Origin of the sequence: Corynebacterium otitidis ATCC 51513, assembly GCF_000296405.1 — a bacterium.
In the GTDB taxonomy this organism is placed as follows: domain Bacteria; phylum Actinomycetota; class Actinomycetes; order Mycobacteriales; family Mycobacteriaceae; genus Corynebacterium; species Corynebacterium otitidis.
Genome location: NZ_JH815194.1, coordinates 208,855 through 250,896, shown reverse-complemented (window position 1 = coordinate 250,896; position 42,042 = coordinate 208,855). Strand labels below are relative to the sequence as shown.

Below are 42,042 nucleotides of genomic sequence, written 5' to 3'. Positions count from 1 at the left end.
CATGCCGAGGCCAGCGACCGGTCCCGAGCCTAGCTGGGCTGGCCGGGACGCGAACCACGGTAACGGGTAGGGCCCGGGGTGAGCTCCCGGGGCGTAGCGGGAGCGACCGCGGGGCGCAACCGAAAATTTGAGATGACTAAAAAATGACTGAGAATTTGCCTGCGATTAAACCTACTGCTGGCGGGCTTCGGTCACATTTTTCAACAAGGAAAAGGTATATATGCAGCTAGCAGGCATGATTTTCAACTTGGAGAAGCCTTGACAACCTTATAGAACACTGACGGCCTCGGGGTGTCGACCATGGTGGCTCGACGACGCGGCCCGGTGCGCCACGCCGGCCGCGCGTAAGACACGCAAGCCCGGTCGTTTCTCGGCCCTTGAGAGGTGCGCCGAGGATCCTCCGGCAGTTAATCAATCGCGAAGGGTTTATCGTACACAGACGAACAGAGATGCTGGGGTTCAGGCGTCTCATCGCCTTGCTCGGGGCTCTCGCCCTGGCGCTGTCCGCGTTAGTTGCCAGCAACTACGCGAGCGCCGAGGGCGACCCTCAGCGGGGCTATGGGGAGCCGGTCCCGGAGGCACAGCCAGTCTTTCCCGAGGGCGTGACGTCCAACGAAAACGGCTCGTCGAACATGTTTAACCTCGTTCTCCTCCCCGACGGGATGGGGTACGGATGGTGCGTCGACCCCGGGACCCCGTCGCCGACGCAGAACGACGTCGAGTTCACGGGCCCTGTGAAGCTCACCCACGTCAAGCCGCTGCTCACGGCTGACCGCGCGCCGTGGGGCCCGAACTTCGAGGAGATGTCGCAGCCCGTCGAGTTCCAGAACGAGGGCGTGCGCCGCGACGCGGTCATTCACGTCGTCAAGGAGCTGCGCAAGGCGCTCGATGCGCGGGACCAGGATCGCGTCAAGAAGCTTCACCAGGCGCTTCAGCTGCTCATCGGCTCCTACGTGGGCCAGATGCTCACCAATCTCGGGCGCACCGCCACGGGCAGCACCGACTACGGCTGGGCCATCGACAACGAGTTCCTCGAGGGCGAGACTGGCTTCCGCGCCGTTGGCGCCAGCGACGGCGTGCTGGAGTACACCGGCAACAGCACGGAGCCCATCCCCGAGGCCGACCCGGACGAGTTCATCACGATCGCGTCCCCGGTCGATTACGACGTCACCGATAACGGTCCTCGCCGTAACTCGGCCCAGCGCACGGTGCTGATCGACCAGCCCGGGCTGAAGGAAGAGGATGACGAGGAGGAAGAGACTCCGGAGCCGTCGGAGTCTGAGGAGCCGACGCCGTCGACGACGTCGCCGAGTGAGGAGCCGGTTCCGGAGCGGGAGCCGTCGATTGGTACGACCGCGGAGTTCGGTGAGGATTCCGAGCAGGTGGTTGTTGCTGGTTCGGTGGTGACGGATTCGGTGGAGTACCAGGATCTGGTGCCGAACACGGATTACCGGCTTGAGGCGTCGTTGGTGGATAAGCAGGACGAGTCGCGTGTGTTGGGTACGGCGTCGAAGGATGTGCGTACTGGCGATGAGTCTGATGGTGTGTTCACGATTGATATTCCGGTTGATGACGATGTTGTCGAGCCGGTGGAGTCTGCGGTTGTCTTCGAGCGGCTGGTGTCTGACGTGGTGGATGCGTCGGGTGCTGAGTCTGATGAGGACGGCAATGTGATTGCTGTTCACGAGGACATCGATGATGAGGGTCAGACGGTGGTGTCTGAGGAGACGCCGTCTGGGTCGCCGTCGGAGTCGGAGTCTGAGGAGCCGGCGCCGTCGACGAATCCGTCCAAGCCTGAGAAGGGTGAGCAGCCGCGGAAGGTCGAGATCAGCACTAACGCCAAGCTTGCTCCCGGCGAGGAGCTCGTCGAGGGTGCGACCGTCATCGACGAGGTCCACTTCGAGGGCCTGACGCCCGGCAAGAAGTACACCCTCGAGGGCGAGCTGATCTGCAAGGCCACTGAGGAGCCCACCGGCGCCAAGGAGTCGATCGACTTCGTGGCCATCGAGTCCGAGGGCTCGATCAAGCTCCCGATCAAGGTCACCGACGGTGAGTGCGGCGAGCAGGTCGTCTTCGAGACGCTCCGCGACTCGGACGGCGAGGTCATCGCCACGCACCACGACGTCGACGACGAGGCGCAGACCGTGACGCACGAGGACGAGGCCAAGCCGAAGGACGAGTCCGAGGAGCCGGTTGACGACGAGCCCGAGGGCGAGAACGTCACCTTCCTCGTCGACGACCGCCCCGAGGTCGGGATCCCCTCTGCGCCCAACGCCGAGCGCCAGGAGATCACCTCGGTGCCGACCGGTTCCGACCGGCTGGCCCCGGGTATCCCCGCCTACGTCTAGCGGTCAGGGCTCGCCGAGCCTGAACCGATAGACCGCCCGGGCCGGCCGCGAGTCGGCCCGGGCAACCGCCCCGCGCGGCCCTTTCTCGCCGCGCGGGGCGGTGTTTTTCCCGTACCTATCCGTTCGTGCGGGGAGTTATTACCCTGCCCCCTTGGAGGTCTCGTAGATGACACACGACGCGGACGCCCAGCACAGCCAGCCCGACGGCGGCGACCAGGCCGCCGACGAAGACCACAAGCGCCGCTCCCCGGTCGGAATCATCATTGCCGTCGTCGCGGTGGTGGCCCTGGTCATTGGTATCGGCGCGTGGGCGATCAGCTCGAATTCCGGGGACGATGAGGAGAATCCCATCGCCGGGCAGGAGGCCGCTCCCGAGGAGGACATCCCGCCGGTCGACGACTCCGGCGAGCAGGAGCACGAGCTCGAGCCCGCGCCCGGCGAGCGTGAGGGCGTCGAGGGCATGGCGATCAGCGTGGACGGGGAGACTGCCCCGGTCGACTTCGTCCAGGTCACCGACCAGGGCGTGCTGCTCCCGCCGCAGGACGTCTCCCGGGTGGGCTGGTACTCGGCCTCGGCGATCCCCGGCGAGTACGGCGAGGGCTCCTCGGTGATCACCGGGCACGTGAACTTCGCCGGCCAGGGCGAAGGCTTCGCGCGGCGCTTCGTTGACCTCGCGGAGGGCTCCGAGGTGATCGTCCACGTCAACGGCGAGGACCGCGCGTTCCGGGTGAGCGAGCCGCCCGAGCACGTCACCAAGGGCGACGCGCTGCCCGAGGTCGTCAACCAGGCCGAGGGCGACAACCGGCTCGTGCTCATCACCTGCGGCGGCGAGTTCGTCGGCGGGCAGCTCGGCTACGCCGACAACGTCATCACCGTCGCCGACCCGGTGTAGCGGAGCCTCGACGATTCCGAGATACGGGCAGGGCCCCGGCCGCGCTATGCGGCCGGGGCCTTTTTCTTACCTCCGGGCCCTCGCCGTAGGCGCTGGATGACTGTGCTTTCTCACCCGTCCGGGTAGCCGGCGTCGGAGCGGCAGCAGGTCAACCTTTAAGCCGTCGCCGCGGAGTGGTGAGCGTCCTCGCGGGCGGCGCGTTGCGCGGCCTTGAGGCTGCGCCCGGTCCACCAGCCGATGAGCCGGCAGACGAGGTAGATGACGAAGCTCGTCGTGGTGACGAACACCGAGACCGGCAGCCCCGGCGCGAGTGAGAGGACCATGCCTACCACGGCGGAGACCTCCGCGAAGAGGACGGACCACCCCACCGCGGCGACGGGCGAGGCGGTGATCTGCACGGCCGCCGCGCCCGGGGTGATGAGCAGCGCGAGGACGAGCAGCGCGCCGACGATCTGCAGGGACTGCGCGGCGGTGAGCCCGACGAGCATGGCGAAGCCCACGGAGAGGACCTTGACCGGCACGCCCGCGGCCGCGGCCATGTCGGGGTCGACGCTGGAGAAGAGCAGCGGGCGCCAGAAGACGAGCACGAGCCCGACGACGAGCGCGGTGATGACGGCGAGCATCGCGACCGAGCCCTCCGAGACGCCGACGATGCGGCCGGTGAGCAGGGAGAGCGCCGCGCGGGGGTTGCCGGGGTAGAGGTAGAGGAACAGCACCGAGAGCCCCAGCCCGAAGCTCATGACCGCGCCGATGGCGCTGTCCTGTTGCTCGCGCAGGCCCAGCACCGCGAGCAGCACGGCGGCGGCGATGGCGCCGGCGACGGCGCCGAACTCGACGCCGATGCCGAAAAGCAGCGCCCCCGAGGCGCCCATGAGCGCCAGCTCGCTCGTGGCGTGCACGGTGAACGACATGCGGCGCAGGACGATGAGCGGGGCCATCACCCCGGAGAGCACGCCGAGCAGCGCGCAGGCGACGAGCATGTCCTGGACGAAGCCCACCCCGAGCAGGTAGGCGGTGTCCTCGACGAAGGAGTCCCACCACGACACGGCTAGATCACCACCAGTCGGCCGTCGACGTCGGCGACGGTGATGTCGGCCTCGTAGAGCTCGGAGAGCACCTCGGTGCGCATGACTTCGTCGACGGTGCCGAGCACGTGGCCGCGCGGCCCGAAGTAGAGCACCCGGTCGGTGACGCGGAGGACGGGGTTGATGCCGTGGGTGACGAACACGATGGCGGTGTCGTGGCCGCGGCGCCGCGCATCGAGCATGTCGATGGTCTCGCGCTCGCGGGCCGGGTCGAGGCTTAAGAGCGGCTCGTCGGCGAGGATGACCTGGGGGTCGTTGGCGAGCGCCTGGGCCTGGCGGATGAGCTGCTGCTGCCCGCCGGAGAGCGTGCCCGCCCGCCGGTTGGCGAGGTGCTCCGCGCCGACGGAGCGCATGAGGTCGAGCACCTGCTTTTTCTTCGGGGCGCGGCCGCGCAGCACCCCGTGGCGCAGCGAGAGGGAGACCAAATCGCGGGCCCTGATGGGCAGCTGCTTGGGAAACATCTGCTGCTGCGGGATGTAGCCGACGCGCTCGGGCGCGTCGATGCGCCCGCCGGTCAGCTGCCGGGTGCCGAGGATCGCGGCGAGCAGCGTGGACTTGCCGACGCCGTTGGGGCCGAGCACGGTGAGCCACTCGCCGGCTTCGACACCGAAGCTGAGGCCCTCCCACAGCGGCCGCATCGAGGCGTCGTGGAACTGCATGATCACGGGGTCGATGACTCCCTCTTCTACGTGGTCCTGGTGAGACAGGCGCGGCGCCCAGGCCCCGGGGTCTCGCCCCGCCGGGGGCGGGGAGCGGGGCGCTGGGCGCGCGGTGCGAAGTCTAGGCCCGCCCCAAGGCAGCGGTGGCGGCGGGGCGGGCGCGGGGCGGCTTCTAGGCCGCCTGCTCGCCGGCCTCCTCGAAGGAGTCGAGGACGGAGGCGAAGAAGTCGAAGAAGTTCTCGCCGGCCGGCGGGACCTCGACGACCTCGATGACGGGCAGGTCCTGCTCCTCGGCGGCGTCTAAGAGCTGCTGCTCCTGGTCGCCGGCGGTCTGCGGGTTGAAGATGAGGGCGTCGATGCCGCCGTCGTTGATGAGCTCTAAGAACTCGTTGAACTCCGCGGCGGAGGGCTCCGACTCGGCGAGCGTCGTCGCCTTGTACTGATCCGGGGTGGCGTCCTCGACCGGGGAGTCCTGGACGAGGTAGTCGGCCACGGGCTCGGTTTGCGCGACGGTGATCTGGGGGAGCGCGGCGATGCGCTCGTCGAACTCGTCGAGCTGCGCGCCGACGGCCTCCGGGTCGACGGTGATGCTGTCGTCGAGGGCGGTCACCTGGTCGGCGATGTCCTGCGCGGTGGCGCGCAGCGCATCGGTGTCGTACCAGATGTGCTCGTTCACCGGCTCCTCGTCGTCGTGGTCGTGATCGTGGCCGTCCTCGCCCTCGTGGTCGTCGGCCCCCTCGTCGTGGTCGTGACCATCCTCGTGGTCGTGGTCGTGGTCGTGGTCGTGACCGTCCTCGTCGCCATGATCGTGATCGTGGTCGTGCTCGGTGAGGGGGAGCGGGTGGACGATGTTTGCGGTGTCCTCGTCGAGGCTCTCGTAGAGCCACGCGTCGTAGCCGCCCCCGCCGACGATGACGAGGTCGGCCTCCTTCGCCTCGGAGATGTCCTTCGCGGACGGTTCGTAGTGGTGCGGGTCGTCGGTGTCGTCGTCGAGGATCGAGCTGATCGTCACGCTGTCGTCGGTGATGACCGCCTCGGCGAGGTCGGCCCAGATCGCGGTCGAGGCGACGATGTTCAGGCCGCCGTCCTCGGCCGGCTCGGTGGTGCCGTCGGCGGCTGGCTCGTCGTCGTCGCCGCAGGCCGCGACGGTGAAGAGGCCGGCTGCGGCCAGGGCGGCGCCGGCGATGCGCTTCGGGGTGCGAGGCAGAGTACTCATGAGCCCGAACGTAACGACTATCGGAAAACAGTGTCAAAATGAAAGGGAAACGAAAACCATCTGCCAGGCAGGCGAAGCCCGGGCGACAGGGCGCCGCGGGCCCGCCCCGGGCGGCGCCGGCGGGCCCGGGCCGCGCCGCGTTGACGCTGCTAAGCTCGGCCGCTATGCCCCTTAGACGGTCGCAGTCCACGACGCTCGCGGCGCTCGCGAGGGAGCTCGGGGTGTCGCGCACGACCGTGTCGAACGCCTACAACCACCCGGAGCAGCTCTCCGCGGAGTTGAGAAAGAAAATCCTTGCCGCCGCGCGGCGGCGGGGCTACCCGGGCCCGAACCCGGCCGCCCGGAGCCTGCGCACGAGGCGCACCGGCGCGATCGGGGTGGTGCTCACCGAGGACCTCGGCTATGCGTTCGACGACCTCGCCTCGGTGGACTTCCTCGCCGGCGTCGCCGAGGCCGGCCACGGGACGCGCACCTCTCTCAACCTTTTGCCGCTCGGGGCGGACGGCAGCGCCGGCGGGGAGCTCATCGCCGGCGCGAGCGTCGACGGGTTCATCGTCTACTCCGTCGCCGCCGAGGACCCCGCCCTGAACGCCGCCCTCGGTCGGGGCCTGCCCACCGTCGTCGTCGGGCAGCCGGGCTCCCTGCCGAAGGCGCGGCGCGGCCGCGCGCCCGCGGGCTTCGTGGGCATCGAGGACCGCCCCGCGATCCGGCCCGCCGTCCGCGAGCTCACCCGGGCGGGGCACCGCCGCATCGGGGTGCTCGCCATCCGCCTGTTCCGGGAGCGCAGCCAGGAGGGCCCGGTCGCCGCGGCAGCGGTCGGCGGGGCCGACTTCCACATCCAGCGCGACCGGGTGCTGGGGGTGCTCGACGAGTGCCTCGCCGCCGGCGTCGACCCCGACTCGGTGCCGGTGGTCTCCCGGCACATCAACGACCCGGCCAACGCGCGCTCCGCGGCAGCCGAGCTCCTCGACTCGAACCCGGGGCTTACCGCGGTGGCGTGCACGACCGACACCATGGCGCTCGGGGTGCTCGACGAGTGCGCCGCGCGCGGCTGGGCGGTGCCCGAGCGGCTCTCTGTCACGGGCTTCGACGGGATCCGGCCCGCGCTTGAGCGGGGCCTTACCACCGTCGTGCAGCCCAACCGCGCCAAGGGCGTCGCGGCCGCGGAGATGCTCGCCGGGCTCGTCGCCAACGGCCGGGAGGACGGGGCCGCCTCCCCGCCGGAGGGGCGCGGCGGCTTCGCGCGTGCGGAACTCCTCGAGACGAGCCTGCACCCCGGCGGCAGCGTCGCCGCCCCGCGCTAGGAGACGCCGCCGGCCCTAGGGTGCCGCGGCTACTGCGCGACGAGGCGGATGACGGTCGGCTCGCCGGCGGGGTCGGCGGCGGGCCGGCGCAGCACTACCTCGCCGTCGGCGGGGCGCTCGATGCCGTAGGTCTCGTCGTCGAGGAGCTCGTCGAGGACCTCGGAGGTGAGGCGCTGCCCGCCGGTGCATTCCGAGTCGTCGCCTTCCTCGGGGCGCAGCGCGCCGAAGGCCACCTGGCTGGCGTCCTTCGGGTCGGCCTCGCCGCCCTCGCCGTCGAGGAAGCGCGCCTCGCCGCTAATCCGCCGGCAGCCGTCGTGGCCGGTGAGCTCGCCGTCGTCGACGTAGAGGCGCGCGAGCCCCGCGGCGTCCTGGGGCAGCGCCCCGGCCAGGCCGAAGTCGGCGTAGACCTCGGTAACCTGGAAGGTCGTCGCGGCGAGACCTGGGGAGCAGCCCGCCGCACCGAGCGCAGCGGCGATCCCGGCCGCCGCGCCGAGCGCCCGGAGGAGGGAGTTAATCGTCGGAGCCCTCGCCGGAGGAGGCCTTCTTCGAGGCTGAGGACGTCGACTTCTTCGCCGCGCTCTTCGTCGACTTCTTGGTCGTCTTCTTCGCGGCCTTGGTGGACTTCTTCGTCGTCTTCTTGGTGCTCTTCTTCGTCGACTTCTTCGCCGTCGACTTCGACGACTTCTTCGCCGTCTTCTTGGTGGACTTCTTCGATCCCTTCTTCGTCGCCTTCTTCTTCGCGGGCTTGTCCTCGGGGAAGTCCTCCTCGAACTTCGCGTAGTTCAGCCCGTTGGGCTCGATGCCGAGCATGCACATGAGCGTCACCCCGTCGAGGGTGCTCTCGGCGTAGCTGGCCACGACCCGCCGCGCGGCGGCGGCGGTCTCCGCTTCGACCTTGTGGTTCGACTCGTTGGCGGGGCGGGTGTCGGTGACCTTCGGCGGCACGGATCCTCCTGCTATGAAAAAGACGTCGTCATCCCGCGGGCGCGGCGCGGGCAGGGCATACGGGATATGCCATCCTACTCGCCCTTGGCGCCGGGCGCCTGCCGGCGGGTGCGCCGCGCGCGGGCGACGGGACCGGCCGCGCGCCGCGCCTCGGTGAACGCGGAGCGGGTGTAGCGGCGGAACACGCGGTAGGGGTTGAAGCGCTGCGGGCGGCGGATGCGGCGGGCCAGCCACTCGCCGAGCACGACGCCGGCGGCGAGCCCGCAGGCCGTCGCCATGGCGGTGGCGATGTTCGCAAACCCGATGACCATCTGCTCGTTGAGCGCGCCGTACATGCCCCGGTAGAACGCGAGGCCCGGCAGCATCGGGGTGATGCCGCACAGCGCGATGATGAGTGGCGGGATCGCGAAGCGGCGGGCGAGCAGGCCGCCGGCCAGGCCGATGAACACCGCGCTCACCGACGCGGAGATCACCGCGCCGAGCCCCACGCCGAGCATGAGGGCGTGCTGGCTGGCGGCGCCGAACATGCCGGTGATGCCCGCGAGTGTCACCGCTGGCCACTTCGCGTAGCTTGCAATCGCGAAGCCCACCGCGGCGAGGCCGCCGGCGAACACGCGCAGCGCGATCGACGAGAAGTTCGGCGGCGCGACGGCCTCCATGGGCGGCAGGGCGATCCCGATGACGGAGACGATCTGGATGCCCATGCCGACCCCGGCGATGATCGCGCCGGTGGAGAGCAGCGTCTCGAAGAAGTGGGCGCTCGCCGTGACGGGCGAGCCGGTGATGCCGTCCTCGAGGGACTGCACGAGCGTGAGACCCGCGAGCAGCACGATGATCCCGGAGGCGATGATCTGCGAGGGCCGGAAATCCATCCCGAAGCGGGTGGCCGCCGCGAACGCCGCCGCGGCGGGCAGCGTCGCGATGAGCCCGCCGATGACGTTGTGGAAGAAGGGCGGCAGGCTGTGCTGTGCGAGCTTGTGATTCACGCCCATGATCAGCGTGCTGGTGAGGAACGAGATGATCCCCACCAGCGGGGTGCCGCCGAGCATGATGGCCAGCGCCCCGCCCATGAGCCCCCAGCCCAGTGTTGCGGTCTTCGCGCCGTAGCTCGGCGGGCGCGCCTCTAAGTCGTTGAGGATGCGCTCGGCGACCTCGGGCGGGGTGGCGCCGGCCTGGATCGAGCGGATGAGCCGGTCGACGTCCGCGAGCTGCGAGAAGTCCACTGTCAGGCGGCGCACGACGCGGAAGATGGACACCGGTTCGGAGCGGTTCACGCCCGTCGACGCCGACATCATGATGTTGTTCATCGTGATGTCGACGTGGCACCACACCAGCCCGTAGGCGGACGTCACCGCCCGGATTTGGGCCTTGGTGTCGGTGTTGGACGTGCCCGAGGAGAGCAGGATGTCGCCGATGCGCGCGGCGATCTCCATGACGCCGGCGACCTCGGCGGTGCTGGTGAGGTCGACGGGCGCGAGCGGCGACGGCGGCGGCGCGGCTTTCGCCGTGTCGATAGTCGCCCGATGGCCGGGGCCGGCCAGCCACTCGCGGATCCGCCCGAGGACTCGTGTCACCAGCGCCCACCTCGCTCGAAAAGATCAGGACAACCCGGAAAGCCCGGGCGGCCGGCGCCTCGCGCCCGGGCCGCCGTGGTGGGCCGTTACTGTAGTCGCTCCCCGCGCCCCGCGCACCTACCCCCTCGCGCGCGGCCGGCGGCGGGCGGGCCGCGGGCGCTCGGGTACACTCCACGCGAGGCCAGGGCCCGCCCGACGGCGGCCTCAGGCCTCGCGCTGGAGTGGCGCAATTGGTAGCGCAACGGTCTTGTAAACCGTAGGTTGCGGGTTCGAGTCCCGTCTCCAGCTCCACCGGCGCCGCGGCCGCCCGCCCGCGGCGTGCCGCGGCCCGCGGCGGGGCGCCAATCCGGCCCCGCGGCGCGCGCGCCGCGCGTATAACTGGCAGGCATGGCACGATACGAACTCACAGAAGACCGGCTCGCCGCGCTGCGCGGCGGGCTCGGCGACGGCGGGCGGCCGGACGCGGCCACCCGGCGGGCGCTCAACGCGGCGACCACGACGGACGTCGACCAGCTGGCGATCAACCGCGACGCGGTCGTCGCGCTCGGCCCCGAGGTGGAGGGCAAGCTCGACAGCCTCTCGGTGACCGACCAGAAGCAGTCGGGGCGCTGCTGGATGTTCGCGGCGTTTAACGTGTTCCGCCACCGCGTCGCCAAGGAGCTCGGGGTGGAGAACTTCGAGTTCTCCGAGGCGTACCTGCAGTTCTACGACCTGCTCGGCAAGGCGGAGGTCTTCCTCGACTCGATCGCGAAGTTCGAGCCGCCCTACGACGAGCGCGAGGCGGCGCTGCTTCTCGGCTACCCGGACGGCGACGGCGGCTGGTGGGAATTCTTCACCAGCCTGGTGAAGCGCTTCGGCGTCGTGCCGAAGTACGCCATGCCGGAGACCCAGTCGAGCTCCCAGACCAGGGCGATGGGCCGGGCGCTGGGCACCGTGCTGCGCCGCGGGGCGCTCGCCATCGACGCGGGCAACGCCACGAAGGAGGACGTGCTTCGCGACGTCTACCGGGTGCTCGCCGTGCACCTCGGGGTGCCGCCGGAGGAGTTCACCTGGCAGTACCGCGACAAGGACGGCGAGTTCCACCGCGAGGGCACGATCACCCCGCGGGAGTTCGCCGAGCGCTTTCTGCCCGACCTCGACGAGTACGTCCAGCTGGGCAACGACCCGCGTCCCGACCGCCCGTTCGGCACCCGCTACCTCACCGAGGGGCAGCAGAACGTCCCCGGCGGCGCGGAGTTCACGTGGGTCAACGCGAGCGCCGAGGAACTCAAGGCGACCGCGCGCCGCAGCCTCGAGGCCGAGGAGCCGGTGTGGTTCTCCAACGACGTCAAGCGCCAGCTGCAGCAGAAGCTCGGCCTGTGGGACACGAAGCTGCTCGACACGGACCTCTTCTACGGCATCGACTCGGAGCTGAGCAAGGGCGACCAGATGGCCACCCGCGAGTCGGTGCTCACCCACGCGATGGTCTTCACCGGCTACGACGAGGGCGTCGAGGGGGTCACCCCGCCGCGCTGGCGCGTGGAGAACTCCTGGGGCTCGAAGAAGTTCTCCTCCGAGGGCGGTGAGGGCTACGGCGTCGCCTCCGATCGGTGGTTCGACGACAACGTCTTCACCATCGTCGTGCACCGCCGCTTCGTCGACGAGAAGCTGCTTGCGGCCTTCGACGCCGAGCCCGTCGTCCTGCCGCCCTGGGACGCGATGTCCTAAGGCCCGCCGCCCGCCGGCGCGCCGACCGCGACAACTCCATAACCCTTCATGCCGAACCCGCCCGGAAGCCCCGGGCGGCATCCCCGTAGAGAGAAAGGACCAGCCTCACGTGAGCAGCCTGACGACCGACGAGGCGAACCTCCGCCGCTGGCGGGAGGACTTCAACGCCGACCGCGCCGCGAACGTCGCGCGCAACGCTGTGACCACCACCGACGTCGACTCCGTCGCCCTCGACCGCGCGGTGGTCACCTCCCTAGACCACAGCGTCTCCCACAAGGTCGACGACTGGAAGGTCACCGACCAGAAGCGCTCCGGGCGCTGCTGGATCTTCTCCGGGCTCAACAGCCTGCGCTCCGCGGTCATCAACGAGGAGAAGATCAAGGACTTCGAGTTCTCCCAGGCGTTCGCGCACTTCTACGACAAGCTCGAGAAGGCGAACTACTTCCTCAACGCCATGGCGGAGCTCGCCGACCGCGACATCGAGGACCGCACCGTCCAGCACCTGCTCGCCGAGCCCGTCGAGGACGGCGGCCAGTGGTCGATGTTCGTCGCGCTCATCGACAAGTACGGCGCGGTGCCGAAGTACGCCATGCCGGAGACCCACTCCAGCTCCCACACCGCGCACCTCAACCGGGACCTCAACGGGCTGCTGCGCCGCGGGGCCCTCAAGGTCCGCGAGGACGCCGCGAACGCCGAGAACACCATCGCCGAGGTGCTCGCCGACGCCTACCGGGTGCTCACCATCCACCTGGGCGTGCCGCCGGAGAGGTTCGTGTGGCAGTACCGCGACAAGGACGGCGACTTCCACCGCGAGGGCACCTACACCCCGCGCGAGTTCGCGAAGCGCTACATCCCCGAGGACCTCGGCGAGTACGTCTGCCTCGTCAACGACCCGCGCAACGAGTACGGCCGCCGCTACACCGTCGACTACCTCGGCAACGTCGTCGGCGCCGGTCCGGTGGTCTACCTCAACGCCCCGGCCGACGCGCTCAAGCGCGCCGCCGCCGCGACGCTCGTCGACGGTCGGCCGGTGTGGTTCGGCGCTGACTCCACCCCGCACGCCAGCCGCGAGCTCGGCTTCTGGGCCGACGGCCTCTACGACTACGAATCGCTCTACGGCGTCGAGCTCGGAATGAGCAAGACCGACCGGCTTATTACCGGCGAGTCGATGATGGTCCACGCGATGGTCTTCACCGGCGTCGACCTCGCCGACGCGGACGTCATCGACTCCGCCGCGTTGCCCGAGAACCCCGAGATCAACCGCTGGCGCGTGGAGAACTCCTGGGGCGGCGACAAGGCCGACACGGGCTTCTGGACGATGGCCGACAACTTCTTCGAGCCGTTCGTCTACGAGATCGCGGTCCACCCGCGCTACCTGAGCGAGGAGCTGCGCCGCGGGCTTGAGACCGAGCCCGTCGCGCTGCCGGCCTGGGACCCGATGGGCGCGCTCGCGCGCTAGAAACCAGCGCCCGCGGAGAGGGAAGCGGCCCCGCCGCCCCGGAGGATCATCCTCGGGGCGGCGGGGCCGCCGCCGTCGCGGGGCCGCACGCCAGCCGGTTTGTCGCTCGGCGCGGCGGCGGAGCTTTATTCGTTGACGAGGTCCTTGCTCGTGGGGTTGCCGCGGAAGAACCACGCGGTGAGCGCGGCGAGGACCAGCGCGATCGCGACGATCGCGGCCAAGAGCGCCGCGTAGGCCCCGTCGTAGGCGCCGGCCGCCTGGTCGTGCAGCGCCGGGTCGGCGAGCGCGTCGGCCGCGTTGGCGGGCAGGCTGTGCCCCATGATCCGGCCAACCGTGACGAACGCGAGCGGCAGCAGGCTCCCGACGACGGAGACGGCCGTGAGGTGCCCGAACTCGTAGGACACCTCCTCCACGCCCGAGGCCATGCCGGCGCGGTGGCGGGGCGCGGCCCCGACGATCGCTGTGGAGGACACCGACATCGCCGCGCCGGCGCCCGCCCCGACGAACGCGATGGAGGCGAGGAAGCCGGGCATCCAGCCGGCGAGGAAGAAGCCGGTCATCCCTGTCACGCCCGCGGCCATGAGCACGAAGCCGCCGGTGATGAGCGTGCGGAAGCCCAGCCTGTCGAGTAGCGCCCCGCCGCTCAGCGAGAAGGGGATCGCCGCGACCGCAGAGATCAGCGCCATGGAGCCGACCTGCAGGGGGCTGAAGCCCCCGGCGAGCTGGAAGCGCTGGGTGGTGAGAAGCGCCATGCCCGCGGTGACGAACTGCCCGCCGATCGCGGTGATCGTCCCGCCGAGGAACAGCGGGTTTCTAAAGATGTCGAAGGTGAGCAGCGGGTCGTCGAGGCGGCGCTGGCGCCGGGCGAAGGCCACGCCCCCGAGGATCGCCGCGAGCACCGAGACGGCGAGCAGCCACAGGTTCCGGTTGGGGTTCGCCGCCTCCCGGATGGTCATGGTCAGCCCGGTGAGCGCGACGAGCGCGAGCGCCGAGGAGCGCAGGTCCCACTTCTTGTAGGGGTTCGCGACGTTCGGCGGGGCGAAGAGGATGACGCCCAGAATGGCGAGCAGCGCAATGGGCACGTTGATGAGGAAGATCGAGCCCCACCAGAAGTGCTCGAGGAGCAGCCCGCCGAGTACCGGGCCGGCGGCCGCGCCCGCGGTGGCCACGCCCGCCCACACGCCGATCGCGATGGAGAGCTCGTGGCTGTCGACGAACGTCTGCCTAATGAGAGCGAGGGTGGCGGGCATCATCGTCGCCGCGCCGAAGCCGAGCAGGACGCGCGCCGCGACTAGGAACCACGCCTCCGGGGAGAACGCCGCGAGCAGCGAGGCGGCGGTGAAGACGACGAGCCCGATGAGGAACATCTTCCGGTGGCCGAGCTTGTCGCCGAGCGTGCCCGTGCCGAGGAGCAGCCCCGACATCACCAGCGGGTAGGCGTTGAGGATCCACAGGTTCTGCAGCTCACTGGCGCCGAGCTCGACGCGCAGCACCGGCAGCGCGGTGTAGAGCACCGAGTTGTCGATGGCGATGAGGAACAGGCCCGCGCTGATGATCCCCAGAAACGCCCAGCGCGCGGCGGGGCTCGCCGGCGATCCGGAGCCGGCGTCGTCGTGGCGGGAGGAGGACATGACCACGAATTCTATTCTTTCGCACCGACACGCGGAATACCCTCCCGGAACGTACAGCGACCTCTCAGCAACCGGTCACCGGACGTGAAGGGGGATGGTGTTTAGTGTGGGAGCTAGGAAGGCCGGAACTCGACACGCGTGGAGCCGGGCCGATCGAGACGCGCCGCCCCGGGGCTTGAAGGAAAGCCCGGGCGGCATGAGGAGGAAAGCATGGACCGCAACGCCGAGGCGGGGTCGCAGGCCAAGGTGCTCGTCGCCGACGACGAGCCCAACATCGTCGAGCTGCTCACCGTGGGTCTGAAGTTCCAGGGCTTCGAGGTGCGCTCCGCCGCCGACGGCGAGGAGGCTCTCGAGGTCGCTCGGGAGTTCCAGCCCGACGCGTTCATCCTCGACGTCATGATGCCCGGCATCGACGGCTTCGAGCTTCTGCCGAAGCTGCGCGACGCGGGTCTGGATGGGCCGGTGCTCTACCTCACCGCGAAGGACGCGGTGGAAAACCGCATCCACGGCCTGACCATCGGCGCCGACGACTACGTCACCAAGCCGTTCTCCGTCGAGGAGGTCATCACCCGCCTGCGCGTCATCCTGCGCCGCGGGGCCGGCACCCAGCCCGCCGGCGGCACCCCGTCGATCACGTACGCCGACCTCACCCTCAACGACGACACCCACGAGGTCACCAAGAACGGCAAGCTCGTCGAGCTCTCCCCCACGGAGTTCAACCTGCTGCGCTACCTCATGCTCAACGCCGAGGTCGTGCTCTCCAAGACGAAGATCCTCGACAACGTGTGGCACTACGACTTCGGCGGCGACGGCAACGTCGTCGAGTCCTACATCTCCTACCTCCGCAAGAAGCTCGAGCGTATCGACCCGAAGGGCGAGCAGCTCATCCAGACCGTGCGCGGCGTCGGCTACGTGCTGCGCAAGCCGAGGGAGCAGAAGTAGCCCCGGTGCTGGGTTTCGGCAACCGCGGCCAGGGGGCGGGCGCGCAGGCCGGCGACGCCGAGGGCGTCTGGGGCCGCCACGGCGGCTGGGGCATCGACGGCGCCTCGGTGGAGAGCCTCGACGAGCTCGGCGGCCGCGCCGACGGCTCCCGCGGCCCGGGGGAGAGCGACCGCGCCTTCGACCTGCGCCGCGTGCCGCTGCGCGTGTGGGTCGTCGTGCTCATCGTGACGATCTCCGGGGCGGGGCTCGTCGTGAGCTCGCTGGCGGTCACCTCGACGATGCGCGACGTCATCTACAGCCGCGTCGACGAGGAGCTCCAGAGCTCCATGGACGGCTGGGCGAACAACTCCGGGCTGTTCCGCGCCGGCGACGTGGAGCTGCTGCCGCCCACCGACTACTGCGTCATTAAGATCCTCCCCGACGGCTCGACCGTGCTCTTCAACGGCTCGCACGGCACCCCGAGCCTCGACCAGCTGCCGCCCGAGGGCGCGATCGAGACGCTGCCGTCGGCGGCGTCCGCGCCGGGCGACGAGCAGTGGCGCACGATCGTGCGCCGCGACGAGGGCATCACCACCGTCGTGGCGAAGTCCCTCGAGCAGGAGAACTCCATCCTCGCACGGCTGATGGTCGTGCAGTTCATCATCAGCGCGATCGTGCTCGTCATCCTCGCGCTTTTGGCCTACTACCTCGCCTACCGGGCGCTGCGCCCGCTGCGCGAGGTGGAGCGCACCGCCGGCGAGATCGCCGCGGGCGAGCTCGACAAGCGCGTGCCCAGCTGGCCGCAGAAGACCGAGGTTGGCCAGCTCTCCCGGGCGCTGAACACCATGCTCGAGCGGCTCCAGGGCTCGCTCGAGCACTCGCGCCAGCGCGAGGAGCAGATGCGCCGCTTCGTGGGCGACGCCTCCCACGAGCTGCGCACCCCGCTGACCTCGGTGCGCGGCTACGGGGAGCTCTACCGGGCGGGCGCGATCAAGGATGCCGACAAGGTGCTAGAGAAGATCGACGCCGAGTCCGAGCGGATGAGCCTGCTCGTCGAGGACCTGCTCGCGCTCACCCGCGCCGAGGGGCAGCGCCTCGACTTGAAGCCCGTCGACATGCTGGAGGTGGGGCTCTCCGTGGTGAGCTCCGCGCGGGCCGCGTTCCCCGAGCGCAGCATCTCGCTGGACAACCGCACCGAGGGCGTGCCCGTCGTCAAGGGCGACGCGAGCCGGCTGCACCAGGTGCTCCTCAACCTCGTCACCAACGGGGTGCGCCACGGCGGGGAGGACGCCTCGGTCACCGTGCGGCTCGCGCGCGGCCAGGACGAGAACGGCGACCGCGAGGTCATCGTCCGCGTCGTCGACGACGGCGTGGGCATGAGCAAGGAGGACGCCGCCCACATCTTCGAGCGCTTCTACCGCGCCGACCAGTCCCGCTCGAGGGCCTCGGGCGGCTCCGGGCTGGGGCTCGCGATCGCGAAGTCCCTCGTCGAGCAGCACGGCGGCAGCATCGCCGTCGACTCCGAACCGGGGAAGGGATCGACCTTCACCATCCGGCTGCCGCTGCTCGCCGAGGACGAGGACGCAGACGCCGACGAGTAGCCCCGACGCCGGGCGCCGGGAGCGGCGCCCGCGCCGTTAGGCGGGACGGCCGTCCGAGTCGGTGCCGAGCGCGCGGCGCAGCTTTTCCGCCGCGTCGTCCATCTTCGCGTCGTCCGTCTCGTCGGGGCTCAAGGCCGCCGCGAGGCTGTAGCCCGACATGTCGCTCGCGGGGAAGACGTGCACGTGGGCGTGCGGCACCTCGAAGCCCGCGATGAGCAGCCCCGCGCGCTCGCACTCGAAGGACTCCTCGACGGCGCGGCCCACCAGGCGCGCGACCCTCGAGACCTCCGCCCACAGCTCGGGCGAGAGGTCGGTCCACTTGTCGACCTCCTCGACCGGCACGACGAGCGTGTGGCCGTAGGCGACCGGCTCGATGGTGAGGAACGCGGCGACGGTGTCCGTGCGGTAGACGAAGCGCCCGGGCAGCTCGCCGGCGATGATCTTGCTGAACACGCTACTCATGGCCCGAATCCTACCTGCGCGCCCCGGCCCGGGCGGGGCGCTCGGCCGCGCCGCCGCGGGCGCGCGGCGGGGGAGAGGCTGCCCGGCCCGCGACGGCCGCGGGGTGGGCTACCCTGGGGTGCCATGAAGACTCTCGTCGTTGGCAGCGGCGCCCGCGAGCACGCGATCGCCGCGAAGCTGGAAACCGACCCCGAGGTCACCGAGGTCCACGCCGCGCCGGGCAACCCGGGCATCCCCGAAAGTCGGCGCCACGACGTCGCCGCCGACGACGTCCGCGGGCTCGTCGCGCTCGCCGAGGAGCTGGGCTTCGGGCCGGACGACCTCGTCGTCATCGGGCCCGAGGCCCCGCTCGTCGCAGGCGTCGCCGACCGACTCCGCGAGGCGGGGCTCTCGGTCTTCGGGCCCTCGAAGGAGGCCGCCCGCATCGAGGGCTCCAAGGCGTTCGCCAAGGACGTCATGGCCGAGGCCGGGGTGCTCACCGCCCACTCGGAGGGGCTCACCGCCGGCTCCTCGGAGCGCGACATCTCCGACGTGCTCGACCGCTTCGGGCCCCGCTTCGTCGTCAAGGACGACGGGCTCGCCGGCGGCAAGGGCGTCGTCGTCACCGAGGACCGCCAGGCCGCCCGCGAGCACATCGAGGCCGTGCTCGGCTCGGGCAGCCCGGTGCTCGTCGAGTCGTTCCTCGCCGGCCCGGAGCTCTCCCTGTTCCTCCTCGTCGACGGGGAGACCGTCGTGCCGCTTCTGCCCGCGCAGGACCACAAGCGCGCCTATGACAACGACGAGGGGCCCAACACCGGCGGCATGGGCGCCTACGCCCCGCTGCCGTGGCTGCCCGACGGCGCGGTCGAGCGCATCGTCGAGGAGGTCGCGAGGCCCGTCGCGAAGGAGCTCAACCGGCGCGGCGCGCCGTTTAGCGGGCTGCTCTACGCGGGGCTCGCGTGGGGCGAGGAGGGCCCTGCCGTCATCGAGTTCAACGCCCGCTTCGGCGACCCCGAGACCCAGGCGATCCTCTCGCTGCTCAAGACGCCGCTGGGCGGGCTGCTCCACGCGGTGGCCACCGGCCGGCTCGCCGAGCAGCCGCCGCTTAAGTGGGAGGACGGCTCGGCCGTCACGGTCGTGCTCGCCGCCGAGGGCTACCCCGGCCGCCCCGCGAAGGGCCGCCCGATCATCGGGCTTCCCGAGGACACCGACGAGGCCTACGTGTTGCACGCCGGCACGAGCCTCGACGAGGAGGGTCGGCTCGTCTCCTCGGGCGGGCGGGTGCTCAGCGCCGTCGGCCGGGGTCGCGACCTCGGCGAGGCCCGCGGGCGCGCCTACCGCGCGCTCGAGCCCATCGAGCTCCAGGGCTCCTTCTACCGCCGCGACATCGGCGACAAGGCCGCCGGCATCGACCTCTCCTAGCCGCCCGCGCGGCCCGGGTGCGGGGGTGCGATAATGGCCGTCGTGGCTGAATCAACGCGCATTTCCAATGTCCTTGCCAGCAGGTACGCCTCCGAGGAGATCGCCCGGCTCTGGAGCCCGGAGCACAAGGTCCGGCTCGAGCGCGAGCTGTGGATCGCCGTGATGCGCGCCCAGGCCGACCTCGGGGTGGACATTCCGGCAGAGGCGATCGCCGACTACGAGCGCGTCGCCGGCGACGTCGATCTCGAGTCGATGGCGCGCCGCGAGCGGGTCACCCGCCACGACGTCAAGGCCCGCATCGAGGAGTTCAACGCGCTCGCCGGGCACGAGCACATCCACAAGGGCATGACGAGCCGCGACCTCACCGAGAACGTCGAGCAGGTGCAGGTCTACCGCAGCCTCGTCGCGCTGCGCGACAAGGCCGTCGCGATCGCGGCCCGCCTCGCGGAGCACGCCGTCTCCCACCGCGATCTCGTCATGGCGGGGCGCTCCCACAACGTCGCGGCCCAGGCCACGACGCTCGGCAAGCGCTTCGCCAGCGCCGCCGAGGAGCTGCTCGCCGCCATCGAGCGTGCGGACGAGCTCATCGCGCGCTTCCCGCTGCGCGGCATCAAGGGCCCCATGGGAACGAGCCAGGACATGCTCGACCTCGTCGGCGGCGACGAGTCGAAGCTCGCCGAGCTCGAGGAGCGCATCGCGGGGCACCTCGGTATCGAGCGCACCCTCGACTCCGTTGGGCAGGTCTACCCGCGCTCCCTGGACTTCGACGCGATCTCCGCACTCGTGCAGCTGGGCTCCGCGCCCGCGTCGCTGGCGACGACGATCAGGCTCATGGCCGGCAACGAGACTGCCACCGAGGGCTTCAAGAAGGGCCAGGTCGGCTCGTCGGCGATGCCGCACAAGATGAACGCCCGCTCCTGCGAACGCGTCTCGGGCCTCCAGGTGGTGCTGCGCGGCTACCTCGCCATGGCCGCGGAGCTCGCCGGCACGCAGTGGAACGAGGGCGACGTGTCGTGCTCGGTGGTGCGCCGCGTCGCGCTGCCGGACGCGGTCTTCGCGCTCGACGGGCAGTTCGAGACCTTCCTTACCGTGCTGCGTGAGTTCGGCGCGTTCCCCGCGATGATCGACAAGGAGCTCGAGCGCTACCTGCCGTTCCTCGCGACGACCCGCATCCTCATGGCGGCGGTGCGCGCCGGCGTCGGCCGGGAGACCGCCCACGAGGTCATCAAGGACAATGCCGTCGCCGTCGCGCTCAACATGCGCGAGAACGGCGGGGAGCAAGACCTCGTCGAGCGCCTCGCCGCGGACGATAGGCTTCCGCTCGACCAGGCCGCCCTAGAGGAGGCGCTCGCCGACCGGCACGCGTTCATCGGCGCGGCCGGCAGCCAGGTCGACCGGGTCGTGGCCCGCGTCGAGGAGCTCGCGAAGCGCCACCCGGACGCCGCGTCCTACCGCGGCGGGGAGATCGTCTAGCCAGCTGCGAGGCCCGCACCGCCCGTCGCGTCGCGCGGCGGGCGGTTGCCGTCCGCGAAGGCGCGCCTCACTGCGCTGGCCGGAGGGCCATGACGATCCGGCCGCAGGCCTCGGCGTCGGATTCCGCCTGGTGGTGCATGAGCCGGAAGCCGGGAACCAGCGCCTTCGTTACGGTCGGCAGCTTGTAGTTCTTCAGACCGGGGACGAGCTTCCTCGCGGTCTTGTAGGTGCAGAACATGTGCTCCGGGGCGGTCTTGATCCCGTAGAAGGAGTCGAGGTCCCGCCACACCTTGAGATCGAATTCCGAGTTATGCGCGAATACCGGTAGCCCGGCGTGAAACTCGGACACCCAGGTCTCGAGGTTCGGCCACATTGGCGCGTTGCGCACCTTGCGCTTCGAGATGCCGTGCAGGTGGGTGAACTCGAATTTGTCGTAGCCGGGCGGCGGCTTGATGAGCGTGCTCTCGCGCCGGACGACCTTCCCATCGACGAACTTCACGAGCGCGATCTTGCAGGCCGACGCGCCGCCCTGCTTGTTCGCGGTCTCGAAGTCGACGGCGACGAACGAGGGGCTGGCGAGGACCTCCGGCGGCGCGACCGGGCCGGTGCGTTTCCGGGTGCGTCGCCGCGGCGGCTCGGACGACGCGGCGGTCTTGCCCGTCGTTGGCGCCGACGTGGTGGCCTTGTGCTCGGCCTTGCGGGACTTCTCGAGCTCGACGAGGCGCTTCCACTCGGCGTGGTACTCGCTCGGGTCCTCGCCACGCTCCTTAGCTCGCAGCTCGTGCGCCTTCGCCAGGCGCTTCTGCAGGTCCAGGCGGTAGTCCTCGCGCGGTGGCGCGAACTCCAGCGCCAGCCAGGCCTCGATCGTGTCGACCTCGCCGGAGTAATCCTTCTGCTTGCGCTGAATGATCGCGACCTGCTTGACGTAGAACTCCATGACGCTCGAGGAGTTCTCCCGCGCGGCGGCGACCATCGCGCCCATGCAGCCTTGGGCGAGTTCGAGGGCCTCGGGAAGCTTGCCGGTGCGCTTGAGCTTGTTGACGTCGTCGATCCAGTCGCAGATGTCGCGGCCGTTGAACTTCGGCATGAACGTCTCGTCGGCGACCGGGGCCGGCGCGGCAACGGCCGGAGTCGGTGCCTCGATTGGCGGAGCCGGCGCGACGGCGCGCCCCGATTCCGCCGGCGTCAGCTCGATGGCGAACTCGTAGATTTTCTGAGAGCCGAATGACGGGCTGCTGCCCGGGGAAGCGAGCGAACGAAGCCAACGCAGTAGACCCATACTTCACACCACCGTCTAGAAAACGAGAATTGACGTGGACCAACCACGCAGCCCCAGAGAGGTTCGCGCGCTCGTTTCCGCCGCGGCATGAGAGTTTCGAAGAACCTTATGGGTGCGAGACGATCCCGGTAGCTCAGCGGATAGTTGCGCCTCGCCCCGCTGACCTGCGCACAGATAATAAAGGATTCGCGCCGGGCGGGAGCCGCGATAGCCGAAAAAAGGGGGGAGGAGTTTCCCCGTCCGGCCCGCGGCTGTGGCGCCGCGATGCTGGGGCCGGCGCGGGACAGAAAACGAGCCCGGCCGGCCAGGGGAAGATTCCCGCTGGGCGGCCGGGCTCGGGCCGGGCGCTACTTAGTTCTTCGCGGCGCGGTTGATCGCCGAGTTCATCGCGGCGATCGTCGCGGCGGTGGTGGAGGTGTTGATCCCCACGCCCCACGCCTCGGTGCCGTTGACGCGCGCGAGCACGTAGCAGGCGGCGTCGGCGTCCTCGCCGGCGCTGCGCGCGTGCTGCGCGTAGTCGAGGTTGGAGAACTCGATGCCTAAACCCCCGAGCGCGTTCGCGTACGCCGCGAACGGGCCGTTGCCCTCGCCGGTGATGGTGCGCTCCTCGCCGTTGAAGCGGATCCGCGACTCGACGCCGACGGGCTCGCCCTCGTTCTTCGGGTGGTTGACCCCGAAGCTCACGACGTCGAGCGGCTCGGTGGCGTCGAGGTACTCGTTGGCGAAGATGTCCCACATCGTCTTCGAGTTGACCTCGCCGCCCTCGGCGTCGGTGACGGCCTGGATGACCTGGGAGAACTCCACCTGCAGGCGGCGCGGCAGCTGGATGCCGTGGTCGGTCTTCATGAGGTAGGCGACCCCGCCCTTCCCGGACTGGGAGTTGACCCTAATGACCGCCTCGTAGGTGCGGCCCACGTCCTTCGGGTCGATGGGCAGGTAGGGCACCTCCCACGTGGAGTCGCGCAGCTCCTCCCAGGAGACCTCGTTGCTCGTCGCGCCGGGGTGCACGTCGTCGGCCATCGCGTCGAGGCCCTTGTTGATGGCGTCCTGGTGGCTCCCGGAGAAGGCCGTGAAGACCAGGTCGCCGCCGTAGGGCACGCGCTCGGACACGGCGAGCTGGTTGCAGTACTCGACGGTCTCGCGGATGCGGGGCAGGTCGGAGAAGTCGATCTGCGGGTCGACGCCCTGGGTGAAGAGGTTCAGGCCCAGGGTCACCAGGTCGACGTTGCCGGTGCGCTCGCCGTTGCCGAACAGGCAGCCCTCGACGCGGTCCGCGCCGGCCTTCAAGGCCAGCTCGGTGGCGGCAACCCCCGTGCCGCGGTCGTTGTGCGGGTGCAGCGAGAGGATGATCGAGTCGCGCCGCTTGAGGTTCTTGTCCATCCACTCGATCGAGTCGGCGTACGTGTCCGGGGTCGCCATCTCCACCGTGGCGGGCAGGTTGATGATGATCGGGTCCTCAGGGCTGGGATCCATGATCTCCACGACGGCGTCGCAGACCTCCTTGGCGTAGGAGAGCTCCGTGCCGGTGTAGGACTCCGGGGAGTACTGCCAGCGGAAGTTCGTCTCCGGGTAATCGGCGGCGATCTCCTTGAGCAGCTTCGCGGCGTCGGTGGCGATCTTCTTCACTCCCGCGCGGTCCTTCCGGAACACGACGCGCCGCTGGAGGATCGACGTGGAGTTGTAGAAGTGGATGATGACGTTCTTGATGCCGCGGCACGCCTCGAAGGTGCGGCGGATGAGGTGCTCGCGGGCCTGCACCAGCACCTGGATGGTGACGTCGTCGGGGATGAGGTCCTCCTCGACGAGCTGGCGCACGAAGTCGAAGTCGGTCTGCGAGGCCGAGGGGAAGCCCACCTCGATCTCCTTGTAGCCCATGTCGACGAGCAGCTGGAACATGCGCGCCTTGCGCTCCGGGCTCATCGGGTCGATGAGCGCCTGGTTGCCGTCGCGCAGGTCGACCGCGCACCACAGCGGGGCGCGCTCGATGGCCTTGCCCGGCCACGTGCGCTCCTTGAGGTCGACCGGCTCGACCTCGTTGGCGAAGGACTGGTAGCGCCCATAGGGCATCGACGAGCCGCGCTGCTTGTTCCACGCGGGCTGCCCGGGGGCGGGGTCCCCGTCGGGCGTGCGGATCGAGGCCGGCGCGGTGAACGACTGATCGGGGGAGGTCATGGTTGCGGGATGCTCCTTATTTTCATCGGAACTCGTGGTGCGCCCGAGCACAGTGGCGCGGGCGGCGCCCGGGAAAAAGGGGCGCGCGGTTCTGTCCTAGAAACTAACGCGCGCCGCCGGGCGGCACAGGGGTGGGGAGGGGAGATCGCCCAAGCGCGGTGCCTTATCGCCCCGACGGGGCCGACAAAGGAAAGGTGGCGATTCGTGGGGCCTCGATCAAGGCGAGGCGGCACGCCGGCCGGCGCAACCTTCTCCGCGGCGGGGGCTGGCCGTTCGAGCGGCGGTCGCGGGCTAGGCCGAATCTAGGCGCCGGCGCGACCGGGGTCTGCTCAAGCGATCGGGGTTGGGATCCCGCCGCGGCACGGAAGGAGCGAGTCCAAAAGAATCCGAGCCTGCAGCATCATGGGGCTAAGTGTAACGCATGCCACGCTCGAGGCGAAAAGAGGCGGGCGAAGCGTGCCGTGGTGGAGCGCTCCGGTAGCCTAGGCAACCGGGCTAGACCAACCGGACGCCCCTTAAATGTGACCACCGCGGCGGCCGGCCGCGAAGCGGGAAGGGTGAGTGAAGGGAAGCGCCATGGCTCTCATCGTGCAAAAGTACGGCGGCTCCTCCCTGGAGTCGGCCGAGCGGATCCGCAACGTCGCCGAGCGGATCGTCGCCACCAAGAAGCAGGGCAACGACGTCGTCGTCGTGTGCTCCGCGATGGGGGACACCACCGACGAGCTCCTCGACCTCGCCGCGCAGGTCTCCCCGGTGCCGCCGGCCCGCGAGATGGACATGCTGCTCACCGCCGGGGAGCGGATCTCGAACGCGCTCGTGGCCATGGCCATCGAGTCCCTCGGCGCGGAGGCCCAGTCCTTTACCGGCTCCCAGGCCGGGGTGCTCACCACCGAGCGCCACGGCAACGCCCGCATCGTCGACGTCACCCCGGGGCGGGTGAAGGAGGCGCTCGATGAGAACAAGATCTGCATCGTCGCCGGCTTCCAGGGCGTCAACAAGGAGACCAGCGCGATCACCACCCTGGGCCGCGGCGGCTCGGACACGACGGCGGTGGCGCTCGCAGCGGCTCTTAACGCGGACGTCTGCGAGATCTACTCCGACGTCGACGGCGTCTACACCGCCGATCCCAGGATCGTGCGCAACGCCCGCAAGCTCGACACCATCTCGTTCGAAGAGATGCTCGAGCTCGCCGCGGTCGGCAGCAAGATCCTCGTTTTGCGCAGCGTCGAGTACGCGCGCGCCTTCGGCGTCCCCTTACGGGTGCGCTCCTCGTACAGCAACGACCCCGGCACCCTCGTTACCGGCTCGATGGAGGATATTCCCATGGAAGAAGCAGTTCTCACCGGCGTGGCCACCGACAACTCCGAGGCCAAGGTCACCGTGCAGGGCATCCCGGACCTCCCGGGCGAGGCCGCGAGCGTGTTCCGGCTGCTCGCCGACGCGGAGATCAACATCGACATGGTGCTGCAGAACATCTCCTCCCTCGAAGACAACCGCACCGACATCACCTTCACCTGCCCCCGGGCCGACGGGCCGCGCGCCATGGAGCTCCTGCGCGCCGCGCAGGAGGAGAAGGGCTGGCTCAACCTGCGCTACGACGACCAGGTAGGCAAGGTCTCCCTCGTCGGTGCGGGCATGAAGTCCCACCCCGGGGTCACCGCCGACTTCGCCGAGGCGCTGCGCGACGGTGGTGTCAACATCGAGCTCATCTCCACCTCGGAGATCCGCATCTCCGTGCTCATCCGCGAGCACGACCTCGCCACCGCCGCGCGCGCCATCCACGAGCGCTTCCAGCTCGGCGGGGAGGACGAGGCCGTCGTCTATGCTGGGACGGGGCGCTAGCGCCGGCCCGCCGTAAGCGGCACGGCCGCGCCTAGCCGACAACCAAACGACCGTCTAGGAGGGTGGTTTCAGGGCCATGGCTCACGTCGCGATCGTGGGCGCCACCGGGCAGGTGGGCCGCGTCATGCGCAGCATCATCGAGGAGCGCGACTTCCCCGTCGACCGGCTACGGCTCTTCGCCTCGGCGCGCTCCGCGGGGCTGGAGCTCCAGTTCCGGGGCGAGAACATCGAGGTCGAGGACCTCGCCACCGTCACCGAGGAGAGCGTCGCCGACGTCGACATCGCTCTGTTCTCCGCGGGCGCCGGGGTCTCTAAGGAGTACGCCTCGGTCTTCGCCAAGGCGGGCGCGACGGTCGTGGACAACTCCTCGGCCTTCCGGCGCGACGACGAGGTGCCGCTCATCGTCAGCGAGGTCAACCCCGAGCGCGCCCACTCCACGCCCAAGGGCATCATCGCGAACCCGAACTGCACGACCATGGCGTTCCTGCCTGCGATCAAGGCCCTCCACGACGAGGCCGGCCTCGAGGCGCTGACCGTCGCGTCCTACCAGGCCGTCTCCGGTTCCGGGGTCGCCGGCGTCGAGACGCTCGCCAAGCAGGTCTCCCAGATCGGCGACAACAACGTCAACCTCATCGACTCCACCGAGCCGCTCGCCGCGATCGACGCGGACCTGGGCCCCTACCCGGAGCCCATCGCCTACAACGCGGTGCCGTTTGCCGGCAACGACGCCGGCGACGGCACGGGGGAGACCGACGAGGAACAGAAGATGCGCAACGAGTCGCGCAAGATCCTCGGGCTGCCCGACCTCAAGGTCATGGGCACGTGCGTGCGCATCCCCGTGATGACCGGGCACACCATGGTCATCAGCGCCCGCTTCGGCGAGGAGATCAGCCCCGAGCGCGCCGAGGAGCTGCTGCGCGTCGCGCCCTCCGTCGAGCTGCGCGACATCCCCACCCCGCTCGCCGCGACGGGCCTCGACGTCAGCCTCGTCGGCCGGGTCCGCCGCGACCCCACCGCGCCCGAGGGCCGGGGCTTGAGCCTCGTCGTGGCCGGCGACAACCTGCGCAAGGGTGCGGCACTTAACGCCGTGCAGATCGCCGAGCTGCTCGTCTAGCCCTCTCGCCTCACTTTTCACCTGCGCATCGTCGCGCCTGCTCGCCGCCCGCCCCGGGGTCCCCGGGGCGGGCGGTTTTACGCTCGCGGTATAGTCGTGCCATACCTTCCCGAACGCTTTGGTTATTCTTTCCACGGCGCCGGGCCGCGCGGCGCGACTTGCCCGCCGCACCCCGTCCCTGATGGTCGACGGTAGTGCGTGCCGAAGGCGACGAGCGCCGCGCTCGAGCCGCGCCGTTGTGCAGGAGTTGAGAAACACATGCTGAAAAGAGCACTCGTCATTGCCATGGCAATGGTCGGGCTCGTCATCGGCGCGGGGTTCGCCTCGGGTCAGGAGCTTCTCCAGTTCTTCGTCTCCTTCGGGCTGAACGGCCTGTGGGGCGTGCTCATCTCCCTGGTGGTCATGGTCATCGGCTCGGTGGCGATCATGCAGCTGGGCAGCTACCTCCACGCCCGGGAGCACACCGCCGTCTTCAACCGCGTCGCCTCGCCCGCGGTCGCGGCCTTCCTCGACTACGCGATCATGTTCGGCCTGTTCTGCCTGGGCTTCGTCATGATCTCGGGCGCGGGCTCGAACTTGAACCAGCAGTTCGGCTGGCCGACGTGGGTCGGCTCGGTAATTCTCCTCGTCCTGCTCATCGGGATGGGCTTCCTCGACGTCGACCGCGTCTCGAAGATCATCGGCATGGTCACCCCGATGATCATCGTGCTCATCATCCTCGGCGCGGTCGTGACGTTCTTTAACTCCGACTGGGACATCGACCGCCTCAGCCAGGTCGCCGGCACCATCGAGCACCCGCTCGGCGCGGGGCAGTGGTGGCTCGCCGCGATCAACTACGTGGGCCTCAACCTCGTGTGCGGCGGCTCGATGGCCGTGGTGATCTCCGGGTCGAGCCTAGACACCAAGGCCGCCGGCATCGGCGGGCTCATCGCCGGCATCGTCTTCACGCTGCTCCTGCTCGCCGCGACGACCGCGCTGTTCCTCAACGTCGACGTCGTCAAGGACGACGACGTCCCGATGCTCACGCTGCTCTACAGCATCCACCCGATCGTCGGCCTGGTCATGGCGCTGACCATCTACCTGATGATCTTCAACACCGCGGTCGGCAACTTCTACTCGCTGGCCAAGCGCATGACCCGCAAGAAGCCCGACTGGTTCCGCCCGGTGTACTTCGTCACCGTCGGCGTCGGCTTCATCTTCGGCTTCCTGCCCTTCGACCGGCTGGTCAACGTCGTCTTCCCGATCCTCGGGTACCTCGGCATCGTCCTGTTCGTCGTGCTCGCCGTGGCGTGGGTGCGCGGCCGCCCGCTCATCACCACCGAGGAGAACCGCCGCAACCGGGTGCGCCGGCTGCTCGCCAAGCGGCTCGACCCGCGCGAGCAGTACACCCGCCGCGACCGCGCGGAGCTCCACCGGATCGCCGCGAAGTCGAATATCTCCGACCGGCAGCTGCTCATCAGCCTCGTCGGCGAGGTCGAGGAGGAGCTCGAGGGCGACTCGGACCTCGACTACGAAGCGAAGTTCGGCGACCTCAACGAGCTCGACGCGGACAAGGACGACGCCAGCGACGCGCTCGTCGACGAGCTCATCTCCGCGGAGGCGCGCCCGGGGAAGCGCCGCTAGCCAGATCCCCCGTTCCGGGCCCGGGGCTGGGCGGGGTCGGCCGAACGAGGGAACCCGGCCGCCCTGCGCCAAGGGCCATGCACTAGAGTTAATGAGATCTAGCACCCAGGGCCCGCGCGGCGGGGCGCTCGCTCGCCCCGCGCCTGAACTCGCTTGCTTCCCCGCCGGGCCCGGCAGCCCGCTCGACTGAGGAGCCGCCCCGTGTGGAAGAACGCCTGGATCGTCGCCCTATCACTCATCGGCCTGTGCGTCGGTGCCGGCTTCGCCACCGGCCAGGAGCTGTTGCAGTTCTTCGTCTCCTTTGGCTTTAAGGGCCTGTGGGGCGTGGGCCTGGCGATGCTCGTCATGATCATCAGCTCGATCGCGATCATGCAGCTGGGCAGCTACCTCCAGGCCAGGGAGCACACCGCGGTCTTCAACCGCATCGCCACCCCGTGGCTCGCGCGCTTCCTCGACGGGATGACGATGTTCACCCTGTTCTGCATGGGGTTCATCATGATCGCCGGCGCGGGCTCGAACCTCAACCAGCAGTTCGGCTGGCCCACCTGGGTCGGCTCTCTGGCGCTCGTCGCGCTGCTCGCGGTGATGGGCATGCTCGACATCGACAAGGTCTCCCGCGTCATCGGCGGGATCACCCCGATCATTTTCGTGCTCATCGTCGTCGCCGCGGTCTACACGTTTGCCACCGCCGACTGGGACCTCCAGGCCCTCGAGCCGCACGCCACCTCCGTCGATAACCCGCTGGGCGCGCCGACGTGGTGGCTCGCCGCCATCAACTACGTGGGCCTCAACCTCATGGCCGGCGCCGCGATGGTGGTCGTCATCACCGGCACGAATCTCGATACCCGTTCCGCGGGCCTGGGCGGAGTGCTCGCCGGAATTATCTTCACTATTCTTCTCGCCGTCGCGACGCTGACCCTTTTCCTCAACGTCGCCGAGGTCAAGGATGACGACGTACCGATGCTGTCGGTGCTGACGAATATTCACCCGACCATGGGCCTGTTTATGGCGATCGTGTCCTTCCTCATGATCCTCAACACCGCGGTCGGCGATTTCTACGCCCTCGGCAAGCGGCTCACCCGTCGCCACACCGAGCGCTTCCGGATCACCTACCTCATCTCCCTGGTGATCGCCTTCGGCTTCAGCTTCTTCCCCTTCGACCGGCTCGTGAACGTCATGTTCCCGATCCTCGGGTACCTGGGCCTGATCATGCTGCTCACCTTCATCGTCGGGTGGCTGCGCGGCCGGCCGGTCATCACGACCGAGGCGAGCCGCCGCCGGCGGATCTACCAGTTCGTCACCAAGCGGCTCGACCCGCGCGAGCAGTACACCCGCCGCGACCGCGCGGAGCTCCAGCGGGCGACGAGGAAGTCGAATATCGCGAACCGCAAGCTCATCGTCTCCATGGTCCACGAGGTCGAGGAGGCGCTCTCCAACGACTCGGACCTCGACTACGAGCCGATCTTCGACGACATCGACGACTTCAGCGATTACATCGACAAGCGCGGCCGGGAGACCGCCTCGAGCGAGGAGCAGTTCCGCGCCCCGGAGGAGACAGATGCCGGGCAGTCCCAGGGCTCGGCGAAGGAGTAACTGAAGCCCCGCCGCGAGGCCCCGCGGGGCCCGCCGGCCCGGGCTAGGCGCGCGTCGTGGGGCTCTCGGCGGCGGCGCGGGCGGCGATGAGGTCGCCGCGCGCCCGGGCCACCCGGGAGCGCACCGTGCCGAGGCGCACCCCGGTGATGCGCGCGGTCTCCTCGTAGCTGTAGCCGAGGATCTGGGTGAGGATGAGCGCCTCGCGGCGCTCGGGCGCGAGCTCGTCGATCAGCCGGCGCACGTCGAGCCACTCGGAGATCGACTGCTCGTCCGAGCCGCGGGCCGGCACGCGGCGCACGGCGTCCTCGTCGGCGGCCGCCCGATCCTGGGGGCGGGCGACGTCCTTGCGGACGCTGTCGACCCACACGCGCCGAGCGATCGCGAGCAGCCAGGTGCGCGCCGAGGAGCGCGCCGCGAAACGCGGCAGGGCGTTGATGACGCGCAGGAAGGTCTCCTGGGTGAGGTCGTCGGCCTGCTGGCGCCCCGCGAGGTGCGCGAGCAGGCGCCAGGCGTCGTCCTGCGTGGCGCGGATGAACGCGCTCAGTGCGCGGCGATCGCCACGGCCGGCGCGCACCGCGAGGCGGGTGATCTCCTCGTCGTCGGCGCGGGAATGAAGACTCACGATCCCAATTCCTTAAATAGCCTTACCTTCGTAAGGATTAGGTGAACTTAGTGCAATGGTAGTACGAAAGGTTGAAATTTTCCGCTGAGCTTGAGCGGCGCCCTGTTATCTCCGTAACCTCGCTATCACAGACGTCACGTTAACTCTCGAATTCGGAGGTTGCCAGCAGCAATGTCGGCCAACGACCAGAACATCGACGACATCCTCAGCCGCGGGCTGCGGAAGACCGAGGAGGGCCCGACCCGCCGCCACAACGGCGCCCCGGTCCCCTCGGAGAACCACTCCGTGACGGCCGGTCAGGGCGGCCCCGTCATCCTCAACGACATTCACCTCATCGAGAAGCTCTCTCACTTTAACCGCGAGCGCGTGCCGGAGCGTACCCCGCACGCCAAGGGCAACGGCGCCTTCGGCGAGCTGCACGTCACCAACGACGTGTCGAAGTACACCAAGGCCGCGCTCTTCCAGCCCGGCACGGTCACCCCCATGGGTATCCGTTTCTCCACCGTCGCCGGCGAGCAGGGCTCCCCGGACACGTGGCGCGACGTGCACGGCTTCGCGCTGCGCTTCTACACCACCGAGGGCAACTACGACATCGTCGGTAACAACACCCCGGTGTTCTTCCTCCGTGACCCCATCAAGTTCCCCGATTTCATTCACTCGCAGAAGCGCGTGAAGGGCTCGGGCCTGCGCGATGACAACGTGCAGTGGGACTTCTGGACCCGTACCCCGGAGTCGGCTCACCAGGTCACCTACCTGCTCGGCGACCGCGGCACGCCGCGCACCCAGCGGGAGATGAACGGCTACGGCTCCCACACCTTCCAGTGGATTAACGCCGAGGGCGAGGCCTTCTGGGTGAAGTACCACTTCATCTCCCAGCAGGGCGTCCACAACTTCACCGACGAGGAGGCCGCCGAGGTCGCCGGCAAGAACGCCGACTACCACCGCCAGGACCTCTACGAGGCCATCGAGCGCGGCGACTACCCGCGGTGGGACGTCAAGGTCCAGATCATCCCCTTCGAGGACGCGAAGACCTACAAGACCAACATCTTCGACGTCACCAAGGTCGTGTCCCACAAGGACTACCCGCTCATCGACGTCGGCTACTTCGAGCTCAACCGGAACCCGCGGAACTTCTTCGCGCAGATCGAGCAGATCGCTCTCGATCCCTCGAACCTCGTTCCGGGCATCGGCTTCTCGCCGGACAAGATGCTCATGGGCCGCATCTTCGCCTACGCGGACCAGCAGCGCTACCGCATCGGGCCGAACTACCAGCAGCTCCCGGTCAACCAGCCGATCGTGCCGCGCCACTCGTACAGCCACGAGGGCCCGATGAACTACATCTTCAACGACGGCGGCGACCCGGTCTACAGCCCGAACGGCTACGGCAAGGGCGCCGGCTACCTCGACAACGGCGAGGACTCCGGCTCCGGCCAGACCTACGGCCCGGCCGACGACCTCATCCACAACCCCGACCCGGAGAACACCGACATCGGCCGCTGGGCATACGTCAAGCACGAGGCCGACGACGACTTCTCCCAGGCCGGCGACCTTTACCGCAACGTCTACGACGACGCGGCGAAGGAGCGCTTCATCCACAACATCACCAACAAGATGGCCAACCTCGACCCCGAGGTTGAGGAGCGCGTCTACTGGTACTGGGGCCAGGTCGACGAGGACCTCGGCAAGCGCGTCAAGGAGGAGAACGAGCGCAAGAACCACTAAGGTCTCCTCGCTCGTCGCCCGGATAGCGAATAGCCCGGGCTAGCGCATGAGGCGGGCCCCGCCCGGCCACCACGGCCGGGGCGGGGCCCGTTTTTTCAGCGTCTGCGCCGGCTTCCGAGGCACTGGCGGGCTTGCTCTCATCTTGAGGCGCCGGCCTAGAGCGGCCCTCCTTGCTGCCGGCAGCTGGCTAGGATTGGTCCCACCTGCCGGTGAGCGCGCGAGGCGCCCGCCGGCCGAGACACACGGGGCGGTGGTGGGGCGGTGACGACAAAGCCAGCCGGGCTACGCGCCGCGCCTTGGGCGCGCAGCGGCGCGTACGTCGTCGCCATCGCCGCGGTCAGCCTCCTTTCCGCCGCGGAGACCACCGGCTGGCAACGGGGCGGGGTGCTTGCGCTCGGCGCGCTCGCCGCGGCGGCGAGCCTGTGGCGGCGCCGCTTCCCGTATCTCCTCGTGGCCTGCGCGTGTGCGATGACGGCGCTCGCCACCCAGGCGCTGCTCGTGCCGGCGCTGTTCAACCTCGGGGTTCGGCGCGCCCGCGCCGGGGCTCTCGTTGCCGCAGGGGTCTCCGTGGGGCTGCTCGCAATAGTCTCTTCCCGCGGCGAGCGGGTCGTCTCGATCGAGGGTATCGACCTGGACGCAACGAGTGGGCTCGTCGGCTGGGCGCTCAACGCGCTCGCGATCGTCGCCGTTCCCTACGCCGCGGGTGCCTTCGTCTCGACCCGCCGCGCGCTGACCGATAGTTTGCGGGCCCGCGCCGAGCACGCGGAGGCCGAGCGCGCCGCCCGCGCCGCCGAGGCGGTGCTCAGGGAGCGCGCCCGCATCGCCGCCGACGCGCACGACGTGCTGGGCCACAAGCTCTCTCTCGTGGCGCTGCAGGCCGGCGGGCTGGAGCTCCACGCCGGCGACGGGGCGGAGGTTGTGGCCGAGCAGGCCCGCCTGCTTCGCCGCAGCGCCCGCGACGCGCTCGACGAACTGCGCGTCGTCATCGGTTCACTCGAGGAGGCGGGGAGTGAGGCCGCGGGCGATCCCCGCGCCACCTCCAGCGCGGGACCGGCGGGCATCCGTCGTCTGGTGGCGGAAAGCAGGCGCGCGGGCGCCGCAGTGGATCTCGTCGACGATCGCCTGAAGGCAGGTGCCGCGCTGCCTCCGGAGACCGCGGGGGCGGCTTTCCGCATCGTCCAGGAGTGCCTGACCAACGCCCACCGCCATTCCCCGGGCGCACCGGTGCGCGTCGTGCTCTCCGGCGGCCCGGGGGAGAGCCTGCGCATCGAGTGCCGCAACGCCGTGGCCGAGGCCCCGCGTCGCGCCGCGCTCCGCGCGGGCGGTCGCGGGCTGGCGGGAATGCAACGACAAGCCAGCAGGGCCGGAGGGCGGCTCGTCGCGTTCGAGGAGGACTCCGTCTTTGTCGTCCGCGCGGAGCTGCCCTGGCCGGATCCGGTGACGACAGCGGGGGAGGATCGATGATCCGGGTGCTCATCGTCGACGACGACCCGCTGGTGCGCGCCGGCCTGCGGTTCATCCTCGAGGCCGCGGAGGACATCGTCCCCGTCGCCGAGGCCGCGGATGGGCAGGAAGCCGTGGTTTCGGCTGCCCGCACCCGGCCCGACGTGGTGCTCATGGACCTGCGGATGCCGGGCACCGACGGGCGTGTGGCTACCGCTGAGCTCGCGGCCGGCGCCGACCAGCCTCGGGTGCTGGCGCTCACCACCTTCGACGCGGACGAACTGGTGCTCGGCGTCCTGGACGCGGGGGCGAGCGGCTACCTCCTCAAAGACGCCCCTCCGGAGGAGATCATCGGCGCCGTGCGGGAGACCGCAGCGGGGCGGACGATCCTCTCCCCGCGCCACGCGGGGCTGCTGCTCGAGCGCTACCGCGACAACCCGGAAAACGCGCGGCGCAACCGGGCCTGGGAGCGGCTAGCTGTGCTCACCGACCGGGAGCGCGAAGTCGTCGCCTGCGTTGTGGAGGGGCTCACCAACGCTGAGATCGCCCGGCGGCTGTACTTCTCCGCGGCGACGGTGAAGGCGCACCTCGGGCACATCTTCGGCCGGCTCGGCATCGATAACCGGGTCCAGCTGGCGGTGCTCGGCCACGACGCCGGCCTCGCTGCTGACGAGGACTAGACCGCTAGCGCGTAAGCGCCCTCTAGGCCGACCGGCCGATCCGGTTTCTAGCTGCCTGGGCGATGTCATAAGCCCCGCGCCGCCCATAACGTGTGAGTACATAAACCCGCGAAAACACGAGGCTCTGAGTGGTTGTTCTCGGCCCCCAGACCTGGTGAAGGAGATTGGGCTGGAACGATGAGCGCAACCAAATACGACGAGCTCGGTACATCGGCTTTCCGAGAACCGGCAAGAACCATCCAGTGCACGTGTTTGCCGGCCGGGTCGCGCGGCGACGAGACGGCCGCCGTCGGGACGGCCGCGACTCCGTTCAGTCCGATCCGTCTAGATATGAGTCCTCGGCCATGACTGTCGTCGGTCCCGCCGGCCCGCAACCGGTGCTCCGCGACAGCTACCTGGGCGCGACCACGGCAGAGCTGCAGCGCAATAGCGTGCGCCGGCGTCTCGTGGGGCTTGTTAACCAGAAGCTGTTGTTTCCCCACCGGGGCGCCGTCGCCCTCGCCGACGACCGGATCGAGCTCTGCGGGTGGCGCACCGTTCGGCGCGGCGAGGTCGTCGCCGTGGAACGCGGATTCATCCCCGAATACGGGCGTGTCGCCGCCGGCGGGCTGCGCGGCGGCTTTCCGTCGTTTGGCTTTATCGAATCGATTGGCGCGCCCCTGGTTATCCGGCTGAGAAGCGGGAGCAGCATCGTGCTGCTCGTGGGGTACACCTGGTGGTCCGGCGCGTCGAAAAACCGCTCCTGGAAGCCGGCCGTCGCCGCACGTCTGAGCTGAGAAGAAACAGCGGGCGCACACGTCCGCCCCGCGCGCCAGCGGGCGCGCGGGGCGGGGAGAGGGGAGCGGCGCCTCGGTTGGCGCCGCCCTGGAGTGATGTCTAGAAGCGGCTCGGCTCGGAGCCGTCCTCCTCGCTGACCTTGTGGGCGGCGTCGTCGACCTCCCGGGCGTAGAGGCTGCGCCCGAGGTAGAACGACGCGACCGGCGCGACGATCCACAGCGCCGCGATGGTGAGCAGCGCCCAGATGAAGTCGCGGGCGACGAAGCCGTTCTCGCCCCACTGGACGACGAGCTGCGCGGCCACGAGGATCGGCAGCGCGACGCCGACGGTGAGCCCGAGGACGTTGGCGCGGCTGATCGGCCCGCGGCACAGCCACAGGGAGATCGCGTTGATCCCGATGAGCGCCGCGCCGAGGATGACGAGCGCCGAGGCGATGATCTCGTAGAGGGCCATGGCGATTCTTTTACCTCCTTCCCCGGGACACGATCCTGCTCAGCGAGATGGTCGGCAGGACCCCGGCGACGAGCGCGCTGAGCAGCGCGACCTCGAAGCCGATGGACGTGGCGGTGGTGAGCGTCCACACGACGAAGATGCACACCATCGAGTAGAACACCATGTCGGAGAGCACCACCCGGTTGAGCACGTTGTTCGTCTTGAACATGAGCACCACCGCGGAGAGCAGCGCCACCGCGATGACCGCGATGGCCACGGTGCAGACGATGTCGAAGGGGCTCACAGCTTGTCCTCCTCGAGGGGATCGGGATAGAGGTAGTACCGCTCGTCGAGCGTCTCGTGGTCGCCCTGGCCCGGCACCCCGTGGTCGATGCCCTTGACCTTGGGGTTGAGGCGCTCCTCCATCTCTGCGAGGGAGGCGATCGCGTCCGACGGGTCCTGGCCCTCGAGGACGTGGACGATGAGCGTGTAGGGCTCCCCGTCGCGGGCCGGCTCGCGCAGCCCCATCGACAGGGTCGTGGGCGTCACGGTGATCGACGTGGAGAACCAGAAGACCTGCCACGCGGTCGTGACCCGAAGTGGGTAGTAGATGATCACCGGCCGGAAGTACCTGCCCGGCTTGAGGGTGTGGTACGCGAGCTTAAACCCGGCGGCGAAGATCTCCTTGATGAGCCAGGGAATGTAGAGCAGCACGTGCATGACTAGGCACCTCCCATCGCGGCGCTGTCGCCCAGCACCGCGGAGACGTAGTTGGCCGTGTCGAGCAGCCCGTCGGTGGCCGTGAGGAGCGCCTCGACGAGCGGGCCGGCGAAGACGAACATCCCCGCGGAGACGGCGATGAGGACGAGCGAGGGCCAGATCAGCCTCGTTTTGATCCGCAGGTTCTCGGGCACGTCCTGCATGGGGTGGCCCCAGAACGCCTTGCGCCAGACGCGCAGCATCGCGAGCAGCGCCGCGAAGCTCGCGACGACGATGACGACGATGACGAGCCAGGAGCGCCAGCTGGCCTCTTCGGCGACGGCGCCGACGACGAGCACCTTGCCCCACAGCCCGGAGAAGGGCGGCAGCCCCACGACCGAGAAGGAGCCGGCGGCGACGATCGCGGCGATGAGCGGCTCGCGGCGCATGAGCCCGGAGAGCCGCTTGATGAGCCCCGTGCCGTAGGTCTCCTCGATCGCGCCGGAGGCGAGGATGAGCCCGCCGACGGTGACCATGTGGTGGACCATGTAGAGCACGCCCGCGGCGAGCGCGTGGCGCTCGTTGCCGCTCGTGAACGCCAGCACGACGAGGATGAACGGCATGCCGTTGACCATCTGGTAGGCGATGACCCGCCTGATGGAGTTCTCCGCGAGGCCGGCGAGCGAGCCGACGAGCATGGAGGCGACCATGACGACGACGATGAGGGTGTTCCACCGGTCGTCGAGGTCGAAGATCGTCGTGTAGATCCTAAAGAGCATGTAGACGGCGACCTTGGTGTGCAGCGCGGAGAACAGCCCCATCACCGCCGCCGAGGTGCCCGGGTAGGTGCGCGGCAGCCACGTGTGCACGGGGAAGACCCCGGCCTTCGCGGCGACCGCGATGATGACCAGCCCCATCGCGACCGTCACCGGCCCGCCGCCGGCGGCCGCCCCTTCGAGAGCAGCGATGTTGACGGTACCGGCCTGCGAGTAGACGAACGCGACGCCGACGACCAGCATCGTCGAGGCCGCGAGGTTGATGACGACGAACATGCGCGCCGACGCGAGCCTCGACCACGTGCCGGTCATGGCGATGAGCCCGTAGGAGGGCAGGAGCATGACCTCGATGAACACGAAGAAGTTGAAGAGGTCCGCGGTGAGAAGCGCGCCGTTGACGCCGGTGATGAGGATCTGGGAGAGCGCCGGGTAGAACTGCGAGCGCGTGTCGCCGTTCGCGGTGGCGAACCAGTTCGCCGTCGCCGCGACGAGCCCGGTGGTCACGAGCATCACGCCGGTGAACGCGTCCGCGGCGAAGGGGATCGCCACGCCGCCGGGGAAGAGCCCGATGTTGTGGGCGATCGTCCCGTTCGCGGCGGTGTGCGCGAAGACGAGCCCGCCCGCGACGGCGGAGAGCGCCGGCACCGCGATGTGGAGCGTGTCGCGCGCCCACCGCCACGGCAGGATCGCCGCCGCCGCGCCCGCGAGCAGCGGGACGACGACGAAGAGGGATAGAAGCGATTCCATCTAGCGGTCTCCCTTCGGCGTCTGGTCGGTGGGCTCGCCCGCCGGGGGCAGCTCCCAGGCGGGCTTGTTGCTCTTCCAGTTGGCGGTCTCCTCGGCGCGGGCCTCGGCGACGGCCTCCTCGTGGGCGCGCTCGTCGGCGGTGGTGCGCGTCGAGCGGCCCAGCGTCGAGAGCGGGGAGCGCACCGGGCGCCGGCCGCTCATCGCGACCGGGTCCTGGACCTCGGTGTCGTCGCTGCGGCCCACGGCCGCGACGGTGAGCAGGATCGAGGTGATCGCCATGGAGATGACGATCGCGGTGAGGACGAACGCCTGCGGCAGCGGGTCGCCCGCCACGTCTAAGTCCGCGCGGTCGGGGAACGCCTCGCCGCGCAGCTCACCCACCCCGGCGGTGAGGATCATGAGGTTCGCGGCGTGGGCGATGAGCTGCATGCCCATGACCACGCGCACGAGCCCGCGCTGCTGGACGAGGTACACCCCGCCCGCAACGAGCAGCCCGATGGTGAGAGCGAGAAACACGGTGCTAGTCCTCCTTCCCCGCGTCGGTGAGGCGGGCGGTGTCGATTCCGGGGATCGTCTCGCGGCCCGGGGTGCGCGACACCGCGCCGCGGCGGTCGGTGCGCTCCGGTCCCCCGTCGTTGGCGCTGCGCGTCGGGGAGAACGGCTCCGGGTGGTCGGCGGTGGTGATCTCCTCGGGGAAGCTCAGCGCCGGGGTGTCGGGCAGCGGACCGCCGACGCGGGTGTAGTCGAGCTCCTCGACCGAGCCGACGCCCGGGCGCAGGTAGCCGCCGAGCGCGTTGATCGCGGCGAGCAGCATGCCCACGACCGCGAGGTAGATCCCGCCGTCGAAAAGCAGCGAGGTCGTTAAGTGCACGTCGCCGACGTGCGCGTAGAGGGGCCTGAGGAAGGAGCCCTCGGCGTAGCCGATGAGCCCGGTCGCCACGGCGAGCGCCACGCCCACGGCCACGAGCCAGATCGGCGTCGAGGGCCTAAAGAGGATGGAGTCGCGGCCCTGCGCGAGGTAGAGCAGCATCATGCCGGCCGCGGCGATGAGCGCGGCGATGAACCCGCCGCCCGGGTCGCCGTGGCCGCGCCAGAAGACGATGACGCTGAGCACGAGGAGCACGGGCGCGAGCAGGGTGAAAACCTTCGCCATGGGCACCGAGTTGAGCTGCGACTGGCCGAGCGGGTTGGGGCGGGTGCCGGCGAAGAACGGCATCCGCGGCGCGGAGCGCACCACCGAGGTGATGACCAGCGCGGCCATGCCCAGCACGGAGAGCTCGCCCAGGGTATCGAGGGCGCGGAACTCGACGATGATCGTCGCGACGATGTTGTCGCCCTCGGTGATGGCGGGGGCGTTGTCGAGGTACCACTGCGCGAGCTCGGAGCGGCCGTTGCGCCCCATCATCGCCCACACGGCGATGAACGCCGCCGCGCCCGCGGCGAGCGCGATGATCGCCGAGCGGGCGGCGCGGGCGCGGCTGGGCCGCGGGAAGGAGCGCGGCTGGTAGCGCACGACGAGCATGAAGATGACGACGACGATCGCCTCGACGAGCAGCTGGGTGAGAGCCACGTCCGGCACGGAGAGCATGAGCATCTGCAGGGTGACGCCCACGCCCGCGACGCCGAGCAGCACGACGCTGGTGAGCCGGCTGTGGCTGATCGCCAGGCCGACGACGGCGATCGCGACGATCGCGAGCGGCACGACGTCGGTGGCGGTGGTGAACTCCCCGCCGGAGTCTGGCAGGCTCACCCCGTCGATGCCCGGGCCCGCTAAGAGCGTGACGGCGACGAGCGCGACGGCGAGCCCGACGGGCCACACGATGTGGCGCGAGGGGCTAAACGAGTCGGCGAGCTTCGCGAGCGGGCGGCCGACGTGCGTGAACGAGCGGTTGACGTGCTTGAGCAGGCTGTTGCCGCTAAACGGCAGAAGCTCGCCCTCGACCGCGGCCCAGATGCGGTGCCGGAAGGCCACGCCGACCGCGCCGAGCGCGATGACCACCACGGAGATCACCAGCGGCAGGGTGATGCCGTGCCACAGCGAGAGGTGGGTGTGGGCCTCCGCGCCGGTGGAGGCGACGACCGCGTCGACGACGTCGTCGAGCAGCCACGGCGCGAGCCCCACGGGCAGGGAGAGCAGCCCCGGCAGCGCGGCGGGCAGCCACAGCGAGACGGGCGCCTCGTGGACCTCGGGCTCGTCGCGGTCGGGGTCGCGGGCCGGGTCGATGAACGCGCCGACGAGGTACTTCGCCGAGTAGGTGAAGGTAAGAAGCGCGCCGATCGCGGCGAGCGTGAGGAGCAGCCCCACGCCGACCGCGCCGACGGGCGCGTCCTGGAACGCCTCGAGCATGCCCTCCTTGGAGACGAACCCGAAGGTCGGGGGGATCGCCGCCATGGAGGCGACGCCCACCGCCGCGGAGGCGAAGGTGAAGGGCATCTTCCGCCAGATCGACCCGAGGCGCGCGATGTCGCGGGTGCCGTTCTCGTGGTCGACGACGCCGATGAGCATGAACAGCGAGGACTTAAACAGCGCGTGCGCGAGCGTGTGGACGACCGCTGCGCCGAGCGCGAGCGGGGTGCCCACACCGATGGTCGCGACGATCCAGCCGAGGTGGCTCACCGTCGAGTAGGCGGTGAGCTTCTTCATGTCGGTCTTCTGGATCGCGAAGAACGCGCTCACCACGGCGGTGACGATGCCCACCCAGATGAGCAGCCAGTTCCACGCCGGCACGTCGGAGAACACCGTGGAGAAGCGCAGCAGCACGTAGACGCCGGCCTTGACGACCGCGGCGGCGTGGAGGAACGCGGAGACCGGCGTCGCCGCGGCCATCGCCTCGGGCAGCCAGAAGTGGAAGGGCAGCTGCGCGGACTTCGTGAACGCGGAGACCGCGACGAGCAGCGCGACCGCTGTCGCGACCCCGGCGCGCTCGGCCCACACGTCGGACGCGAGGATTGCGTCCAGGCGGGTGGTGCCCGCCTGGGTCGCGGCGATCATCAGCGCGACAAGGAGCGTGAGCCCGCCGAAGAAGGTGAGCACGAGGGTGCGCATCGAGCCGCGCTCGCCCGAGGAGCCCGAGCGGGCGATGAGCATGAACGACGCCAGGGAGACGAGCTCCCAGGCGATGAAGAGCACGACCACGTCGTTGGCGAGGACGAGCAGCACGATCGACAGGGTGAAGGCCGTCATGATCGTGTAGAAGCTCGTGTTGCCCTCCCCGCGGGGGAGGTAGGCCGCCGAGTAGACGAACACGACCGTGCCGATGCTCAACGCCAAGAGCGCGAAGAACGCGCCGAGCGCGTCGGCCTTGAGGGCGAAGTCGAGGTCGGCGCCCGAGCCGAGCGCGTCGGGCACCCACGTGAACTCGAAGACCAAGGGTTCGCCGGAGAGAATCCCGGGGAGCTGCGAGGCGAGCGTCACCGCCCCCGCGGCGAGCAGCGCCGCGAGCGGCCACCCGGCCTTCCTATCGAAGAGTCGCACCGCCGGCGGCGACACCACCACCGCGCCGACGGCTAGCGCGACGACAATCGCGACTGTCACGAAAACTCACACAATCCTTGTCGGCTGGTTAATATGTAGGGCTTTACAAACCCCTCTTACGCTATCAGCACGCGCTCAGCCGCGTCCGGGCCAGGCCTGGCTGCCCTGCCGGTTTAGACTTGAGCGCCATGAGGGACATGACCGGGCGGCTGCTCGCCGCCCTCGCGGCCGTGCCGCTTGTTCTCGGCGCCGTCATCGTCGCCGCCACCGGGCTCGGCATCCAGCACTCGTGGCTCACGCTCGACGAGGCCGCCGACGGCTTCCGGCCCGCGCCCTCGGCGGCGGGCCCGGCGGCCGCGGGCGGCCGC

General features: G+C 69.8%; 35 protein-coding genes and 1 tRNA gene. 19 read left to right on the top strand and 17 right to left on the bottom strand.

Annotated elements, in window-relative coordinates; translation table 11 throughout:
* The first annotated feature begins 602 nt into the window (after positions 1 to 602).
* Both HMPREF9719_RS06540 and HMPREF9719_RS06535 read left to right on the top strand, forming a co-directional pair.
* On the top strand, positions 603 to 2,348 hold the full coding sequence (locus HMPREF9719_RS06540) for a VaFE repeat-containing surface-anchored protein (RefSeq protein ID WP_145972318.1): 1,746 nt from the start codon (positions 603 to 605) through the stop codon (positions 2,346 to 2,348).
* 166 nt (positions 2,349 to 2,514) lie between these two features.
* Positions 2,515 to 3,240 carry a class F sortase gene (locus HMPREF9719_RS06535; RefSeq protein ID WP_004601200.1) on the top strand — a complete coding sequence of 242 codons (726 nt, stop codon included), beginning with the start codon at positions 2,515 to 2,517 and terminating at the stop codon, positions 3,238 to 3,240.
* Positions 3,241 to 3,395: 155 nt separating this feature from the next.
* Here HMPREF9719_RS06535 and HMPREF9719_RS06530 read toward each other — a convergent pair whose 3' ends face one another.
* The 3 genes from HMPREF9719_RS06530 to HMPREF9719_RS06520 form a co-directional block, all read right to left on the bottom strand.
* Positions 3,396 to 4,286, bottom strand: coding sequence for a metal ABC transporter permease (locus tag HMPREF9719_RS06530; RefSeq protein ID WP_004601199.1), 891 nt, complete (start codon positions 4,284 to 4,286; stop codon positions 3,396 to 3,398).
* 2 nt (positions 4,287 to 4,288) lie between these two features.
* Positions 4,289 to 4,990 (bottom strand): metal ABC transporter ATP-binding protein, encoded by a 702-nt coding sequence (locus HMPREF9719_RS06525; protein WP_004601944.1) that lies wholly within the window; start codon positions 4,988 to 4,990, stop codon positions 4,289 to 4,291.
* Positions 4,991 to 5,156: 166 nt separating this feature from the next.
* Entirely contained in the window at positions 5,157 to 6,200 is a 1,044-nt protein-coding gene (locus HMPREF9719_RS06520; RefSeq protein WP_004601197.1) for a metal ABC transporter solute-binding protein, Zn/Mn family, read from the bottom strand.
* Between the two features lie 164 nt (positions 6,201 to 6,364).
* Between HMPREF9719_RS06520 and HMPREF9719_RS06515 the strand changes: the two genes are divergently transcribed.
* Complete coding sequence (locus tag HMPREF9719_RS06515) at positions 6,365 to 7,504, top strand: LacI family DNA-binding transcriptional regulator (protein ID WP_004601196.1); 1,140 nt, start codon at positions 6,365 to 6,367, stop codon at positions 7,502 to 7,504.
* A 29-nt stretch (positions 7,505 to 7,533) separates the two neighbouring features.
* On the opposite strand, the gene HMPREF9719_RS06510 is transcribed toward HMPREF9719_RS06515, so the two are convergent.
* The 3 genes from HMPREF9719_RS06510 to thrE form a co-directional block, all read right to left on the bottom strand.
* Positions 7,534 to 7,737: a hypothetical protein gene (locus HMPREF9719_RS06510; protein ID WP_004601195.1), complete on the bottom strand. Its 204-nt coding sequence runs from the start codon at positions 7,735 to 7,737 to the stop codon at positions 7,534 to 7,536.
* Between the two features lie 277 nt (positions 7,738 to 8,014).
* A complete protein-coding gene (locus tag HMPREF9719_RS06505; RefSeq protein ID WP_004601194.1) occupies positions 8,015 to 8,449 on the bottom strand; it encodes a hypothetical protein in 435 nt (144 codons plus the stop codon).
* A 74-nt stretch (positions 8,450 to 8,523) separates the two neighbouring features.
* On the bottom strand, positions 8,524 to 10,023 hold the full coding sequence (thrE, locus tag HMPREF9719_RS06500) for a threonine/serine exporter ThrE (protein ID WP_004601193.1): 1,500 nt from the start codon (positions 10,021 to 10,023) through the stop codon (positions 8,524 to 8,526).
* Between the two features lie 215 nt (positions 10,024 to 10,238).
* Here thrE and HMPREF9719_RS06495 point away from each other — a divergent pair.
* The 3 genes from HMPREF9719_RS06495 (at position 10,239) to HMPREF9719_RS06485 (ending at position 13,189) form a co-directional block, all read left to right on the top strand.
* Positions 10,239 to 10,314, top strand: a tRNA-Thr gene (locus tag HMPREF9719_RS06495).
* A 96-nt stretch (positions 10,315 to 10,410) separates the two neighbouring features.
* Positions 10,411 to 11,730, top strand: coding sequence for a C1 family peptidase (locus tag HMPREF9719_RS06490; protein ID WP_004601192.1), 1,320 nt, complete (start codon positions 10,411 to 10,413; stop codon positions 11,728 to 11,730).
* Between the two features lie 109 nt (positions 11,731 to 11,839).
* Entirely contained in the window at positions 11,840 to 13,189 is a 1,350-nt protein-coding gene (locus HMPREF9719_RS06485; RefSeq protein ID WP_004601191.1) for a C1 family peptidase, read from the top strand.
* Positions 13,190 to 13,314: 125 nt separating this feature from the next.
* On the opposite strand, the gene HMPREF9719_RS06480 is transcribed toward HMPREF9719_RS06485, so the two are convergent.
* Positions 13,315 to 14,820 (bottom strand): MFS transporter, encoded by a 1,506-nt coding sequence (locus tag HMPREF9719_RS06480; protein WP_004601190.1) that lies wholly within the window; start codon positions 14,818 to 14,820, stop codon positions 13,315 to 13,317.
* Between the two features lie 210 nt (positions 14,821 to 15,030).
* Between HMPREF9719_RS06480 and HMPREF9719_RS06475 the strand changes: the two genes are divergently transcribed.
* Positions 15,031 to 15,762 (top strand): response regulator transcription factor, encoded by a 732-nt coding sequence (locus tag HMPREF9719_RS06475; protein WP_004601189.1) that lies wholly within the window; start codon positions 15,031 to 15,033, stop codon positions 15,760 to 15,762.
* A 5-nt stretch (positions 15,763 to 15,767) separates the two neighbouring features.
* The gene (locus HMPREF9719_RS06470; protein WP_004601188.1) at positions 15,768 to 17,342 is read left to right on the top strand and encodes a sensor histidine kinase; all 1,575 of its coding nucleotides are present in this window, start codon (positions 15,768 to 15,770) and stop codon (positions 17,340 to 17,342) included.
* Positions 17,343 to 17,378: 36 nt separating this feature from the next.
* Here the strand turns inward: HMPREF9719_RS06470 and HMPREF9719_RS06465 are convergent, their stop codons facing one another.
* Positions 17,379 to 17,804 (bottom strand): HIT family protein, encoded by a 426-nt coding sequence (locus tag HMPREF9719_RS06465; RefSeq protein ID WP_004601187.1) that lies wholly within the window; start codon positions 17,802 to 17,804, stop codon positions 17,379 to 17,381.
* 123 nt (positions 17,805 to 17,927) lie between these two features.
* Between HMPREF9719_RS06465 and purD the strand changes: the two genes are divergently transcribed.
* Complete coding sequence (gene purD, locus HMPREF9719_RS06460; RefSeq protein WP_004601186.1) at positions 17,928 to 19,205, top strand: phosphoribosylamine--glycine ligase; 1,278 nt, start codon at positions 17,928 to 17,930, stop codon at positions 19,203 to 19,205.
* 33 nt (positions 19,206 to 19,238) lie between these two features.
* Entirely contained in the window at positions 19,239 to 20,678 is a 1,440-nt protein-coding gene (gene purB / locus HMPREF9719_RS06455; RefSeq protein ID WP_004601185.1) for an adenylosuccinate lyase, read from the top strand.
* Positions 20,679 to 20,745: 67 nt separating this feature from the next.
* On the opposite strand, the gene HMPREF9719_RS06450 is transcribed toward purB, so the two are convergent.
* Positions 20,746 to 21,765: a 3'-5' exonuclease gene (locus HMPREF9719_RS06450; protein ID WP_004601184.1), complete on the bottom strand. Its 1,020-nt coding sequence runs from the start codon at positions 21,763 to 21,765 to the stop codon at positions 20,746 to 20,748.
* A 543-nt stretch (positions 21,766 to 22,308) separates the two neighbouring features.
* The gene (leuA, locus tag HMPREF9719_RS06445) at positions 22,309 to 24,129 is read right to left on the bottom strand and encodes a 2-isopropylmalate synthase (RefSeq protein ID WP_004601183.1); all 1,821 of its coding nucleotides are present in this window, start codon (positions 24,127 to 24,129) and stop codon (positions 22,309 to 22,311) included.
* A gap of 576 nt (positions 24,130 to 24,705) precedes the next feature.
* Between leuA and HMPREF9719_RS06440 the strand changes: the two genes are divergently transcribed.
* The 4 genes from HMPREF9719_RS06440 (at position 24,706) to HMPREF9719_RS06425 (ending at position 30,301) form a co-directional block, all read left to right on the top strand.
* A complete protein-coding gene (locus HMPREF9719_RS06440; RefSeq protein ID WP_004601182.1) occupies positions 24,706 to 25,971 on the top strand; it encodes an aspartate kinase in 1,266 nt (421 codons plus the stop codon).
* 76 nt (positions 25,972 to 26,047) lie between these two features.
* Positions 26,048 to 27,085, top strand: a complete 1,038-nt coding sequence (locus tag HMPREF9719_RS06435) for an aspartate-semialdehyde dehydrogenase (protein WP_004601181.1) — start codon at positions 26,048 to 26,050, stop codon at positions 27,083 to 27,085.
* A 285-nt stretch (positions 27,086 to 27,370) separates the two neighbouring features.
* Positions 27,371 to 28,708 carry a YkvI family membrane protein gene (locus tag HMPREF9719_RS06430; protein WP_244848202.1) on the top strand — a complete coding sequence of 446 codons (1,338 nt, stop codon included), beginning with the start codon at positions 27,371 to 27,373 and terminating at the stop codon, positions 28,706 to 28,708.
* Positions 28,709 to 28,909: 201 nt separating this feature from the next.
* The gene (locus tag HMPREF9719_RS06425; RefSeq protein WP_004601179.1) at positions 28,910 to 30,301 is read left to right on the top strand and encodes a YkvI family membrane protein; all 1,392 of its coding nucleotides are present in this window, start codon (positions 28,910 to 28,912) and stop codon (positions 30,299 to 30,301) included.
* A 43-nt stretch (positions 30,302 to 30,344) separates the two neighbouring features.
* Here HMPREF9719_RS06425 and HMPREF9719_RS06420 read toward each other — a convergent pair whose 3' ends face one another.
* Complete coding sequence (locus HMPREF9719_RS06420; protein ID WP_004601178.1) at positions 30,345 to 30,923, bottom strand: sigma-70 family RNA polymerase sigma factor; 579 nt, start codon at positions 30,921 to 30,923, stop codon at positions 30,345 to 30,347.
* A 171-nt stretch (positions 30,924 to 31,094) separates the two neighbouring features.
* Here HMPREF9719_RS06420 and HMPREF9719_RS06415 point away from each other — a divergent pair, with 171 nt between their 5' ends.
* The 4 genes from HMPREF9719_RS06415 to HMPREF9719_RS06400 all read left to right on the top strand — a co-directional run bounded on the left by HMPREF9719_RS06415 (position 31,095) and on the right by HMPREF9719_RS06400 (position 35,544).
* Positions 31,095 to 32,645 (top strand): catalase, encoded by a 1,551-nt coding sequence (locus HMPREF9719_RS06415; protein ID WP_004601177.1) that lies wholly within the window; start codon positions 31,095 to 31,097, stop codon positions 32,643 to 32,645.
* A gap of 261 nt (positions 32,646 to 32,906) precedes the next feature.
* A complete protein-coding gene (locus HMPREF9719_RS06410; protein WP_004601176.1) occupies positions 32,907 to 34,109 on the top strand; it encodes a sensor histidine kinase in 1,203 nt (400 codons plus the stop codon).
* Positions 34,106 to 34,768, top strand: coding sequence for a response regulator (locus HMPREF9719_RS06405; RefSeq protein ID WP_004601175.1), 663 nt, complete (start codon positions 34,106 to 34,108; stop codon positions 34,766 to 34,768). Before HMPREF9719_RS06410 ends, HMPREF9719_RS06405 begins: the two co-directional genes overlap by 4 nt.
* 344 nt (positions 34,769 to 35,112) lie before the next feature.
* Complete coding sequence (locus HMPREF9719_RS06400) at positions 35,113 to 35,544, top strand: hypothetical protein (RefSeq protein WP_004601174.1); 432 nt, start codon at positions 35,113 to 35,115, stop codon at positions 35,542 to 35,544.
* A gap of 100 nt (positions 35,545 to 35,644) precedes the next feature.
* Here the strand turns inward: HMPREF9719_RS06400 and HMPREF9719_RS06395 are convergent, their stop codons facing one another.
* From HMPREF9719_RS06395 to HMPREF9719_RS06370, 6 genes are read right to left on the bottom strand one after another with little or no spacing between them, the layout of a single operon-like run.
* Positions 35,645 to 35,998: a monovalent cation/H(+) antiporter subunit G gene (locus HMPREF9719_RS06395; protein ID WP_004601173.1), complete on the bottom strand. Its 354-nt coding sequence runs from the start codon at positions 35,996 to 35,998 to the stop codon at positions 35,645 to 35,647.
* Between the two features lie 10 nt (positions 35,999 to 36,008).
* Positions 36,009 to 36,281 (bottom strand): hypothetical protein, encoded by a 273-nt coding sequence (locus tag HMPREF9719_RS06390; RefSeq protein WP_004601172.1) that lies wholly within the window; start codon positions 36,279 to 36,281, stop codon positions 36,009 to 36,011.
* Positions 36,278 to 36,697 (bottom strand): monovalent cation/H+ antiporter subunit E, encoded by a 420-nt coding sequence (locus HMPREF9719_RS06385; protein ID WP_004601171.1) that lies wholly within the window; start codon positions 36,695 to 36,697, stop codon positions 36,278 to 36,280. The genes HMPREF9719_RS06390 and HMPREF9719_RS06385 overlap by 4 nt, the downstream gene beginning before the upstream one ends.
* 2 nt (positions 36,698 to 36,699) lie before the next feature.
* Positions 36,700 to 38,199, bottom strand: coding sequence for a monovalent cation/H+ antiporter subunit D family protein (locus HMPREF9719_RS06380; protein WP_004601170.1), 1,500 nt, complete (start codon positions 38,197 to 38,199; stop codon positions 36,700 to 36,702).
* Positions 38,200 to 38,715: a cation:proton antiporter subunit C gene (locus HMPREF9719_RS06375; protein ID WP_004601169.1), complete on the bottom strand. Its 516-nt coding sequence runs from the start codon at positions 38,713 to 38,715 to the stop codon at positions 38,200 to 38,202.
* A gap of 4 nt (positions 38,716 to 38,719) precedes the next feature.
* Positions 38,720 to 41,734, bottom strand: coding sequence for a DUF4040 family protein (locus tag HMPREF9719_RS06370; protein WP_004601168.1), 3,015 nt, complete (start codon positions 41,732 to 41,734; stop codon positions 38,720 to 38,722).
* 128 nt (positions 41,735 to 41,862) lie between these two features.
* Between HMPREF9719_RS06370 and HMPREF9719_RS06365 the strand changes: the two genes are divergently transcribed.
* On the top strand, positions 41,863 to 42,042 hold a 180-nt coding region (locus tag HMPREF9719_RS06365; protein WP_004601167.1), incomplete at its 3' end, for a hypothetical protein.

Bases quoted from the DNA above. Each gene is read 5' to 3' on its own strand.
- HMPREF9719_RS06435 (WP_004601181.1), top strand. From the start codon at position 26,048: ATGGCTCACGTCGCGATCGTGGGCGCCACCGGGCAGGTGGGCCGCGTC.
- HMPREF9719_RS06440 (WP_004601182.1), top strand. From the start codon at position 24,706: ATGGCTCTCATCGTGCAAAAGTACGGCGGCTCCTCCCTGGAGTCGGCC.
- leuA (WP_004601183.1), bottom strand. From the start codon at position 24,129: ATGACCTCCCCCGATCAGTCGTTCACCGCGCCGGCCTCGATCCGCACG.
- HMPREF9719_RS06415 (WP_004601177.1), top strand. From the start codon at position 31,095: ATGTCGGCCAACGACCAGAACATCGACGACATCCTCAGCCGCGGGCTG.
- HMPREF9719_RS06395 (WP_004601173.1), bottom strand. From the start codon at position 35,998: ATGGCCCTCTACGAGATCATCGCCTCGGCGCTCGTCATCCTCGGCGCG.
- HMPREF9719_RS06480 (WP_004601190.1), bottom strand. From the start codon at position 14,820: ATGTCCTCCTCCCGCCACGACGACGCCGGCTCCGGATCGCCGGCGAGC.
- purB (WP_004601185.1), top strand. From the start codon at position 19,239: ATGGCCGTCGTGGCTGAATCAACGCGCATTTCCAATGTCCTTGCCAGC.
- HMPREF9719_RS06380 (WP_004601170.1), bottom strand. From the start codon at position 38,199: ATGGAATCGCTTCTATCCCTCTTCGTCGTCGTCCCGCTGCTCGCGGGC.
- HMPREF9719_RS06385 (WP_004601171.1), bottom strand. From the start codon at position 36,697: ATGCACGTGCTGCTCTACATTCCCTGGCTCATCAAGGAGATCTTCGCC.
- HMPREF9719_RS06465 (WP_004601187.1), bottom strand. From the start codon at position 17,804: ATGAGTAGCGTGTTCAGCAAGATCATCGCCGGCGAGCTGCCCGGGCGC.
- HMPREF9719_RS06520 (WP_004601197.1), bottom strand. From the start codon at position 6,200: ATGAGTACTCTGCCTCGCACCCCGAAGCGCATCGCCGGCGCCGCCCTG.
- HMPREF9719_RS06515 (WP_004601196.1), top strand. From the start codon at position 6,365: ATGCCCCTTAGACGGTCGCAGTCCACGACGCTCGCGGCGCTCGCGAGG.
- HMPREF9719_RS06400 (WP_004601174.1), top strand. From the start codon at position 35,113: ATGACTGTCGTCGGTCCCGCCGGCCCGCAACCGGTGCTCCGCGACAGC.
- HMPREF9719_RS06430 (WP_244848202.1), top strand. From the start codon at position 27,371: ATGGCAATGGTCGGGCTCGTCATCGGCGCGGGGTTCGCCTCGGGTCAG.
- HMPREF9719_RS06490 (WP_004601192.1), top strand. From the start codon at position 10,411: ATGGCACGATACGAACTCACAGAAGACCGGCTCGCCGCGCTGCGCGGC.
- purD (WP_004601186.1), top strand. From the start codon at position 17,928: ATGAAGACTCTCGTCGTTGGCAGCGGCGCCCGCGAGCACGCGATCGCC.
- HMPREF9719_RS06535 (WP_004601200.1), top strand. From the start codon at position 2,515: ATGACACACGACGCGGACGCCCAGCACAGCCAGCCCGACGGCGGCGAC.
- HMPREF9719_RS06450 (WP_004601184.1), bottom strand. From the start codon at position 21,765: ATGCCGAAGTTCAACGGCCGCGACATCTGCGACTGGATCGACGACGTC.
- HMPREF9719_RS06475 (WP_004601189.1), top strand. From the start codon at position 15,031: ATGGACCGCAACGCCGAGGCGGGGTCGCAGGCCAAGGTGCTCGTCGCC.
- HMPREF9719_RS06405 (WP_004601175.1), top strand. From the start codon at position 34,106: ATGATCCGGGTGCTCATCGTCGACGACGACCCGCTGGTGCGCGCCGGC.